Source organism: Paenibacillus sp. FSL F4-0122 (assembly GCF_038002845.1).
GTDB classification, from domain to species: domain Bacteria; phylum Bacillota; class Bacilli; order Paenibacillales; family Paenibacillaceae; genus Paenibacillus_AQ; species Paenibacillus_AQ odorifer.
This window is the reverse complement of the sequence record NZ_JBBODI010000001.1, coordinates 6,458,724-6,516,394: the sequence shown is the minus strand read 5'-3', so window position 1 is coordinate 6,516,394 and position 57,671 is coordinate 6,458,724. Positions and strand designations below refer to the sequence as shown.

52 protein-coding genes and 1 pseudogene (2 of these 53 cut by a window edge) are annotated in these 57,671 nt (G+C 44.3%); 42 read left to right on the top strand and 11 right to left on the bottom strand.

What is annotated here, in order from left to right:
- The 15 genes from MHH49_RS28675 to spoVM form a co-directional block, all read left to right on the top strand.
- On the top strand, positions 1–217 hold the end of the coding sequence (locus MHH49_RS28675; RefSeq protein WP_036686185.1) for a YicC/YloC family endoribonuclease. It extends 677 nt beyond the left edge of the window; only the last 217 of its 894 coding nucleotides appear in the window; the start codon falls outside the window, past its left edge; the stop codon is at positions 215–217.
- Positions 218–265: 48 nt separating this feature from the next.
- Positions 266–526: an extracellular matrix/biofilm regulator RemA gene (remA, locus tag MHH49_RS28670; RefSeq protein WP_006209218.1), complete on the top strand. Its 261-nt coding sequence runs from the start codon at positions 266–268 to the stop codon at positions 524–526.
- Positions 527–545: 19 nt separating this feature from the next.
- Positions 546–1,115 carry a guanylate kinase gene (gmk, locus tag MHH49_RS28665; RefSeq protein WP_036686186.1) on the top strand — a complete coding sequence of 190 codons (570 nt, stop codon included), beginning with the start codon at positions 546–548 and terminating at the stop codon, positions 1,113–1,115.
- A 52-nt stretch (positions 1,116–1,167) separates the two neighbouring features.
- A complete protein-coding gene (gene rpoZ, locus MHH49_RS28660; RefSeq protein WP_036686188.1) occupies positions 1,168–1,368 on the top strand; it encodes a DNA-directed RNA polymerase subunit omega in 201 nt (66 codons plus the stop codon).
- A gap of 216 nt (positions 1,369–1,584) precedes the next feature.
- Complete coding sequence (gene coaBC / locus MHH49_RS28655; protein WP_076099572.1) at positions 1,585–2,820, top strand: bifunctional phosphopantothenoylcysteine decarboxylase/phosphopantothenate--cysteine ligase CoaBC; 1,236 nt, start codon at positions 1,585–1,587, stop codon at positions 2,818–2,820.
- Complete coding sequence (gene priA / locus MHH49_RS28650; RefSeq protein WP_036686191.1) at positions 2,820–5,351, top strand: primosomal protein N'; 2,532 nt, start codon at positions 2,820–2,822, stop codon at positions 5,349–5,351. Before coaBC ends, priA begins: the two co-directional genes overlap by 1 nt.
- A gap of 85 nt (positions 5,352–5,436) precedes the next feature.
- On the top strand, positions 5,437–5,916 hold the full coding sequence (gene def / locus MHH49_RS28645; RefSeq protein WP_036686193.1) for a peptide deformylase: 480 nt from the start codon (positions 5,437–5,439) through the stop codon (positions 5,914–5,916).
- A 5-nt stretch (positions 5,917–5,921) separates the two neighbouring features.
- The gene (fmt, locus tag MHH49_RS28640) at positions 5,922–6,857 is read left to right on the top strand and encodes a methionyl-tRNA formyltransferase (protein ID WP_076212679.1); all 936 of its coding nucleotides are present in this window, start codon (positions 5,922–5,924) and stop codon (positions 6,855–6,857) included.
- Between the two features lie 152 nt (positions 6,858–7,009).
- Complete coding sequence (gene rsmB / locus MHH49_RS28635) at positions 7,010–8,326, top strand: 16S rRNA (cytosine(967)-C(5))-methyltransferase RsmB (RefSeq protein ID WP_445667576.1); 1,317 nt, start codon at positions 7,010–7,012, stop codon at positions 8,324–8,326.
- Positions 8,327–8,477: 151 nt separating this feature from the next.
- On the top strand, positions 8,478–9,518 hold the full coding sequence (gene rlmN, locus MHH49_RS28630; RefSeq protein WP_036686196.1) for a 23S rRNA (adenine(2503)-C(2))-methyltransferase RlmN: 1,041 nt from the start codon (positions 8,478–8,480) through the stop codon (positions 9,516–9,518).
- 6 nt (positions 9,519–9,524) lie between these two features.
- On the top strand, positions 9,525–10,298 hold the full coding sequence (locus MHH49_RS28625) for a Stp1/IreP family PP2C-type Ser/Thr phosphatase (RefSeq protein ID WP_076099575.1): 774 nt from the start codon (positions 9,525–9,527) through the stop codon (positions 10,296–10,298).
- Entirely contained in the window at positions 10,298–12,544 is a 2,247-nt protein-coding gene (gene pknB / locus MHH49_RS28620) for a Stk1 family PASTA domain-containing Ser/Thr kinase (RefSeq protein ID WP_036686199.1), read from the top strand. Before MHH49_RS28625 ends, pknB begins: the two co-directional genes overlap by 1 nt.
- Positions 12,545–12,640: 96 nt before the next feature.
- Positions 12,641–13,546 carry a ribosome small subunit-dependent GTPase A gene (gene rsgA / locus MHH49_RS28615; protein ID WP_036686201.1) on the top strand — a complete coding sequence of 302 codons (906 nt, stop codon included), beginning with the start codon at positions 12,641–12,643 and terminating at the stop codon, positions 13,544–13,546.
- Positions 13,547–13,550: 4 nt separating this feature from the next.
- Positions 13,551–14,216, top strand: a complete 666-nt coding sequence (gene rpe / locus MHH49_RS28610) for a ribulose-phosphate 3-epimerase (protein ID WP_036686202.1) — start codon at positions 13,551–13,553, stop codon at positions 14,214–14,216.
- 177 nt (positions 14,217–14,393) lie between these two features.
- Positions 14,394–14,474, top strand: a complete 81-nt coding sequence (gene spoVM, locus MHH49_RS28605) for a stage V sporulation protein SpoVM (RefSeq protein ID WP_020431362.1) — start codon at positions 14,394–14,396, stop codon at positions 14,472–14,474.
- A gap of 101 nt (positions 14,475–14,575) precedes the next feature.
- Here the strand turns inward: spoVM and rpmB are convergent, their stop codons facing one another.
- The gene (gene rpmB / locus MHH49_RS28600) at positions 14,576–14,764 is read right to left on the bottom strand and encodes a 50S ribosomal protein L28 (protein ID WP_036686205.1); all 189 of its coding nucleotides are present in this window, start codon (positions 14,762–14,764) and stop codon (positions 14,576–14,578) included.
- Between the two features lie 190 nt (positions 14,765–14,954).
- Between rpmB and MHH49_RS28595 the strand changes: the two genes are divergently transcribed.
- From MHH49_RS28595 to MHH49_RS28575, 5 genes are all read left to right on the top strand, one after another.
- The gene (locus MHH49_RS28595; RefSeq protein WP_038570325.1) at positions 14,955–16,742 is read left to right on the top strand and encodes a DAK2 domain-containing protein; all 1,788 of its coding nucleotides are present in this window, start codon (positions 14,955–14,957) and stop codon (positions 16,740–16,742) included.
- 83 nt (positions 16,743–16,825) lie between these two features.
- Positions 16,826–17,689 carry a DegV family protein gene (locus MHH49_RS28590; protein WP_036686209.1) on the top strand — a complete coding sequence of 288 codons (864 nt, stop codon included), beginning with the start codon at positions 16,826–16,828 and terminating at the stop codon, positions 17,687–17,689.
- A gap of 9 nt (positions 17,690–17,698) precedes the next feature.
- Positions 17,699–19,750, top strand: a complete 2,052-nt coding sequence (gene recG, locus MHH49_RS28585; RefSeq protein WP_036686210.1) for an ATP-dependent DNA helicase RecG — start codon at positions 17,699–17,701, stop codon at positions 19,748–19,750.
- A gap of 66 nt (positions 19,751–19,816) precedes the next feature.
- A complete protein-coding gene (locus MHH49_RS28580) occupies positions 19,817–20,104 on the top strand; it encodes a stage VI sporulation protein F (protein ID WP_036686212.1) in 288 nt (95 codons plus the stop codon).
- Positions 20,105–20,156: 52 nt separating this feature from the next.
- Positions 20,157–20,342, top strand: a complete 186-nt coding sequence (locus tag MHH49_RS28575) for a hypothetical protein (RefSeq protein WP_141118525.1) — start codon at positions 20,157–20,159, stop codon at positions 20,340–20,342.
- A 927-nt stretch (positions 20,343–21,269) separates the two neighbouring features.
- Here MHH49_RS28575 and MHH49_RS28570 read toward each other — a convergent pair.
- The 3 genes and pseudogenes from MHH49_RS28570 to MHH49_RS28560 all read right to left on the bottom strand — a co-directional run bounded on the left by MHH49_RS28570 (position 21,270) and on the right by MHH49_RS28560 (position 23,415).
- A complete protein-coding gene (locus MHH49_RS28570) occupies positions 21,270–22,130 on the bottom strand; it encodes a YitT family protein (protein ID WP_051491444.1) in 861 nt (286 codons plus the stop codon).
- Between the two features lie 123 nt (positions 22,131–22,253).
- A pseudogene (locus MHH49_RS28565) lies at positions 22,254–22,915 on the bottom strand (cation:proton antiporter domain-containing protein); the annotation flags it as partial.
- Positions 22,916–23,052: 137 nt separating this feature from the next.
- Positions 23,053–23,415 carry a hypothetical protein gene (locus tag MHH49_RS28560; protein ID WP_038570328.1) on the bottom strand — a complete coding sequence of 121 codons (363 nt, stop codon included), beginning with the start codon at positions 23,413–23,415 and terminating at the stop codon, positions 23,053–23,055.
- 184 nt (positions 23,416–23,599) lie between these two features.
- Between MHH49_RS28560 and MHH49_RS28555 the strand changes: the two genes are divergently transcribed.
- Positions 23,600–24,013: a DUF2500 domain-containing protein gene (locus tag MHH49_RS28555; protein WP_249267720.1), complete on the top strand. Its 414-nt coding sequence runs from the start codon at positions 23,600–23,602 to the stop codon at positions 24,011–24,013.
- Positions 24,014–24,138: 125 nt separating this feature from the next.
- Entirely contained in the window at positions 24,139–26,835 is a 2,697-nt protein-coding gene (locus tag MHH49_RS28550) for a cation-translocating P-type ATPase (protein WP_339813642.1), read from the top strand.
- Positions 26,836–26,925: 90 nt separating this feature from the next.
- Here MHH49_RS28550 and MHH49_RS28545 read toward each other — a convergent pair whose 3' ends face one another.
- The gene (locus MHH49_RS28545; RefSeq protein WP_339810747.1) at positions 26,926–27,861 is read right to left on the bottom strand and encodes a C40 family peptidase; all 936 of its coding nucleotides are present in this window, start codon (positions 27,859–27,861) and stop codon (positions 26,926–26,928) included.
- Between the two features lie 324 nt (positions 27,862–28,185).
- Between MHH49_RS28545 and MHH49_RS28540 the strand changes: the two genes are divergently transcribed.
- The 12 genes from MHH49_RS28540 (at position 28,186) to MHH49_RS28485 (ending at position 41,991) form a co-directional block, all read left to right on the top strand.
- Positions 28,186–29,256 (top strand): ABC transporter substrate-binding protein, encoded by a 1,071-nt coding sequence (locus tag MHH49_RS28540; RefSeq protein ID WP_076101654.1) that lies wholly within the window; start codon positions 28,186–28,188, stop codon positions 29,254–29,256.
- Between the two features lie 61 nt (positions 29,257–29,317).
- Complete coding sequence (locus tag MHH49_RS28535) at positions 29,318–30,241, top strand: ABC transporter permease (protein WP_339810744.1); 924 nt, start codon at positions 29,318–29,320, stop codon at positions 30,239–30,241.
- Positions 30,234–31,028, top strand: coding sequence for an ABC transporter ATP-binding protein (locus MHH49_RS28530; RefSeq protein ID WP_036686220.1), 795 nt, complete (start codon positions 30,234–30,236; stop codon positions 31,026–31,028). Before MHH49_RS28535 ends, MHH49_RS28530 begins: the two co-directional genes overlap by 8 nt.
- A gap of 223 nt (positions 31,029–31,251) precedes the next feature.
- Positions 31,252–33,018 carry a sensor histidine kinase gene (locus MHH49_RS28525; RefSeq protein WP_038574396.1) on the top strand — a complete coding sequence of 589 codons (1,767 nt, stop codon included), beginning with the start codon at positions 31,252–31,254 and terminating at the stop codon, positions 33,016–33,018.
- Positions 33,011–34,579 (top strand): response regulator transcription factor, encoded by a 1,569-nt coding sequence (locus MHH49_RS28520; protein WP_339810742.1) that lies wholly within the window; start codon positions 33,011–33,013, stop codon positions 34,577–34,579. Before MHH49_RS28525 ends, MHH49_RS28520 begins: the two co-directional genes overlap by 8 nt.
- A 121-nt stretch (positions 34,580–34,700) precedes the next feature.
- Positions 34,701–36,038 (top strand): extracellular solute-binding protein, encoded by a 1,338-nt coding sequence (locus MHH49_RS28515; protein WP_036686225.1) that lies wholly within the window; start codon positions 34,701–34,703, stop codon positions 36,036–36,038.
- Positions 36,039–36,202: 164 nt separating this feature from the next.
- On the top strand, positions 36,203–37,102 hold the full coding sequence (locus MHH49_RS28510) for a carbohydrate ABC transporter permease (protein ID WP_036686586.1): 900 nt from the start codon (positions 36,203–36,205) through the stop codon (positions 37,100–37,102).
- A 3-nt stretch (positions 37,103–37,105) separates the two neighbouring features.
- Positions 37,106–37,945 carry a carbohydrate ABC transporter permease gene (locus MHH49_RS28505; RefSeq protein ID WP_036686226.1) on the top strand — a complete coding sequence of 280 codons (840 nt, stop codon included), beginning with the start codon at positions 37,106–37,108 and terminating at the stop codon, positions 37,943–37,945.
- Positions 37,946–38,002: 57 nt separating this feature from the next.
- On the top strand, positions 38,003–39,115 hold the full coding sequence (locus MHH49_RS28500; RefSeq protein ID WP_036686228.1) for a rhamnogalacturonan acetylesterase: 1,113 nt from the start codon (positions 38,003–38,005) through the stop codon (positions 39,113–39,115).
- Between the two features lie 112 nt (positions 39,116–39,227).
- A complete protein-coding gene (locus MHH49_RS28495) occupies positions 39,228–40,019 on the top strand; it encodes an SDR family oxidoreductase (protein ID WP_036686230.1) in 792 nt (263 codons plus the stop codon).
- Positions 40,020–40,200: 181 nt separating this feature from the next.
- Positions 40,201–40,917: an MgtC/SapB family protein gene (locus MHH49_RS28490; protein WP_036686231.1), complete on the top strand. Its 717-nt coding sequence runs from the start codon at positions 40,201–40,203 to the stop codon at positions 40,915–40,917.
- 84 nt (positions 40,918–41,001) lie between these two features.
- Positions 41,002–41,991 carry an aldose 1-epimerase gene (locus MHH49_RS28485; protein ID WP_036686233.1) on the top strand — a complete coding sequence of 330 codons (990 nt, stop codon included), beginning with the start codon at positions 41,002–41,004 and terminating at the stop codon, positions 41,989–41,991.
- 80 nt (positions 41,992–42,071) lie between these two features.
- Here MHH49_RS28485 and thrS read toward each other — a convergent pair whose 3' ends face one another.
- Positions 42,072–43,985 carry a threonine--tRNA ligase gene (gene thrS / locus MHH49_RS28480; RefSeq protein ID WP_036686236.1) on the bottom strand — a complete coding sequence of 638 codons (1,914 nt, stop codon included), beginning with the start codon at positions 43,983–43,985 and terminating at the stop codon, positions 42,072–42,074.
- 472 nt (positions 43,986–44,457) lie between these two features.
- Here thrS and MHH49_RS28475 point away from each other — a divergent pair, with 472 nt between their 5' ends.
- Both MHH49_RS28475 and MHH49_RS28470 read left to right on the top strand, forming a co-directional pair.
- Positions 44,458–45,126 (top strand): TraX family protein, encoded by a 669-nt coding sequence (locus MHH49_RS28475; RefSeq protein ID WP_036686237.1) that lies wholly within the window; start codon positions 44,458–44,460, stop codon positions 45,124–45,126.
- 92 nt (positions 45,127–45,218) lie between these two features.
- The gene (locus MHH49_RS28470; protein ID WP_051491446.1) at positions 45,219–46,736 is read left to right on the top strand and encodes a copper amine oxidase N-terminal domain-containing protein; all 1,518 of its coding nucleotides are present in this window, start codon (positions 45,219–45,221) and stop codon (positions 46,734–46,736) included.
- A gap of 98 nt (positions 46,737–46,834) precedes the next feature.
- Here the strand turns inward: MHH49_RS28470 and MHH49_RS28465 are convergent, their stop codons facing one another.
- On the bottom strand, positions 46,835–48,232 hold the full coding sequence (locus MHH49_RS28465; protein WP_051491447.1) for a metallophosphoesterase: 1,398 nt from the start codon (positions 48,230–48,232) through the stop codon (positions 46,835–46,837).
- Positions 48,233–48,504: 272 nt separating this feature from the next.
- On the opposite strand from MHH49_RS28465, the gene MHH49_RS28460 reads away from it, so the two are divergent.
- Both MHH49_RS28460 and MHH49_RS28455 read left to right on the top strand, forming a co-directional pair.
- On the top strand, positions 48,505–49,104 hold the full coding sequence (locus MHH49_RS28460; protein WP_036686239.1) for a nitroreductase family protein: 600 nt from the start codon (positions 48,505–48,507) through the stop codon (positions 49,102–49,104).
- 71 nt (positions 49,105–49,175) lie between these two features.
- Positions 49,176–49,370, top strand: coding sequence for a hypothetical protein (locus MHH49_RS28455; protein WP_036686240.1), 195 nt, complete (start codon positions 49,176–49,178; stop codon positions 49,368–49,370).
- A gap of 83 nt (positions 49,371–49,453) precedes the next feature.
- On the opposite strand, the gene MHH49_RS28450 is transcribed toward MHH49_RS28455, so the two are convergent.
- Complete coding sequence (locus MHH49_RS28450) at positions 49,454–50,614, bottom strand: peptidylprolyl isomerase (protein WP_036686242.1); 1,161 nt, start codon at positions 50,612–50,614, stop codon at positions 49,454–49,456.
- Between the two features lie 185 nt (positions 50,615–50,799).
- On the bottom strand, positions 50,800–51,135 hold the full coding sequence (locus MHH49_RS28445) for a LytTR family transcriptional regulator DNA-binding domain-containing protein (RefSeq protein ID WP_036686243.1): 336 nt from the start codon (positions 51,133–51,135) through the stop codon (positions 50,800–50,802).
- Between the two features lie 206 nt (positions 51,136–51,341).
- Here MHH49_RS28445 and MHH49_RS28440 point away from each other — a divergent pair, with 206 nt between their 5' ends.
- On the top strand, positions 51,342–52,448 hold the full coding sequence (locus MHH49_RS28440; RefSeq protein WP_036686245.1) for a lactonase family protein: 1,107 nt from the start codon (positions 51,342–51,344) through the stop codon (positions 52,446–52,448).
- A gap of 136 nt (positions 52,449–52,584) precedes the next feature.
- Here the strand turns inward: MHH49_RS28440 and hfq are convergent, their stop codons facing one another.
- Positions 52,585–52,806, bottom strand: a complete 222-nt coding sequence (hfq, locus tag MHH49_RS28435; protein ID WP_036686247.1) for an RNA chaperone Hfq — start codon at positions 52,804–52,806, stop codon at positions 52,585–52,587.
- Positions 52,807–52,918: 112 nt separating this feature from the next.
- Here hfq and MHH49_RS28430 point away from each other — a divergent pair, with 112 nt between their 5' ends.
- Positions 52,919–53,560: a phosphatase PAP2 family protein gene (locus MHH49_RS28430; RefSeq protein WP_036686249.1), complete on the top strand. Its 642-nt coding sequence runs from the start codon at positions 52,919–52,921 to the stop codon at positions 53,558–53,560.
- Between the two features lie 68 nt (positions 53,561–53,628).
- Here MHH49_RS28430 and MHH49_RS28425 read toward each other — a convergent pair whose 3' ends face one another.
- Positions 53,629–54,132, bottom strand: coding sequence for a hypothetical protein (locus MHH49_RS28425; protein WP_036686251.1), 504 nt, complete (start codon positions 54,130–54,132; stop codon positions 53,629–53,631).
- Between the two features lie 184 nt (positions 54,133–54,316).
- Between MHH49_RS28425 and MHH49_RS28420 the strand changes: the two genes are divergently transcribed.
- On the top strand, positions 54,317–55,360 hold the full coding sequence (locus MHH49_RS28420; RefSeq protein ID WP_036686253.1) for an FUSC family protein: 1,044 nt from the start codon (positions 54,317–54,319) through the stop codon (positions 55,358–55,360).
- A gap of 220 nt (positions 55,361–55,580) precedes the next feature.
- On the top strand, positions 55,581–57,671 hold the 5' portion of the coding sequence (gene helD / locus MHH49_RS28415; RefSeq protein WP_036686255.1) for an RNA polymerase recycling motor HelD. It continues 261 nt past the right edge of the window; 2,091 of the gene's 2,352 nt are visible here — the first part of the coding sequence; it begins with the start codon at positions 55,581–55,583; the stop codon falls past the right edge of the window.

The following is a 57,671-nucleotide window of genomic DNA, read 5'->3' as shown; positions in this document are numbered from 1 at the left end:
AGAGTTGACCCGGTTGTATAGTCATTTCGAGCAATGCAGAGCCCTCCTGAAGGGGAAAGGACCGGTAGGACGCAAACTGGATTTTCTCATTCAGGAGATGAACCGTGAGACGAATACAATCGGATCGAAATGCAATCATCTAACTCTCGTGGGTCTTGTGCTAGATATGAAAGCAGAACTGGAGAAGATTCGAGAACAAGCTGCGAACATAGAGTAATCGGGAATAGGTAATAGCATAGAACTTTATGGGGGGAACTACCGGAACATGGCAATCAAACTTATTAACATTGGCTTTGGAAATATTGTGTCTGCCAACCGCATTATTTCTATCGTCAGTCCGGAATCTGCACCAATCAAACGTATTATCCAGGAGGCACGTGATCGGCATATGTTGATCGACGCCACCTATGGCCGACGGACTCGTGCCGTAATCATTACAGATAGTGATCATGTCATCCTATCGGCTGTACAGCCGGAGACTGTGGCGCATCGCTTATCCAGTAAAGATGACGACAACGACGAATAACAACTAAATGGAGTGTATTATGTCAAAAGGATTGCTCATCATATTATCCGGACCTTCCGGCGTGGGTAAAGGTACTGTTTGTACTGCACTACGTCCGAAGATGCCCGAACTTGTCTACTCAGTTTCTGCTACTACTCGCAGTCCGCGTGCGGGTGAGGAAGATGGCGTCAACTATTTTTTCAAAAGCAAAGAGGAATTTATGACAATGATCGAAGCCGATCAATTGCTTGAATACGCGGAGTACGTAGGTAATTATTACGGTACTCCCCGTGATTTTGTAGAGAGAACTCTCAATAGCGGCAAAGACATTATTCTCGAAATTGAGGTTCAAGGAGCTCTCAAAGTCAAAGAGAAATTTCCTGAAGGGATTTTTGTGTTCCTTCTTCCTCCATCCATGGACGAGTTGAAGGACCGCATTCGCGGACGGGGTACTGAGCATCCAGATGTGATCGATCACCGCATGACTGTAGCGGAAGATGAGATCAACTTAATGCAGCATTATGATTATGCTGTTGTGAATGATGAGATTGATCTGGCTTGTAAGAGAATAGAAAGCATTATTATCGCCGAACATTGTAAAGTCAGATAATTTATGCTGAAGGTCAAATGGTATTAACAGTAAACTATGAAGAGGTGTCCCAGTGCTATATCCATCCATTGATGAAATGATGACTAAGGTTGACAGTAAGTATTCGCTCGTTGTCGCTGCTGCACGTCGTGCTAGACAATTGCGTGAGGGTGGCAAGACAGATGTGAAGAATCCTAGATCGCATAAATTTGTTGGTGTTGCTCTTGAGGAAATTTACGAAGATCGTATTACTCTAACCCGCGGTGAAGAGTAGTCTCAAGCATAAGTAATAATGACCTATTGTAGAAACGGATGCCGCCTATTTGTTTTGAGGCGCTGCCGTTTCTTCTTGGGTTATGGAGCATTTACGGGTCTTAAATTTATGATGAAAGCCCAGAACCGGGCTCTTTATGACAACCGGAAGGTTGTTATTTTTTTCTCGTCGTAAAGATAGCCATTCGTTGTAAGAGTAGGGAACAGGGGGGAGATCATGTTGAAGAGCTTGAAGGGGAAGACTATTTTACTTGGGATCACAGGAGGAATTGCTGCTTATAAAGCGGCGTCCTTGACCAGTAAGCTTGTCCAAAAAGGAGCCGAGGTTCATGTCATTATGACAGCTTCGGCGAAGCAGTTCATTACAGAATTAACTCTACAGTCACTATCGAAGCAACGAGTATATAGCGATACATTCCAGGAGAGAGATCCATCCTCCATTTCACATATTGATCTGGCAGATGCTGCGGATCTTGTGCTGGTAGCACCCGCAACCGCAAATATAATTGCCAAAATGGCACACGGGATCGCCGATGATATGTTATCTACTACACTGCTTGCTACTACGGCTCCTATTATGGTTGCACCAGCTATGAATGTTCATATGTATCAGCATCCAGCTGTACTTAATAATTTGAATATTCTCGCTAGCCGGGGCATTCAGTTTATTGAGCCTGGTGAAGGACTGCTGGCATGTGGATACGTTGGCAAAGGTCGGCTAGAAGAGCCAGAGGCTATTGTGAGTGTGGTTGAGAATTTTTTTGCACACCAAGCAAGCGTCGCATCCAAACCTCTTGCGGGTAAAAAAATCGTCATCACAGCGGGTGGAACGGTAGAACGGATTGATCCAGTGCGTTATATCTCCAATGATTCATCCGGTAAAATGGGCTTCGCGCTAGCACGTGCTGCACGTGCAATGGGTGCTGAGGTAACGTTGATTGCTGCGCGTACAGATGAGGCTCCTCCACAGGAACCAGAGATTTCAGTCATTCGTGTTCAATCTGCACAGGAAATGTATGAAGCAGTTACCGCACTGTGGGACAGCTGCGACATTATGATCAAGGCGGCTGCTGTATCGGATTACCGTCCGAAGCATAGTGAGCCTTCCAAGATTAAAAAAAGCGGAGAGACGATGACGCTTGAGCTTGTGAAGACAACGGATATTCTGGAAACACTCGGTAAGACCAAAAACAAGCAGTTTTTGGTCGGCTTTGCTGCGGAAACGGGCAATACGGAATTTTATGCTAAGGACAAGCTGGTCCGCAAAAACTGCGATCTCATCGTTGCTAACAATGTAGCGGCTGCAGGAGCCGGATTTGGAGCGGATACGAATATCGTTTCGATATATGATGTGAATGGATTGGTGCTTGAATTGCCACAATTGTCGAAGGATGAGGTTGCTCGTCATTTGCTGACGCTCGTGGCAGAGCGGATTACTGGAGCTTCATTATAATGGATATCGCCAAGGTCATTGTGGATGTGCCTGTACGCAGCACTGACCGGCCATTTGATTATAGTATTCCAGAATCCCTGAAGTTATGGATTGAAGTGGGCAGTCGGGTAGCCGTTCCGTTTGGGCACCGGACAGTCCAAGGTTTTGTAGTATCTTTAGAATCAGGCGAGACCCTAGTGAGTCCTAGCCTGAAGCCTATTCAAGAAGTGTTGGATTTGCTTCCGCCTTTATCTCCTGAATTAGTTGAGCTTGCGGACTGGATGAGTAAAAGATATGCATGTAGACGAATTTCAGCACTGCAGGCGATGTTGCCCACCGCTCTAAAAGGGAAGGCAGAACGGCTGATTTCACTTGGAGATGTGCAGGAAGAGACAGCATTTCCAGAGGATGAATTGTTCCCAATGTTTGCCGACACAGGGGATGAGGAACGACTAATCACAGAATTTATTGGACGTAGTGGCGAAGTTTCCATGAAGCAGCTTACTCGTGCATTTCCTGAGGCTGCTGAGACGGTGAAGTTCATGCTGCGGCGTGGAGTACTTATAGAGAGTCAATCCATTAAGGATAAAATGGGCAAGAAAAAGCTCAAGGCAGTCGATCTGGCGATAGGTGTCACTGCTGCCCGTGAGGCTTTGAACAAATTCCCAAAAAAATCCGCACGCCAGAAGGAAGTTTTGAGCTTTTTAGTTGATATGGAAGCTACACTCCCCATGGCCCTTAAAGAAGTTTTGTCTGCACTCCAAGTAACGGCAAGTACTGTAAAGGCCTTGGAGGAAAAAGGTTTTATCGAGATCAGTGAAATTGAAGTCTATCGCGATCCTTATCAAGGACGAGATTTTAAACCTACCACACCTCTACCGCTTACTGCGGAACAAGAGGTCGTATATACAAGAATTTCTCGAACCTTAGAGGAGCAGCTTCACGAAGTATTTCTGCTTCATGGAGTTACGGGTAGTGGTAAGACAGAGATCTATTTGCAATGTATTAAACGCTGTTTAGATCAGGGCAGACAGGCTGTTGTTCTTGTGCCAGAGATTGCTTTAACACCACAAATGGTGGAGCGGTTTAAGGGGCGGTTCGGCAGCGGTGTCGCGGTTATGCATAGCCGGCTGTCTGTTGGTGAGCGATACGATGAGTGGCGTAAAATCCGTGAAGGAAAGGCCACAGTCGCTGTAGGCGCAAGATCGGCCGTGTTTGCTCCTTTCTCCAACCTAGGGTTGATTATTATGGATGAAGAACATGAGACCTCTTATAAACAGGAGGAGAATCCGAAATATCATGCCCGTGATGCTGCTATTCGTAGAGCGGAACAGTGTGGGGCAGCTGTGATTCTAGGTTCTGCTACGCCTTCGCTGGAAAGCTATCATGCTGCAAGATCGCAGAGTGATATTCACTTTTCACCGGTACTGCTAGAGATGCCTACCCGTGCACTTGGAAATGAACTTCCAAAGGTGAACGTAGTAGACATGCGGGAAGAGCTTAAAGAAGGCAACCGTTCGATGTTCAGCCGAAAGCTTCATTCAGCACTGGAAGAGAGACTGGAACGCGGAGAACAGACGGTGCTGCTGCTTAACCGTAGAGGTTTCTCAACCTTTGTCATGTGTCGTAGCTGTGGTTACGTAGCCGGTTGTCCAGAATGTGATATCTCACTAACGTATCATAGCCGTAGTGACAATTTGCGTTGTCATTATTGCGGACATGCTGAACCAGCACCTAAGCTTTGTCCGGAGTGTGGGAGTGAGCATATCCGGTTTTTCGGAACGGGTACACAGCGGGTGGAGGAAGAGCTTGGTAAGCTGTTCCCAGGCATACGAGTGATTCGTATGGATGTGGACACAACAACAGAAAAGGGCTCGCATGAGAAGCTGCTGAACCAATTTAGAGACAAAAAAGCGGATGTTCTCCTGGGCACTCAGATGGTAGCAAAGGGACTGGATTTTCCAGATGTCACTCTTGTTGGTGTAATCACAGCAGATTCAGCTTTGAACCTGCCCGATTTTCGCGCAGCAGAGAAGACATTCCAATTGCTTACACAAGTTGCAGGCAGAGCAGGCCGGCACCAGCTTCCAGGCGAAGTGGTCGTTCAGTCCTATACGCCAGAGCATTATTCTATTATTCATGCCAGCGGACATGACTATCTCTCTTTTGTACGTGAAGAGCTGAAGCATCGCAGAGGCCTCCATTATCCGCCATATTGCAGACTCATCCTGGTCACATTGTCTCATGAACAGCTGCCGCTTCTACTGCGGATGGCAGAGAATTATGCTCTGAATCTTCAGGGAAAGGCCAGACAGCTAAGGTGGTATGGAAGTCTCGATAAGCTAACCAGCGATGTGTTAGATCTGTTGGGTCCTGTGGCATCACCTATCCCTCGATTAAAGGGTAGATATAGATTCCAGTGTATGATAAAATGGCGCGGCGCCATCGATGTGATTGGACTTGTCCGCCAAGTGGCTGAAGAGTTAGAGGATTCTGTGCGGGATACCGGTCTTCAGATCAGCATTGATGTGGATCCGCAGATGTTGATGTAAATCCGTATCATGTTACAATGTAAAAAAAGAGCTTTATCAATTGACTTTAAATATAGAAATGTTCAGAACGGGAAGGTGTTTTGTAATGGCTATACGTTTGATCGTTAAAGAACCGGATGAAGTATTGCACAAAAAAGCTAAAGAAGTAGCTGTAGTTACTCCTAATGTTAAAAAATTGCTGGATGATATGGCACATACGATGTATGACGCTGAAGGAGTAGGGCTGGCGGCACCCCAAGTCGGAATTTTGAAACGTCTAATTGTGGTGGATGCGGATGAAGAGCATGGATTGATCAAAATGATTAACCCTGAAATCATCAGCATGGAAGGTGAACAGCTAGGACCAGAAGGATGTCTTAGTATTCCTGGCTTGAATGGTGATGTTCGCCGTGCGGAGACTGTAACTGTACGTGGCCTTAACCGTGAGGGAAAAGAGATTACGATAACCGGCAGTGGTTTACTTGCCCGGGCTTTTCAGCATGAGATTGACCATTTGAATGGAGTTCTATTTACAGATATCGCTGAAAAAGTATACGAGATGACTGCTAACGAGACTGAGGAGTGAGGAATATGAAGATTGTATTCATGGGAACTCCAGCTTTTGCGGTGCCAAGCTTGCAAATGCTGGTAGATGAAGGCTATGAAGTTGTAGCTGTCATCACCCAACCAGATCGTCCGCAGGGGAGAAAAAAGATCTTGGCTCCTTCACCAGTTAAGGAAGCCGCATTAGCTCTCGGATTACCTGTGCTTCAGCCAGAACGCATGCGTCGTCCTGAGGCAGTCGCCGAGCTGGCAGCATATGAGCCGGATTTGATCGTCACGGCTGCTTATGGTCAAATTTTGCCTAAAGCTGTGTTGGACTTACCGCGGAATGGTTGTGTGAATGTACACGGTTCGTTGCTTCCTAAATATCGGGGAGGTGCTCCGATTCAGCGCAGTATCATCAATGGTGAGAAAGTGACCGGCGTTACTTTGATGTATATGGCTGAGGGGCTGGATACCGGTGACATGATCTCTCGTGTCGAAGTGGCTATTGAGGATGAGGATACCTCTGGAACTCTTTTTGAGAAGCTGAGCCTGGCTGGACGAGATCTGTTAAAGTCTGAAATGCCACGTTTAGTAAGCGGAAAAGTTCAAGCTGTTCAGCAAGACGATAGTGAGGCAACTTATGCCCCTAACCTTAATCGCGAGGATGAACGCTTGGATTGGAACGCTAGCTCACGTGACAACTATAATCGAATTCGTGGATTAGTTCCTTTTTCCGGCGCATTTACGCTCTGGAATGGTGAGACCTTTAAAGCTTGGGCTTCTAAGCTGCCTGAAGCGCAGAAAGCAAGCGATAGTGCTCCAGGAACGGTGCTTTCTGTAACTGAACGAGGTGTCGAAGTGAAGACAGGTGACGGAAGTCTGCTGCTGACAACGGTTCAACCTGCTGGCAAAAAAGCAATGAGTGCGGCCGATTTTAGCCGTGGTGCTGTTATGAAGCCAGGGACGGTGTTAGGTTGAGCGGCGGTGGAAACGGTGTTGGCCGATCAGCAGTAAATCCTAGCGCTGGTAAGAGACAGGGGAATAACTCTAAAGCAGTTGGCAACAACGGCAGAGCTGGCAACAAGGGTAAGGTTACCCCTGCTTCTGCCCGGGAAATCGCGCTTGATATAATGGTTAAAGTTGAGCAGCAAGGTGCATATAGCAATTTGCTGCTCAACAGCAGTCTACAGAAGGCAACGCTTAGCAGAGAAGATGCCGGACTGGTCACAGAACTTGTCTATGGCTCTATTTCGCGGATGAACACCCTGGATTATGTGCTTGAAGGATTTGTTAGTAAAGGGATAGCCAAACTACAGCCATGGGTCCGTAATTTACTGCGGTTTAGTTTATATCAAATTATGTATCTCGATCGTATACCGTCCCATGCAGCTGTAAATGAGGCTGTTAATATAGCGAAGAAAAAAGGCCACCAGGGAATCTCAGGGATGGTTAACGGCGTGCTGCGGAGTGTATTGCGTGCTGGTGATCTGCCAGTTCTGCCTGAGGGGCTAAGTCAAGTGCAGCGGATATCGATATTATATTCACATCCGTTGTGGTTAGTGGAACGTTGGATTACCGAGTACGGTGTCGACACGGCGGAAGCTATTTGTGCATCAAACAATGAGCCGCCTGCGGTCAGTGTACGCGTGAATACAACGATGATCAGTCGTGAAGCTCTGCTGAACCAGATGATTGAACAAGGTCTGCAAGCTTCAGCATCTGATGTTAGTCCCTATGGCATTGTTGTGAAAGGCGGCGGAAACCTGGCACTCACCTCCTGGTATCGTGATGGATATATCTCCGTTCAGGATGAGAGTTCTATGCTTGTAGCTGAAGCGGTAGCTCCGGAGCCTGGCATGAGAGTGCTTGACTGTTGCGCTGCTCCTGGGGGCAAAACAGCACATATGGGCGAGCTCATGAAAGATGAAGGATCGATTTATGCTAATGATCTGCATTTGCATAAAGCGAAATTGATCTCAGATCAAGCAGAACGTTTAGGTCTTGATTGTGTATCTACAGGCAGTGCAGACGCGCTGGAGCTGGAGCACACGTTAGAGCATCAATCCTTTGATAGAATTCTTCTCGACGCACCTTGCTCTGGACTCGGCGTAATTCGCCGTAAGCCAGACCTCAAATGGCGTAAGCAGCCGGAAGATGTGGCTAGTGTAGCATCATTGCAGCGGGAGTTGCTGCAGTCGGTCTCTAAACTGTTGAAACCGGGTGGCATTCTGGTATATAGTACCTGTACGACTGAACAAGCGGAAAATAGTGAAGTAGTAGCTGACTTTTTGAAGCAGAATCCTGATTTCACCGCAGTGACCTTTGCTTCACCATTGTGGGACAGGCTGGAGGGTACCGCGCTGGCTGAGGGTGATGGAATTCAACTGCTGCCCCATCATTATGGGAGCGACGGGTTCTATATTTCTAAGCTCCAGAGAGTCTTGTAATATAGCAAATTTTCTGACAATTGTAGTATCCTCCGCCCGCCGGGCTACCGTACGGCGGGCGTTTTCTTTTACCGTCTCTGAAATTTGTGTTAAAATAGGAAGAATGAGAAATAATACGCATATCCTTATGAAAGAACAGGTGTAGATAATAATGAAACCTTTAATATATGATTTTTCTTTAGAAGAGTTACAACAGTGGGCGAAAGACAATGGTGAGCCTGCTTTTCGTGGTGGACAAATTTTTGATTGGCTGTATGTAAAACGTGTGAATGACTTCGAAGCAATGAGCAATTTGTCCAAAGGGCTTCGCCAGAAGCTGAATGAACAATTCTCTATTGCAGCACTAACTGAAATTACTAAAATGGAATCTAAAGATGGAACTGTAAAATTCCTGTTTGGATTGCATGACGATCATGCTATCGAAACAGTTATCATGAAACATAATTATGGCAATAGCGTTTGCGTAACAACCCAAGTAGGATGCCGAATCGGCTGTACTTTCTGTGCTTCCACACTCGGTGGATTAAAACGGGATTTGACAGCGGGAGAAATTGTAGCTCAGGTTGTACGTTCCCAACAAATCCTGGATGCGCGCGGCGAACGTGTCAGCAGCATTGTTATCATGGGTACTGGTGAACCGTTTGAGAACTATGATGCAACAATGAGATTCCTGCGTCTTATGATTCATGAGAAGGGCTTAAATATCGGACAACGGCATATTACTGTTTCCACCAGCGGTATTGTACCGAGCATTTATAAATTTGCAGAAGAAGATACCCAGATTAATCTGGCGATTTCGATTCATGCGCCTAACGACGCCTTGCGTTCAAAGCTAATGCCGGTTAACCGCCGTTTTCCGTTTGATGATGTAATTGAATCATTGCGTTATTATCAAGCTAAGACGGGACGACGTGTCAGCTTTGAATATGCCTTGATCGGCGGGGTAAATGACCAACCGGAGCATGCTGAGGAATTGGCTGGGGTGCTTAAGAGCATGCTGTGCCACGTCAATTTGATTCCGGTAAACCATGTGCCTGAGCGAAAATATGTACGTACTTCACGCAATGATATCTTTGAGTTTCAACGTATTTTGGCTGATAACGGGGTGAATGTTACTATTCGCCGTGAGCAAGGCCATGATATCGCGGCCGCATGCGGACAGCTGCGTGCCAAACATATGGAGTTGGGGTGAGGATATTTGATCAGAACAGTTCATGCCAGCGATATTGGCCGAGTGCGCTCTGTCAATGAGGATTCGGTCTGGATCGGCGCGACGCGCCACGGTTATACACTCGGTATTATTGCCGATGGGATGGGTGGACATCAGGCTGGTGAAACCGCAAGCAGGCTCGCTTTGGAGACAATGAGGAATAACCTAGATGGGTTAGAGTCTGGCCTTCAAGACGAAGCTCTGCGTGATGCGTTGTCAGCTGCTATTTTGGAAGCTAACAGCACTGTGTTCAGGGAGGCTTCCGGTGACGATAAGTATCATAATATGGGTACTACTGTCGTTGCTGTTCTTTTGAATGGATCAAACGGATATATTGGCCATATCGGAGACAGCAGAGCCTATTTAATAAAAGACAGTGCGGCAGTTCAACTAACCGAGGATCATACGCTAGTCAATGAGCTGTTCAAGAACGGTCAGATCAGTGTGGAGGAATTGGATAATCATCCGCGTCGTAATGTGCTGACGAGGGCACTTGGAACAGATGCTGAGGTTGAAGTTGATATGGCGCCTATAGCTCTGCTACCTGGGGAAATTTTGCTTCTATGCAGCGATGGTTTAAGCAACTTTGTCACAAATGAGCATTTAGGCAAAGTAGCAGGTATACATGAGATATCGTTAGAGGAAAGAGCGGACCGTTTACTTCAGCTGGCACTGCTCGCCGGCGGTGGCGATAATATTAGCGTCGCTTTGTTAGAACATCATGGAGAGGCCGCTGTGCCCGAAACAAAGGAGTGGGATTGATGATCGGTCACGAATTGGGCGGCCGTTACCAAGTCATCGAACGGATCGGCGGAGGTGGAATGGCGCTCGTCTATAGAGCACATGACATTCTTTTAAACCGAAATGTCGCCATCAAAGTATTGCGCAATCAGTTTGTGCATGACGAGGAATTTATTCGCCGTTTTAGGCGTGAGGCGCAATCTGCCGCATCTTTGTCTCATCCGAATGTCGTCAGCATATACGATGTAGGACAAGAAGACGAAATTCATTACATTGTCATGGAGTATATTGAGGGTCAGAATCTTAATGAAATTATAAAAGAACGAGCGCCATTACAGGTTGATGAATCCGTACGGATCGCTTCACAAATCTGTGATGCCCTAGATCATGCGCATCAGAATCAAATTATTCATCGTGATATAAAACCACATAATATCCTGATCGGACGCAACGGCCGGGTGAAAGTAACCGACTTTGGGATTGCCCGCGCAGTTACGTCAACAACCATTACACAGACCGGTTCTGTGGTTGGTTCAGTACATTATTTCTCGCCAGAGCATGCCAAAGGTGTCTCTACAGGAGAAAAGTCTGACTTGTATTCATTAGGTATTGTACTTTATCAAATGCTTACCGGAAGCCTGCCCTTCTTGGGAGAGAGTCCGATTAGTGTAGCTTTAAAACATCTGCAAGAAGAGTTTGAAGAGCCAAAACTTCTGAATCCACTCATTCCGCAAAGCGTTGAGAATGTAATTCTGAGATCAATGCGTAAAAATCCGGAGGAGCGGTACGACTCTGCCAAAGAAATGTTGCAGGATTTGGAAACATGCTTATTGCCGGAGCGCCGCAGTGAGGCGAAGATTCTGTTCAACGATGAAGAAGATGAGGATCGTACGCGGGTTATCCCGGCGATAAAACCGATTCAAAGAAGCAATGGTAATCGTAATCATCGTGAGGAACGGATGGTTCGTGATGAAGATGATGAACCGGTGCCTTCAAGCAAAGGTAAAAAACAATGGGCAAAACCCACATTATGGATTGGGCTTACCTTGCTGTTGCTGTTGGCTATGGCCAGTCTCGTATGGTACGTTAAATCACAGCTAGTTGTTCCTGAGGTTTCCGTTCCTTATGTAGTAGGTAAACAGATAGAACAAGCACAAACTGAGCTTGAGGATTTGGGGCTTGAGGTTGCTGATCCTATTCTGTATGACTACAGTCCGAATTTTGAAGAGAATGTGGTCATTAAGCAAAGTAGGGAAAAGGATGCCAAAGTGAAAAAAGGAGCGTCCCTAATACTCACTGTGAATACGGCTAAGCCACTACCCAAGATGCCAGATGTAGTTAACAAGAGCTTTGATGATGCGGTTAAAGCATTGATGGCGCTGGGTGTAGCCCAGGACCGGATTGATAATAAACCTCTCTATGACGAAAATACAGATGAAGGTCTCATTGTAAAATCTGACCCTGCATTAAATACAGAATTCGATCCTGAGACGGTTCAAATCACCCTTTACGTTAGTAAAGGAGAAGAAAGTGTACTGTTGCCAGATCTCATCGGTAAGACGGAGAGTGAGGCAAAGGCGCTGCTGGAAGGTGCCAAGCTTGTTCTTGGAGAAGTTAAACAAGAATCCAGCTTCAGCATTGAAGAAGGTAAAGTAACAAAGACTTGGGCATTTGATAAGGGGACAGGTACTTCTGTTCCACCTGGAACAGCGATTACGATTTACTTAAGTACAGGTTATCCACCTGAAGCCCTGAATTATACCTTTAATGTGCCAGTCGCTCCTGCTCAGGATGGAAAAAAGAGCAAGATTCGTATCGAATTCGTGGATGCGCGCAATAATGGAGAGAAGCAGGATTGGGGAACACGTACCATTGGAAAGAGCCAAGTGTTATCTGTGAATCTAGTATTGGCTCCTAATAAAGATGGTTCAGTTATTGTTACCCGTGACGGTGTACTTTTGGATACTTATGTCATTCCTTATATCGATGCTAAGAACGGAACCGTTCAGGAGCCTGAACCACCAGTTATAGCAACACCACAGCCAACTCCAACACCTTCTGCTGAACCTACGCCTACAATTGAACCTACGATTGAACCGGAGATCTTGCCAGGTTCAGGTTCAGAGAATGACGGAGGGAATAACGGGGCGGTGAATCAGACAGGGTTCGTAAACAATAGTTCTATAAATAGTGAATCGACTAATAATGGCAATAATAAGCACAACAATAAAGGCAAGGATAAATCTAAAGATAAAAACAACAACTAAACAGGGTTTAACCTGAATGGTTGGCGTAGCGAAATGACCCGAGGATATCAGACTTGGGTCATTTTCGCAAAATCAGGAGAGGAAGGCTCACTATGTATGCCTGAAGGTATAATTGTTAAGGCGTTAAGCGGTTATTATTATGTGAAACCGCTCCGCGAAGGATTAATTGCGACTGAAGAGCATTCTGTTCAATGCAGAGGCCGAGGAATTCTCAAGAAAAAAGGGATCGCTCCGCTAGTTGGAGATCGGGTTATTTATATACTTACTGAGCATGGAGAAGGAATGGTGGATGAACTTCTACCTAGAGAATCTGAACTGATTCGTCCACCTGTAGCGAATGTTAAGCTCGCAGTCCTTTTATTCTCCGTTCGAGAGCCCGATATGAACCTGAATCTGTTGGACAAGTTTCTAGTTCATATTGAGCATTCGGGTCTGGAACCCCTAATTGTTCTGACTAAACAGGATTTGGCGGATGATGATGGTGAAGCTACTCGTTATGTTAAAGAACTTTATGAGGATATCGGATATGAAGTGATGGTCACAAGTTCACTTACTGGTGCCGGAAGCGATGAGCTAAGACAACGGCTTACTGGTGGTATTAGCGTTTTTGCGGGTCAATCGGGGGTTGGTAAGTCCACCTTATTGAATCGTATTGTTCCAGGGCTTAAACTGGAGACTGGAGAGATCAGTTTACGATTGGGACGTGGTCGCCATACGACCCGTCATGTGGAGCTGATGGATATTGGTGGTGGAGGTTTTGTTGCAGATACCCCAGGTTTTAGTCAGCTTGATTTCTTAGAGCTTGGTGTAGAAGAGCTGTCCACTTGTTTTCGTGAATTTGCTCAATATGCATCCGATTGTAAGTTCCGGGGCTGCAGTCATCAGCATGAACCAGGCTGCCGTGTAATAGAGGCTTGGAAAGCAGGGAAAATTGCGGATAGTCGCTATGATCATTACAAACTGTTTTTTAATGAAATGAAAGATAAAAAGCGGAGGTACTAACATCATGATACGAATAGCACCATCTTTATTGTCGGCGGATTTCGCGCGTTTAGGTCCAGAAGTAGCAGAGGCGGAAGCCAGTGGTGGAGATTGGATACATGTGGATGTAATGGACGGTCATTTTGTGCCGAATATCACATTGGGTCCACCTATTGTAAAAGCTGTATCGTTACATACCAAGCTGCCACTTGATGTTCACTTGATGATTGAGTCACCAGAACGTTATATCCCTGATTTTGCTGCAGCAGGTGCAAGTGTGATCACCGTTCACGCTGAGGCATGCGTACATTTGCATCGTGTGGTTCATCAGATCAAGGAGCTGGGGCTGAAGGCAAGTGTAGCAATTAATCCGGGTACTCCGGCTTCAGCGGTGCGTGAGGTGCTGGAGGATGTGGATATGATTCTGGTGATGACCGTTAATCCAGGCTTTGGTGGTCAAGCATTCATTCCTAACACTTTGCGCAAAATCATTCAAATTCGAGAATGGGCGAATGAAGTGAATCCAGATTTATTGATCGAAGTAGATGGTGGAGTCTCGGAAGAGACAGCACCCTTAGTTGTGGCAGCTGGAGCCGATGTTTTGGTAGCGGGGAATGCAGTTTTTGGCCGGAGTGATCGTGCTGCGGCGATCCGCGGAATTCGAGAAGCAGCCGAATCTGCACTGCGTTAAAAAAATAGGCTATTGAGACTAGAGGTATAGGCCAAGTCCTCGGTGCATAAATATGGTTACATGAGCAGAAATCTCATGTAGCCTTTTTTGTTTTGGCAGGGAGGACTGCAGTTCGTTTCCGTTATTGACAAGAGGAAAGTCTCCTGCGTACGGCATGAATTGATGGGAGGGTAAATCATGAAATTTTACACGTTTAAGCTGCCAAGGTTTTTGGGAGGTTTTGTTAAAGCAATATTGAACACATTTCAGAAGAGTTAAGCCGCTAACAGAAAAGAAAACATGAAAAAAAGCACCTTACAAATGTAAAGGGTGCTTTTTGCTTCATATAAGTTATCGTTCGGTCTTAAAATTGCTAAAGACTAAACGCGTTCAACTTTACCGGCTTTCAAAGCACGGGTGCTGACGTACACGCGTTTTGGTTTACCGTTCACGAGGATACGGACCTTCTGAACGTTAACTCCCCAAGAACGACGGTTGCGGTTATTAGCGTGAGACACGTGGTTGCCGCTGCTCGGTTTCTTGCCTGTTACTGCACATTTGCGGGACATAGATTACACCTCCTTATTCCTAACACCTGCATAAACAATACTTATCTATAATATCACAGCAAATTTTGCTACGTCAACCGATTCAAAAACATTTATTTCTTTTAATACTTATAGTACAATGTAAATTAGTGCATTATGTCCTGTTAATCATAGAATGATTAGGCATGAAGTTAGGAAGGGGAATTCTCAATTGAGTAAGCGTTCTATAAACGGAACAGATTTTACCGCTATGGTATTGGCTGGAGCGGATAAGCTGCAACAGCATGCAGAACACGTCAATTCCCTAAATGTTTTTCCGGTCCCAGATGGAGATACCGGCACAAACATGAATTTGACGATGACCGCAGGTGCGAATGAATTAAAGAAAAATAACACCACTTCTGTGGGCCAATGTGCAGGTGTACTCTCCAAGGGCTTATTAATGGGAGCTCGTGGGAATTCCGGCGTTATTTTGTCCCAGTTATTCAGAGGGTTTAGCAGGTATGCGGCTCAACATGATGAGCTTAATACACAGCAGTTCGCTGCTGCGCTGCAAACCGGAGTGGACGCTGCGTATAAAGCAGTTGTAAAGCCCGTAGAGGGAACTATTCTTACTGTAGCTAAAGAGGCTGCAAGACATGCTGTTTATTATGCCCGCCGTACTACTGACGTTGTGGAGCTGATGACAGAGGTATTAGCCAAAGCAAAAGAAGCCTTAGCTTATACGCCTGAGCAATTGCCTGTATTGAAGCAAGTCGGTGTTGTAGATTCTGGCGGCCAAGGTTTGGTCTACATTTATGAAGGGTTTCACCAGCATCTGACGAATGGAAGTACTACCGGTCTGTCTGAATCTGTGCAAGGACAAACCCACACACCCGTTGCACCAGCGCCTAAACCCGTATTAACGAAACCTGAAAGTGAACTGTTTTCTGTACAGTCTTCTGCGCAGTCACAGCTATCTACTGAAGATATAGAATTTCTATATGATATGGAGTTTTTCATTAATCGCCAGTTAGGCGTTAACGTGAGAACCAATTTTGATGAGGAAGCTTTTAGGAAAGCGTTGTCAGTTAATGGCGACTCCATTATTGTTATTTCAGATGATGAGACGATTAAAGTGCATGTGCACTCTAAGGCTCCAGGTGAAGTGATGAACTTGGCTCTTCTTTATGGGGAGATCACGCAGATTCACATTCTTAATATGCGAGAGCAGCATCGTGACCTGCTGACTGCGGGCATGGATATTGCACCAATGCCTGATGTATTCGCTGATATGCCGAATGAGAAGAGCGCAGTGCAAATGTCTCCTGCTGAACCACCGGCCGATGATTTGGCGCCTTACGGCTTCATCGCGGTATCATCTGGCGCAGGTATTGCTGACATTTTCAAAAGCCTTGGAGTGGACGTAGTCCTAGCTGGCGGTCAGACAATGAATCCTAGCACTGAGGATTTCGTGAACGCGATTTCTTCCATATCTGCGAAGCATGTTTATATTTTGCCAAATAACTCGAACATTGTTCTTGCCGCTCAACAAGCTAAAGATCTTCTAGAGGGCGAACGTGAGATTACGGTGATTCCAAGTAAAAGTATTCCGCAGGGAATAGCAGCAGCTTTTGCATTCCAAGAGGAAGATGCAGTGGAGACTAATTCTGAGAATATGCTGGAAGCAATCTCTCATGTGAAGTCCGGACAAGTAACGAACGCTGTGCGTGATACAAGCTTTGATGAGCTGGAGATTAAATCGGGCCAATTTATTGGGATTTCTAATTCCAAAATTGTTGCTGCTGCAGATGATCTTTTGGCTGCAAGTCAGGCGCTGTTATCCAATATGCTGGAGAATGGCGACGAAATCGTTACGATCCTTATTGGTGCAGAAACAGAATCCGAGGCTACTGATTCTTTGAGTGAGTGGCTGGAAGAGACTTATCCGAATGTGGAAGTTGAGATTCATGAGGGTGGCCAACCCCTGTATTATTATCTGTTCTCTGTAGAGCCATAGGTAGGAATTAATGGTTCTTTAACAATGGAGTAGAAATTTGTTATTGCGTAGTTGGCAAAATTATAGCTTGGGGGAGAAAATCCATGAATCGTACCATTATCGTCACCGACAGCACTTCAGATATCCCGCCAGCAATGGCGGAAACGTACGGAATTGAGGTAGTACCGTTGACCTTAATGTTCGGCGAAGAGGCTTTTAGGGACAATCTGGATATGACTCCGGAGCAGTTCTATGAGCGTCTTCCCCGTACCTCACAGCTGCCGACTACTTCTCAACCCTCACCGGTTGAATATATGAATGTGTACCGCAGTATTCTGGAGCGTAACCCGGGCTGTTCTATCCTTTCCTTTCATATTTCTTCTGGACTGAGCGGGACTTATCAATCTGCATTGCTGGCTAAATCGATGCTGGAGGAAGAGGGAGAAGGGATCACTGTTGTGGATTCTCTCTCCGCTTCTTATGGTTTTGGATTTATGGTAGTGGAAGCTGCCAGAATGTCTGCTGAAGGCAAAGGACCTGAAGAGATACTTGAGGCTGTAGAAAGCCTACGTCAATCGCGTAAGCTTTACTTCTTAGTAGATACACTTGAATATTTACAAAAAGGCGGGAGAATTGGAAAAGCCTCCGCTATTCTGGGGACACTTCTGAATATTAAGCCGATATTGTCCATTGATGCAGAAGGTATTATTTATGCGGTGGAGAAAGTTAGAGGCCGTAAGAAGGCTGTCGCCCGTATGATTGAACTGTTCAAGCGGGATCTGCAGGGTGTAAACAAAATCAATGTGGCCGTAGGTCATACGGCTGAACCGGCTTCCGGCGAGGAGTTCCTGAATGAGCTTGCAGGACACTTCACCTTGGAAGAAAAAGTGCTGACGAACGTCGGCCCTGTCGTGGGCAGCCATGTCGGTAACGGTACATTAGCTGTGTTCATTTGGCCTGCAAAATGAGGGATAAATATGACACTGGCATTAAATCAAATTGAAGTAAAAAACATAACTGGCGTGAGTGCTCAAAAGCAAAGCGAGCTTCACGCCTTTGGCGTCTTTACAGTAAAGGATTTATTAGAGTATTATCCGTTCCGCTACGAGGATTATCGGCCCCGCTCGCTGAGTGAGACTAAACACGGGGATAAAGTGACCGTTGAGGCAAAAGTAATCGGTATCCCTGTACTGCAGCGTTTTGGCGGCAAGTCACGTCTTAGCTGTAAGATGGTTGCAGAGCCATGGATGTTCACAGCAACCTGGTTTAACCGCCATTACGTAAGAGAGCAACTCACTGTGGGACGGGAAATTGTGCTGACCGGAAAATGGGATCAGAAGCGCAATCAGATTACAGTGACTGATTATGAATTTCCGGATCGTGGTGAAGGGAAGACGGGAACACTGCAGCCAGTCTATTCGGTAGGTGGTAAGATCACTCAGTCCTGGATCAGGAAGGTTATTAATCAGGGACTTCAGCAGTATGGGGATCTGATTCCAGAGATTTTACCGCATTCTATTATGAGGGAATATGACTTCATGCCGCGTAAACGGGCCATTGCCACTATCCATAGGCCTGAGGACACTCGTGAGGGGCAGCAGGGGCGCCGTAGGATGGTATATGAGGAACTATTCCTGTTCCAGTTGAAGATGCAAGCGTTCAGGGTTCTGAACCGCGGGCGGATGGATGGGGTAGTCCACACAGTGGATAACGCGACGGTACGCCAGTTCGTGCGCAGTCTGCCCTTTGAGCTTACAGATGCACAGAAACGTGTAGAGCTGGAGATTTTACATGATCTGCGTTCACCATATTGCATGAATCGTCTGCTGCAAGGAGATGTTGGCTCGGGTAAAACAGTGCTTGCGGCTGTGGCGCTTTTTGCTACGGTAAGATCTGGTTTTCAGGGCGCACTAATGGTGCCCACAGAGATTTTAGCAGAACAGCATATGCGTTCACTTACCAGGATGTTTGAGCCGTTTGGGATTACTGTAGGACTCCTGACGGGCAGTGTGACTGGCCGAAAACGTAAAGAGTTATTGGCCTCGTTGCAAATGGGGATGCTTGATATCGTGGTAGGAACACATGCTTTGATTCAGGAGGATGTATTTTTCCGTGATCTGGGTCTTGTGGTAACTGATGAGCAGCATCGTTTTGGTGTGAATCAGCGTGGTGTATTGCGGCGAAAAGGATATAATCCGGATGTACTGACGATGACTGCGACGCCTATTCCACGTACACTTGCGATCTCTGTTTTTGGCGATATGGATGTATCTACTTTATCTGAAAGGCCGAAAGGCCGAGTTCCTATAACTAGTTATTGGGTAAAACATGATCTCATGGATCGTGTGCTGAATCTGATTAAGCGTGAAATTGATCTGGGTCGTCAGGCTTATTTGATCTGTCCGCTCATTGAAGAGTCAGAGAAGCTGGATGTGCAGAATGCTATTGATTTGCATATTCAGATGAGCCAAGCTTTCCCTAGCTATAAAGTTGGGCTTTTGCATGGGAAAATGACTCCCGCTGAAAAAGATGAAGTGATGCGGGCGTTTTATAACAATGAGCTGCAGCTGCTTGTGTCCACTACGGTGGTGGAGGTTGGTGTAGACGTTCCTAATGCTACATTGATGATCATTATGGATGCGGATCGTTTTGGTCTGTCACAGCTGCATCAGTTACGTGGACGGGTAGGAAGAGGGCAGCATGCCTCTTTTTGTGTGTTGGTAGCTGATCCAAAATCTGAAATCGGACGTGAGCGAATGACTGCCATGACCGATACGGATGACGGATTTGAGATTTCCCGAAGGGATTTGGAGCTGCGTGGACCGGGGGATTTTTTTGGGACAAAGCAGAGTGGATTACCGGAGTTTCGGCTGGCAGATATGACGGCTGACTTTGAAATTCTGGAGCAGGCGCGGGATGATGTCGCAGAGCTGCTTAAGGATGAAGCTTTTTGGACATCACCTGAATATGCATCTCTTCGGCATTATTTACAGAGTGAACAGATCTTCCAAGGAGAATTAATTGACTAACTAGGCACATGTAGCACCGAAGGCTCATATACTGTGAAAGATTGGATATGACGGGAGGTGCTACACTTGGGTTATCAACAATTCGGAATTAGCCCTCAGTTGGTGGATCGCATCAAGCTGAAGATGAAAAACTCGACTGTGAAGGATCGTATCAAAAGTATGATTGAGGGCATCTCGAAACAGGAGCTGCAGGATCCTGCGGTTGTTCGCAGATTGGTACGGAAAGCGTCAGGTGTATTGAACGAGAAACTGACCTCGACACAGGAAGAACAAATTGTAAAGTTTATCATCGCGCAGAAAATCGATCCGAACAACACCTTTCATTTAATCCGCTTGTGGGGAATGTTCCGTTAAGTAGCGGATTAAATGAAAAGTAGGGGTTGTCCATGGGTGTTTTTTTCATCGTATGAGACAGTCTGCAAGCAGCGATCCTCCTATTACTGGAGGATCGCTGCTTTGCGTTTTTGGCCGTAGTTACGGCATGCTGCAATATGTCTCTAATCCGGATAAACCGATGCCACCGAACATAGTCATTCGTCGTCCGGTAACGCCTAATCATAGTCAACCGCCGTCTGATGTCACTGAATCATAGCTCCGCTTATCCGATACCGCTGAATCACATTCAACCATCTTCGGACGCTACCGAATCATGGTCATCTGTCGTCCGATCCCGGCGAATCACATCCATCCATCGTCGATGCCCCCGAATTACATACCTCCATCGTCCGATACCACCGAATCATGTTCATCCACTGTCCGATGTCACCGAATCACATTCATCCGCCGTCCGATGACGCCGAAATATGATCATCCGCTGAGGTATTCGGACTCCAATGACGTTATTCGCAAATATATCGCCTTTGGAGCAAGGTTTCGGACCCCAGTGCAGCTATTCATAAGAAATAGGCTCGTAGTTGGCGTTTTTTGTGCCAATAGGGGCTATGCGGTCCGAATGCATTCAGAATTCCGGGAAATTCTGCATATAAGGTCCGCTGTGTCCGATACCACCGAATCATAGTCAACCGCCGTCTGATGCCACCGAATCATAGCTCTCCGCTTATTCGATACCGCTGAATCACTTTCATCCATCGTCCGATGTCACCGAATCACATTCATCCACTGTCCGATACCGCCGAAATATGATCATCTGCTGAGGTATTCGGACTCCAATGACGTTATTCGCAAATATATCGCCTTTGGAGCAAGGTTTCGGACCCCAGTGCAGCTATTCATAAGAAATAGGCTCGTAGTTGGCGTTTTTTGTGCCAATAGGGGCTATGCGGTCCGAATGCATTCAGAATTCCGGGAAATTCTGCATATAAGGTCCGCTGTGTCCGATAGCTGTCTCATGCGCGTAAACGTCTTCGAATAATGCGAAATTTGAGTTCTCGCAAGAAGTTTGGGGTCTCGAACAAGAAGTTTGAGGCCTCGCTCAGAAAAATTGGTTGCGATCAAAGGCTAAATTCAAAAAGAAGGGAGCGCTCCAGCCATTTTCATGGCTTAAGGGCGCTCCCTTTTTTTATTCGTGTAAGCGTGTTTGTCTATGATCTTTAGTGGCTGATCTGAACACGATTTGGCTCTCTGAATCACACTGTAGAACGATTGCCCGAAGATGATCTTCTTCCATTCTGTTTGTCAGACAAAACAACGTGCTAACCTCTCCATCTTGCCCTGAACCTTCGGCAATCGCAGCTTCTCGGTTTAGAGAGGTTGCGATTGCTTGCTGAATGTCCAAACATCGGCTGCTGGTAATCCAAGCAGTGCGGGAGTGGGATAATCCCCGTAGTGAGATACGAACACCTTCGAAAGCCAGCAGGTAGGCAATAATAGAATACATTGCTTGCTCCCAACCGAACAATGTACCTGCAAAAAGCAGAATTGCACAGTTCAGGATCATAATCACGACTTCCGTTGATTTTGGAGGTCCGCCGCTCAGCAGAGAATACCCCTGGTCACTGGCTTGTTTATTTACACCGCCGAATCTCACAGATATTCCAATACCTACTCCAAGACAGATGCCTCCTGCCATTGCGGCAGGTAAAGGATCGCTAATCACAGCAGGAAAACGATGCAGCGCAAGAGACGCGATGGTTAGGCAGGTTAATCCCAAAACAGTGTAAAGAGCAAAGCGGAGATTTACTTGTTTTCGCGACATAAATATAAAGGGCAGATTGAATAGAAATAGAAACAATCCAAGCTGCATTTCAGTAGTATGAGCGAATAATGCGGATAAGCCTGTAATCCCGCCGACAACAAGGCCATGTGGCATTAAAAATAATTCCAATCCTACAGCAGCAAGCAATGCGCCGGCAATGACGGTAAGAACTCGGAAGGTAGAGCTTCTTTGTAGCTGTTGACGTTGATTTATTTTGTTCTGCATAGTTTTTCCTCCTTCAACAGGGGAAACGACCTTACTCATTTTCAGTGGCTATGGCAGATTTTTTGGATATTCGTGCATCATGTCGTTTCTCAAAGTTGAATACTTTATCCATTATTTATAAATCTATTTAGATTCCTTCGTCAGACAATGTCCAAGGAGAACAAGGATCAGCACGTAAATGGCTGCAAATATCTGCAAATGTCTGCGAAAGGCTGAAAATGGCTGCAAATAGCTGTAAAGGGCCGCAAATGGTTGCAAATGACGGAGAATGTTGCAAAGGCTCCAAGAGGCTGCGAATGGCTACAAATAGTGAAGAATAGCCAGCACTCCGCAATGCTTTACCCAAATTGGCCATAATTATTGAAAATTCATCCCGCGCGGCTATGGGCATCCAATGTTGGATGAAGCATGAAGGCTGTGACCAACGCTACGTCCGGCCAGCAAGCCTGCAATAAAGTTGCCATTTAGCGTAACGATAACTGCTGCAAGGGAGTACCAGAGCGCCTCACCGCCTAAGGTGAGTGGATCTATGTCAGTCCGAAGCTGAAGCAGAAGATGACACTGAAGAAATCACGAAATGGGATCACAAGCTGTTCAATCGGTTTCACATGTTCGGTTTCAGCGAGGACAAGTCCACTAGTAGCGCGCCAATAACTTCTGTCTGTTAGATGAATGGTCTCGGTGAATCCAGCAATCAGGAATAGTGCTGCGAATATTACTAATGCAAAAAGCTCACCGGAAGAGATATTCAGGACACGTTTCAGCCAAAATACTTGCTTTCTTCCGGTGGAGGATGAGCAATGCGAGCATGTATACCAACCGGTAAATCCGCTTCTCTATAATTCATGACATAAGATTATTTATCAATCGAAGTTCTAAAATCCCTTCAGCAGACATTCATTTAGGGCAGAGGTGAACTTCGCTAGGGGAGTGATATTAGAAAATGAGAAGTGAATTTTAACAGGTACAGCCGCAGTCGAAGCAGGAATTTATAAATCACTGGACGGAACAGTAAAGAAAGTACAGGGAGTATTGCAGCTACCGCAATAGACTTCGTTCCCCACTGTTCAGCTATTTTGATGGCTCCTACCTGAGGGGTTATTTGAGGTGCAATCCTTACGGGAGGTGTAAACTTTCGCTCGTAGCGTTCATTTTCGGATGTCGTTGATTCTTGCTCCGTAGTGAATGATCCTCCAGACCAGGCAGGTGGAAAAGAAAATATCATCCCCAGAATTAGGACTATACGAAGAAACCAAAGTAATGACAAACGCGCTATATATTGCACCGAAATAACACCTCCCAACTGCATGTAGTATAAAAAGCATACCATACCTTTTCCTTTGAATCCAAATTGTTTTGTGAAAAAAATTCTTATATAGATGATGAAAACATGAAACCGAACGGGAAAAATGACGTATTTCGCAGCATAGATAACTTTTATTATCTTGTTTCAGTCAGGAGGGATAAATTTGAGCGAATGGCAGGATTTTAACGGTTTTGATGAGCGCAGCTTTTTCGGAAGTTTCATTCATGAGATGCCACTGTTTTTTAAATTATTTGCTTTGCTTTTTCTTGGCCTTTTTGTTTTTATAATTGTTAAATCAGTGAGAATCTGGATATCCAATAACGCAAGTCCTTTGATAAAAGCAAACTGCACAGCGGTCACCAAACGAACCGAGGTATGGGGGGGATCCGGTGAATCGAGAGCAAATACTAGCTATTTTGTTACGTTTGAGTTTGCCGATGGCTCTCGATTGGAGTTGCAGGTAAGAGATCAGGATTTTGGTTTGATTGTAGAAGGGGATCGAGGCGAACTCCTGTATCAAGGGACCAGGTTTAAAAGCTTCAATCGCGATTTGAAGAAAGAACATCTAAATTTCTAAAAAAGTACATACCATTCAAGAATCACCATGCCTATTTTGGGTAAAACTCATATGAGAGGTTTTACCAGATCTCAATTCTGGAAGGAGGCTATGGTTTGAATTCAAATAATCCACAATCGCAAGGGCTGGAACCCTTCCATACACTGAGCGAGGAAGAAGTGCTGAATAGGCTGGAAACTCGGAAAGAGGGTTTATCTTCCGATGAAGCGACTAAACTTGTGGAGCGATATGGGAAGAACGTACTTCAAGAAGCGAAGACCAAATCGCTATTAGGAAAGTTTATCGAACAATTTAAAAATGTAATGATCTTTATTTTGCTAGTAGCAGCTGTATTGTCAGGAGTCTTGGGGGAATGGACGGATACGATCATTATTTTGCTTGTAGTCATTTTGAACGCGGTGCTTGGAGTTATTCAGGAAAATAAGGCTGAGCAAGCACTCGATGCGCTAAAAAGTATGTCCTCTCCACACGCCAGAGTAAGACGTTCCGGCCAGGTTACTGAGATAAAAAGTGAAGATCTTGTGCCCGGGGATATCGTATTGCTGGAAGCTGGAAATGTAGTTCCGGCGGATATAAGACTTTTGGAAGCCGCTTCGTTGAAGACGGAGGAAGCCGCGCTTACCGGAGAATCATTGCCCTCTGAAAAGCGAGCCGGTGTGCTTGAAGGTAGCGACATTGTAATCGGCGACCGCACCAATATGGCTTATATGAGCAGCAGTGTAACTTATGGCCGAGCAATTGGTGTAGTTACAGCTACAGGAATGCAGACGGAGGTCGGTAGAATTGCCGGTTATATCTCGGAAGAAGATACAGATGTAACACCGCTGCAAAAAAAGCTGGATGAGCTAGGTAAATATTTTACCTTTATTATTCTTGGCGTCTGCGTGATTATCTTTGCCGTTGGGATCTTCGAAGGAAGAGAGCTGCTGGATATGCTACTTACCTCGATCTCACTCGCGGTAGCGGCTATCCCGGAAGGGCTGCCAGCAATTGTTACGATCATTCTCGCGCTTGGTGTGCAGCGAATGGCGGGACGAAAAGCGATTATTCGCAAGCTTCCCGCCGTGGAGACACTTGGAAGTACAGAGATTATATGCTCCGATAAGACAGGTACTTTAACATTAAATAAAATGACAGTCGAAAAAGTGCATGTCAACGGAAAGACCACTGATTCCAGTGCAGGGCTTGTAGGGATTCCTGGTGGCGAGTTATTGCTTCAAGCTATGACGCTTTGTAATGACTCCAGTATTGACGAAGGAAAGACTCCTAGTGAACCTGAAGCAAAAGCTGGAGCTAAGGACCCACAAACCAAGAGCGGAAAAGCAATCATCGGCGATCCGACGGAGACTGCGTTAGTCGATTATGCGCTTAGTATAGGCACTGACAAAAGGGAGCTGGAAAAGAAATACCCACGTAAAAATGAGCTGCCTTTTGACTCCGATCGCAAGCTGATGACAACGGTTCATGAGGTCGAAGCTGGACGTTATCGTGTGCTGACAAAGGGTGCACCAGATGTACTTTTGTCCAAATGCAGCCATATCTATGTGGATGGAGAAATTGTAACTCTACAAGACGAACATAAGCGGAATATCATGGAAAGTAATAAATTACTTGCGAATGATGCACTTCGAGTGTTGGCATTTGCTTTTCGAGATGAGGAGCAGCTGCCGACCGATCTCTCACCAGATACCACGGAGAAAGAGTTAGTATTTATTGGTTTGGTCGGTATGATTGACCCGCCGCGTGAGGAAGTACGGGATGCGGTAGCTATCTGCCGTAAAGCGGGAATTAGACCTGTAATGATTACAGGCGATCATCGTGATACAGCAGCGGCTATTGCCAAAAGATTAGGGATTATTGAAGATGAATCAGGTGTATTAACGGGTAGTGAGCTGGATAAATTCAGCGAAGAGGAATTTGCGGAGAAGGTTACCGATTATTCGGTTTATGCACGCGTCTCTCCTGAACACAAGGTTCGTATCGTTAAGGCTTGGCGACAAAAAGGAAAAATTGTGGCTATGACCGGAGATGGTGTAAATGATGCTCCTGCACTTAAATCATCCGATATCGGCGTGGGCATGGGAATAACCGGAACGGATGTTGCCAAGGGTGTATCAGATATGGTGCTTGCCGACGATAACTTTACGACTATAGTTGTTGCCGTAGAAGAAGGACGGAAGGTTTACAGCAATATCCGCAAGGCTATCCAGTTCCTTCTCTCCGCTAATCTTGGGGAAGTGCTGACATTATTTATTGCCACTATGATTGGCTGGCGTATTCTAGAGCCGATCCATATTCTGTGGATTAATCTCGTTACGGATACCTTACCTGCACTTGCCCTCGGACTTGAGAAAGCCGGCGAGGATGTAATGGCGAAGAAGCCGCGTAAAGCAAGCAGTAGCATCTTTGCGGGCGGCGTGGGGATCGGGATTATATATCAAGGGATTATAGAAGCGGCGCTTACGTTGATCGTGTATCAATGGGCGCATACGCATTACAATGAAGGTATTGCGGTTACAATGGCCTTTGGTACATTAGGATTACTGCAAATCGCTCATGCTTTTAACGTCAGATCCAATAAAAAATCGCTATTCCAGATCGGTTGGTTCAGCAATCGCTATATGTTATGGGCTTCGCTGATCTCTATACTAATGCTTGTGCTTGTGATCATCATCCCGGGCTTAAACGACTGGTTTGGTGTTTCACATTTAAGTGGATTACAGTGGGGAATAGTATGTGCAGCGGCCGTAGCGATTATTGTTATAGTTGAACTTGTAAAGCTGTTTGTCCGGATGAGCGGAAGGGGCAAGAGCTGGGATTAAGAAACTGGATAAAAGTTATAGTCAAAAAGCCTGAACCCCATCAATAGGGATTCAGGCTTTTTGAATGATTTCTTTTAAAGTATGGGAAGCTTATAAAACACGTTGCATATGGAGGATTACATTACTCCAATAACCTGAGTCGAGGTCACTGATCTGAACTCCGGGTTCACCCCAGGTGTGGATAAACTTTCCGTCTCCAATGTAAATACCGACATGACCAGGTATAGCATCACTTTCAAATCGACCGGGAACGGTAAAGAAGATAAGATCTCCTACATCCAGTTCGCTTCGACTTACACGGGTACCTAAATTGTCCTGATCTTTAGCTAAACGAGGTAAGCTGACTCCGAATTTTTTGAATACATGCCTTGTAAAAGAAGAGCAATCAAATTTTTTGGTTTCTTCATAAGATCCAGCGCCAAAGTCGTAGGGAACACCCAAGAAATTTTTGGCAAAAGAGATTAACTCCTTTTTATCCGCTTCAGAAATACTTTGAATGCGTAAAGATTTAGATTCACTCGTGGATTCGACCGTCGATAATTTTTCGATAGTCTTACGTTCGGACGGTGTAGCAATGTTTATCTCACCCGACTGGGGATTCCAGCCTACTTCTGTTTGCAAAAATTTGGACAAGGCTAAAGGGGTGATATAGATTTGCCCTTCTTGCCGTCTAGGGGCTTGTGGCAGTGTGATTTTTTCCCCAAGTGAGAATACCTGTGGAGAGCCAGGGCGCAGCATATACATAACATCGCTATAACCGATTTTAGTGTATCCATCACTAGAACCATCATCCTTCATCCGATATCCGAGCGAAGTAACCGCAGGCTTGAGTGGAATCCAGTACTTTCCCTGAGCGTCAGTAATTGCAGATTGTTCATAATAACTGGAGGCATTTTTACCATCAGGAGTTAGCGCGTTAACCTTAGGTTTTTGCGATTGAGAAGAATAACCGCAGGATGAACTCGTTAAAGCGACAGCAAGCAATACAGTAGCGGTGGTTAGTAGTCTTTTGTGATTATTAGCCATTTAACACGCTCCATCTTCAAACTGTAAATTAAGTTTGTGCAGGGCGATTTTTTTTATGTAAAAGAAACGAAGGCAATCGCTGTAAGAGACAACCAAGCATTACCTCTTTTGATGTCATATATTCTTCAGAATTTGAAATCTATGGAAATATGATAAGTGATTGACGGATAAACAACCTCCATATAATATAGGTTTAATAGATTTCTATCATTAATGTGAGGTACGTGTAAGCTTATGCTTTAATGCTTTTATCGATAAAAGTGATAATGCTGAGTCGCTCACCTTGATGTATGCGTTAATAAACTAATGAAATGGGGTACTTTGATGAAAAAGAGAAACATTTTGGCGGGATTAAGCTTATGCTTCATGCTCGTAGCAGCTGGTTGTGGCAACAATAACACCGCTGAAAACTCAGGAAATGCAGCGAATTCCGGTAATTCCCCTACGAATGCAGGAGCAGCAGATTCAAAAACGTACAAAATTGCGATCTCGCAATATGTGGAGCACCCCTCACTCGATGCTACACGCGAAGGAATTCTCGCTGCTTTGAAGGATGCGGGAATCGTTGAAGGCGAGAACCTGAAGGTTGACCTTGAAAATGCTCAGGCTGACCAAGCGAATAACTTGTCCATTGCTCAAAAGATTGCCGCTGACTCAAATGATTTGGTATTAGCAATTGCAACGCCTTCCGCTCAATCAATTGTTCAAGCACTCAGCAAAGCAAGTAAGGATACACCGATTTTGTTCGCAGCAGTAACTGACCCACTCGACGCAAAGATTGTCACGGATCTGGAGCATCCAGGTGGAAATGTATCAGGTGTATCGGACACCAATCCCGAAGCGATTAACAGATTAATGCAATTTATAGCTACCCAATTTCCTAACGTGAAAAAGCTGGGCATTGTTATTAATGAAGGTGAACCAAATGCAGTAATTATGGCTGAGATTGCTAAAAAAGAATTGGATAAGCATGGAATCGAGCTAGTGAAGGCTGCCATCACGAATACCTCTGAAGTCAAACAAGCTGCGGAATCACTTGTGGGTCGTGTAGATGCATTCTACATTACTTTGGATAACACAGTCGTAAGTGCAGTGGATACCATTATTCAAACGGCTAATGACAAGAAAATCCCGTTCTTCTCCAGTGACCGTGACACGGTTGAAAAGGGCGCTTTTGCCACCGTTGGTTTTAAATATTTCGATCATGGTTATCAAGTGGGTCAAATGGCCGTGGATATCTTGAAAAATGGTAAAAAGCCAGCTGATATGAAAGTAACCATGCAAGAAAAACTTGATCTCATTCTTAACCTGAAATCTGCAGCAGCGCAAGGCATAGAAGTGACTGATGCAATGAAGGCAGAAGTTGCCGATCAAGCTAACAATATTATTCAATAAGCCATTATATAGGGGCGATTTCGTGAGAACGCCCCTTTCCGCTCGAAGGAGGAAGTCATCTATGTTAAATTCGATGCTCGGGGCCGTTGAAATGGGACTGCTTTACGCATTTATGGCTTTAGGTGTATACATTACCTTTCGTATTCTTGATTTCCCTGATTTGACTGTAGATGGGAGCTTTACCACTGGTGGCGCCATTGCCGCTGTTATGATTACTAACGGTTATGCACCATGGCTTGCTACCTTGGCCGCTATTGCTGGTGGAATGCTGGCAGGAATGTGCACGGGCCTATTACATACGAAAGGCAAGATTAATGGACTGTTATCCGGTATTTTGATGATGATTGCACTTTATTCCATTAATCTGCGGATATTTGGTGGCAAACCCAACTGGTCTTTAATGGGCAACACTACCTTGTTCACTTCCATTGATCCTCTGCTCGTACTGCCGTTTGTAGTTATTTTTGTGAAAATAGTAATGGATTTATTCCTGCGTACGGATCTTGGACTTGCGCTGCGGGCTACCGGAGATAATGCAAGAATGATCCGTAGTCTGGGTGTAAACACCGATAATACCACTATTCTTGGCGTCAGTTTATCCAATGGAATGGTGGCGCTCTCGGGGGCGTTAATTACTCAGTATTCTACTTTTGCGGATTCCTCCATGGGTATTGGGATGATTGTAATCGGGTTAGCTTCGGTGATCATCGGTGAAGCCATATTCGGTGCCAAAAATGTATTTCGGGCCACACTGGCTGTTGTGCTCGGATCCATAGTTTACCGGATCGTAGTTGCACTTGCCTTGCGGGTACCGTGGCTTAAAGCTTCGGATCTTAAGCTGATCACAGCAATTATCGTTATTTTCGCTCTTGTATTCCCGTCGATTCAGCGTTTCCTGAAGCAGAAGAATATGGCGCGGAGGCGTTCCGTTGAATTAGCTGAGCAAGCGCTAAGCAGCAAGAGAGGAGGCACCATCGATGCTTAAACTGGAGAACGTATCTAAGCTGTTCAATCCCGGAACACCCGATGAGAAAATAGCGCTGCTCGGCATTGACTTGGAGCTTCTTCCTGGTGATTTTGTCACCATCATTGGAAGTAATGGAGCTGGTAAATCTACGTTGATGAACATTATTTCCGGTGTCATGAAGCCGGATCTGGGTACAGCCAGCATTGAGGGAAATTCAATCAGCCATTTGGCGGAATTTCAACGAAGTCGCTGGATCGGCCGTGTCTTTCAGGACCCAATGGCGGGTACCGCTCCACATATGACGATTGAAGAAAATTTAGCTATGGCTTATAAAAGAGGCAAAAGCAGAGGGTTAACCTTTGGAGTAAATAAAGCAAAAAGAGCTTTATTTCGCGACGAGCTAAGCCGTCTGGGGATTGGGTTGGAGGATCGCCTGCGGGCAAAAGTAGGGTTGTTGTCAGGTGGAGAGAGACAAGCGCTAAGTCTGCTAATGGCGACCTTTACTCAACCGCAAATTTTACTTTTAGATGAACATACAGCTGCCCTTGACCCTTCTCGTGCGGAGCTGATTACTAAACTGACAGAGTCCATTGTCCGTGAGATGAAGTTAACCACCCTAATGGTTACCCATAACATGGAGCAGGCCATTCGTCTTGGCAATCGTCTGATCATGATGGATAAGGGCCGTATTATTTTGGATATCGACGAGGTTCGTAAAAAAGATCTTACCGTAGAACGGCTGCTCGGAGAATTCGAGACAATCAGCGGACATAAATTGGCAGATGACCGAATGATGCTTGGTTAGTCTGTTGTAGGTGTGAATGTAGCTCAATATAAGGGCTTGAAGTGAAGTCTGATTCTGGATTTCATTTCGAGCCCTTTTTTACATAGGATTTTTTTCGCCGAGCCATTATACTATCCTTAGCTTTCAGTTCACGTAAATTTACCCAAATGGAACATTATGGTTTATAATGGAATTATAGTGATAATAAATGAAAATTATCATATTTAGGGAGCGGAGAATACAGATGATTTGGAAAAATGTTAGCGCTTACAGAAGTTCGGGCATTTTCAACAAAATGATACTGATTATTTCCTTTTTGCTTCTACTTTCCTTTTTATTCTCGTTGACCGTTTTGCAATATGTGTATCGTATCTATGACAAGCAAATTTATGAAAAGGCCTCTGAGGTACTGGGGATGTCCTCTATAAGCATCGAAAATGCCCTAAGAGAATTGGATCAGCTTTCTTTTACAGTGGTGTCTGATGAGCAAATTCAAGAATGCCTGCGCCAATTGCAGAATGATCCACAGCCTTATGAAAGACAAGTTCTACATAACAAGATCATAAACAGGCTGGTTGCTTTTGCAGGGGCAGAGAAATACGTTTATTCCATGATGCTGATGGATACGAGTGGCGGAGTAATGACTGCGGGCAATCGTGAAGGGGTATCACAGGATCTGCAGGATCAGTTAAAGCCGTTAGCTGCGGAAGCTAGCGGGAGTATAGTGTGGTATCCGCAAGGAAACAGAAATTCACTTTTGGCGGTTCGGCAGATTAAATCTTATACAGGGTCAACGTTTACGCTGGATGATCTGGGAACACTCGTGATCCGTATTCGGATCGATCTAATCATTGCGGATAGTACGAGCGATACCGACCAATTAATAGCTGTTGATGCCACGACGGGACAGGCGATCTATCCTGAAGCACCGATTCTTTTGCCAGAAGAGCTTAAAGAAGAGACAGAACGTCCGGAGCTATATCGCACGGCCAAATATCAAGAAGGTACTTATTTTATAACCAAGACGAAATCATCTTATATAGATTGGATCTACATCAATGCAACTCCATTTAATGAGATGTTCAAACATATTACTTTTGTCAAAAAACTGGTCGTCATCATATTCGCACTAATCTTATTAATTGGTCTCCTTTTAGGCTACAGGCTTGCTCGTAGTATTGTACGTCCGATCTCTAAGCTGACCAAAAAAATGAAGCAAATCGAGAAGGGCGATCTGGACAATCTGGAGGAACAGTCATTAGGTGTGGTTTCACAGACTGCGCAGGACGAGGTTAGTCAGCTAAACCGGACTTTTAAAATGATGATCCGCAGGATCAGAGAGCTTATTGATGAGAACTATGCGAAGCAGCTGATTATTAGAGAGACCGAGCTGAAAGCATTACAGGCACAGATTAATCCGCATTTTTTGTACAATACACTGGAATCGATCAATTGGTTAGCCAAAATGAACAAACAAGCCAAAATCTCAGAAATGGTAGAAGCGCTCGGTTACTTGTTCCGCAGCTCTATTGGTCTCAAGGATCCGCTAATTACACTTGAAAAAGAGATCACTATCGTGCGAAATTATGTCATTATCCAGAAAACACGGTTTGATGAGAGGCTTGATTTCCGGATGGATGTACCTGAAAATCTGCATGATGCATTAATTCCGAAGCTGACCTTGCAGCCTTTAATCGAAAATGCTATTCGCTATGCGCTAGAGCCTAATATTGAGCCGTGCACCATTTCTATAACAGTTAGTGAAGAAGATCAGGGCCTCGATATCAAAGTCAGTGATAATGGACCGGGGATGAGCGCTGAATTTATCAAAGATTTACAGATGGGGAGAGTTAAGACACGTGGAGAAGGCATCGGCTTAGCTAACATCGCGGAGCGTATTCAAATCGTCTTCGGCCCTGAATGGGGCACAGTCATAGAAAGTGAGCCGGGTCAAGGAACAACTATACATGTGCGTATACCTTACTTAAAAGGAGTGCTAGAGAATGTATAAACTGCTGCTGGTGGATGATGAACGCTTGATTCTGGAAGGGATATCGCAGGTTGTGGACTGGGGACGAGCGGGAACAGAGCTTGTAGGCACGGCACGGAACGGGATTGAAGCTTTGGTGAAAATTGAGGAGCTTAACCCTGAAATTGTGATCACGGATATTTCTATGCCTGGTCTAGATGGCCTGGGACTGGTGCAAAAATGCAGTGAACGATTTCCAAACGTGAAATTCGTTATGCTGACTGGTTATAAGGATTTTGATTATGCTTGTATTGCTATGCAGAACGGGGTCAAACATTATCTTTTAAAGCCGTGCAATGAGAATCAGATCCATGAAGCACTGATTGAGATGGTAGCGGAACTCGATGAGCAGAAGAGCAGAGGCGAATTCGTAAATCGTATGAAACAACGTCTTCAGAAGGTATTGCCCCATGTGAAAGAACAATTTTTGAAGGAATGGATCTCTAATAAAACTTATGGAAGTCAGGATCTAGAGTATTATCAGGAACTATTCGGCATTGAACTTAATGACAAAACGGTGCGCTTGCTCCTGTTCCGACTAGAAGGTTCTTACGAATATGAGCAATTGTTCGCTCTGCAAAATATTGCCCAGGACGTACTTCAGGAAACACTCCTGAGTGCGACGATAGGTGGTCATTTATTAATATTACTGGAAGATGAAGGAAATACGGTGCAGAATAGCTCCCTGCTTAAACGTATCGCTGAAGTAAGAGAGGTATTCTGCAAGTTTTATAAAATGGATGTGACAATCGCGATTAGTGATGCTGACCTTATGATTCATTCCCGGAGATTGTATCGTCAGACCTTGCAGTGCCTGAACCATCGTTTTTATTTGGAGGCGGGCGGTTTGATTACCGGGAGTGATATCCCAAGTGATGAGCTAAGTGGAAGAAATGATATCGAGCTAGATGAAGAGCATATTTGTCTACTTATAAAAGCAGGCGATCAAAATACAGTTGAGTTGGAATTGGAACGATTATTCAACTTGCTCGCAGATGAGCGGTTAGATATTAACGTGACGCGTTCTTATGTTTTACAGTTATATTCCGCTATGATTCGTTTAGCAGTCCCTGATGAAAGAAATAGCTTCACATCGGGCTTGGCGGAGCTTGCCGAAATTAGAACCTTGGGAGGTTTAAAAGCATACGTCAAAGAGGCAGCGGTTCGCTTAACAGCGATGTATGACCGACATTTTAGTTCCCGGCAATCACTTATTGTAGACAAAATGTTCAAAATTATCGCAGAGGATTACAAGAATGCAGAGCTGTCGCTTAGCTCGGTCGCTGCTGAAATGTTATATATGAATCCCGACTATCTCGGCAAAATATTCAAAAAAATTACCGGGGAGAAATTCTCGAATTATGTAACCAATTACCGGATTGCTAAAGCATCGGAGCATATTTTGAGAAGTGGGGATGTGAGAGTATTTGAGCTGGCTGAAATGTTCGGCTTCGGTGGAAATGCACAATATTTCAGTCAGGTATTTAAAAAAGTAACCGGCCAGACCCCTACAGATTTCATGAAACCCCCTCAAGCGAACTGATTATTGAACAAACAAGACGGTTTTTTGTATTCAATAATCACGGAATATTTGAGAAAATTTAACCAATGAAAGCGCTACCTAAAGGGATCAGAGCCTTTACACTATCATAGGAAAAGGGGACATGAAATTGAAAAAGAGATTCGCTTTACTAGCCGTACCATTATTGCTGTCGTCGATGTTAGCTGGTTGCGGTGGAGGTAACAACAATAACAATGCTGCCGCTACGGATTCCGCTACAAATACTCCTTCGGAAACGAAACCTGCGGCTACGACCTCAGCAGAACCAGTAACCTTGCGAATCGCATGGTGGGGTGGAGATACAAGACATTCTTATACACAACAAGTTATCGATATGTATGAAGCCAAATACCCGAATGTAACCATTGAGCCTGAGTATGCATCCTTTGATGATTACTGGAAAAAGCTTGCTCCGCAAGCCGCTGCAAATAGGCTTCCTGATATCGTTCAAATGGATATTTCTTATATCAATCAATATGGATCTAACGGACAGCTCGAAGACTTGAAACCTTATTTGAACTCTCAGATTCAAGTCGGCGATGTGAATGAGAACGTGCTGAGTACTGGAGTGATCGGTGAGAAGCAATACGGAATTCCGTTAGGGGTTAACGTACTTGGTTTTCAATATGATCCAGAATTGCTGAAAAAGGCAGGCGTTGATTCTATCCCAGAGAACTGGACTTGGGATCAATACAAGGAAATCGCCGCAAAAGCTAAGTCGGCTGGACTGTACATGGATGGTTCCATGGCAGCAGACGTATTCTTCAACTATTATCTGCGTACAAAAGGGCTGGCACTCTATAACAATGATGGTTCCGCTCTTGGTTATGAGGACGATGCGTTGTTCACTGACTTTTTCGGAATGTTGTCTGGTCTGATTAAAGATGGAGCGGTCCCATCACAAGACAAACTGAGCCAAAATAAAGGGGTTATTGAAGAGTCGGATATTGTTAAAGGGACAGGTATCGGTGTATGGCAATGGTCGAACCAATACGTTGCTTTGCAAATCGCTGTAAATCGTCCTATGGAGCTGGCACAAATGCCTGGTCCAGATATGGATAAAGGGCTTTACATGCAGCCAAGTATGTACTGGTCAATTACTTCTAACTCTAAAGTGAAGGAAGAAGCAGCGAAGTTCGTTGATTTCTGGATTAATGATGTGGAAGCTAACAACCTGATCAAAGGCGAACGCGGAGTACCAATTTCAAGCAAAATCAAAGAATCTGTAGCTACACAATTAACTGATTCCGGTAAGCAAGTATTTAAGTTTGTTGCTGACATGGAGCCTACTACTTCACCTATGAGTCCACCGGTAGGATCCCCAGAGGTTGTAGCACTGCTTACAGACCTCGCTGAACAAATGAACTTCGGAAAAATCGACCCAGCAGCAGCAGCGGCACAGTTCCGAAAAGAAGCGAACTCTATTCTCTCCAGCCGTTAAACGTAGGGTAACAGATAACTATACTGCGTCTCACATGGGAAACGGCATGCCATTTCGCTAGGCGGCATCCCGTTTCCCATATTATTCACATAAAAAGGAGTTGGAGACCCTTGGCCTTAACGAATCCCCTACCTTCGAATCCATTGGCTGTTAAGAAAAATAAGTTGACCGGCCGGCGGTTACGAAGCAACCTTACAGGATATGCCTTCATCAGTCCGTTCGTCATTGGCTTCCTTTGCTTCACACTGATCCCAATGATCATTTCGCTGTATCTCTCTTTTACTAAATACAATTTATTCGCTCCACCTAAGTGGATTGGATTTGATAATTACATCAAAATGTTCTCAAATGACCCGAAATATTTGCATTCACTAAAGGTAACCCTGCTTTACGTATTTATCGGTGTGCCTTTACGTCTAACCTTCGCATTATTTGTGGCTATGATTCTAAATACGAAATCGCGTATGGTAGGAGCTTATCGGACAACTTATTATTTACCTTCTATTATAGGTGGCAGTGTGGCGGTCTCCATCATGTGGCGTAATATTTTTAGTGATACTGGAATTATTAACGGCATGCTTGGCTTTTTCGGGATTGGTCCGGTAAGTTGGTTTGGCAATCCGAACGCTGCGCTTATTATGTTGATAACTTTATCTGTGTGGCAGTTTGGCTCATCCATGTTAATCTTTCTGGCAGGTCTCAAAAATATTCCTGGTGAAATGTATGAGGCAGCTAGTGTAGATGGAGCCGGATTCTTCAGAAAGTTCTTTAAGATTACTATGCCACTCTTAAGTTCTGTAATTCTGTTTAACCTCGTTATGCAGACGATCAGCGCATTTATGACCTTTGTTCCTGCTTATATTATCTCTAAAGGTGAAGGCGGACCTATGGACGGCACTATGTTGTATTCTCTCTATTTATTCCGTCAGGCTTTTATGTTTAATAATATGGGTTATGCTTCGGCTATGGCTTGGGTGATGTTGTTGCTTGTCGGCATCATGACCGGAATCTTGTTCAAGACATCCAAATCGTGGGTCTTCTACGAGTCGGAAGGAGGAAAATAATCCATGGCGAAAATTAAACTGAAATGGCCGCTTTATCACATCCTTATAGGTGGCCTCGCTATCGTTATGCTGTATCCGATTCTGTGGATGATCATGAGTTCTTTTAAAGAGAGCCGGCTTGTGTTTGTTACAGCTAAACACCTTATACCTGATCCATGGGAATGGGGGAACTATGCTAAAGGCTGGGAAGGTATTGCAGGTTACTCCTTTGGTGTCTTCATCAAGAACTCTTTCGTAATTGTCATTGTCGCAACACTGGGCGCAGTCATTTCATCTTCACTGGTTGCCTTTGGTTTTGCCCGCAATAAATTTGTAGGCCATGGCTTATGGTTCGGAATCATGATGATGACCCTGATGCTTCCTTCCGATGTGGTGCTCGTCCCTCAATACATTATCTATGCCAAATTGGAATGGCTCGACAGTATCAAACCGATCGTTGTTCCACAGTTCTTCGGTGTCCCGTTTTTCATTTTCCTAATGCTGCAGTTTATTCGGACCATTCCTGTTGAACTTGATGAAGCGGCTACCATCGATGGTTGTGGGAAATTTGGACTTTATTTCAGAATTATACTTCCGCTTATCCGTCCTTCTATGGCTACTGCGGCAATCTTTTCCTTCTATTGGCGTTGGGAAGACTTGCTTGGACCGGTATTGTACTTGAACTCACCTTCTAAATATACAGTTTCGATGGGGCTGAAAATGTTCCTGGACAGTGAGTCCGTATCCAACTGGGGTCCAATGTTCGCCATGTCTGTTCTAAGTTTGGCACCAGTCATGATTATCTTCTTTATCTTCCAAAAGCAGATTGTAGAAGGAATCAGCACCAGTGGTTTGAAAGGTTGATTTCAGCAAATGAATATAAATGTTTTGAATCTCTAATTAAGAAAGGTGCGGCTGAATTTGGATAGCTATCGTTTTGATTTTGGGATTAAGGAAGCTGAGCCTGGCTACACCAAAATTCGGCCGGACACATCTTATTCTAAGGAAATAGGGTATGGTTTCACTTCTGATTCCACCGTCTTTGGTCGTTTCAGAGGGGGAACAGATATACTGCGAAGTGATTGCTGCATCCCACAGAAAGCAGTTTTTCTTCTGGATCTCCCGAATGGGATCTACCGTGTTACGCTGCTGTTGGGTGATGCTCTGGCAGATACCAGCACATTTATCAAAGCTGGAGAAGGCAAGTTCGTATTGGACACTCTAAATGTGCCTGCGGGCCAATATTTACGCGAATCCTTTGCAATTAGAATTAAGGATGGGCAGCTAAAGCTATCGTTCTCGGGTGCGGCACCGCGTATTAACGCCTTGGACATTCAGATGGACAATGAAGCGCTAGTCTTGTTTCTGGCGGGAGATTCCACGGTGACCGATCAAGGGGAAGAAGGTTATCCCTATGCGGGGTGGGGTCAACTGCTGCCACGCTGCTTCAAAGCGGGAATAGTTGTTGATAACCGAGCACTTTCTGGACGCAGTTCCAAGAGTTTTATTGAGGAAGGGCATTTGGAGGGCATTGCCGCAGATATCAGACCCAGAGATTATCTGTTCATCCAGTTTGGACATAATGATTCCAAAACTGATGATTTAAGACATACCGAGCCCTTTACTACATATAAGGAACATTTGCTCCGGTTGATTACAGTCGCCCGAGAAGCGGGGGCCTATCCGGTTCTTGTGAGCTCTGTACATCGGCGAAGATTTGATAGTGAAGAAGCAATTGTAGACACGCATGGAGATTATTTAATCGCCATACGGGAACTCGCAGATACCGAGCAGGTTTCACTGATTGATTTAGCCGAGAAGAGCCGCAAGCTCTTTGAAGCTTATGGCTCAGAGGGCTCAAAAGATTTATTCATGTGGAGCTATCCAGGAGAATTTATTGCGCATCCAGGTGGCGTGCAGGATAATACACATTTTCAGATTTTAGGGGCTCGTCTTCTAGCTGAGCTTATAGTGGAAGGGATCCGGGAAGCCGGATTAAACGATCTCATCATTCATCTTCGTCAGGGAGAATAATAATCCTAAAGGAAAAGTAAATATCTGTCGGTTCAACTTCTGTATGCAAGGTTAAGGTTAAGGAAAGAACTTAACTGGAAGACTTGCATGATAAGAAGGAGGATATCACGATATGGCAGATAAAAAGCTTGTAGGTAAGGTTGCAGTTGTAACCGGAGGCGGCTCAGGAATTGGCCGGGCAACCGTGCTTGAGTTCGCACGTAACGGAGCCAAAGTTGTATTATTGGACAGAACTGTGGAGAACGCTGAAAAGGTTAGACAGCAAGTGGAGAAAGAGGGCGGAGAAGCCCTAGTTATCGAATGTGATGTTGCTGAACCACCACAAGTGGAAGCGGCGATAAACAAGGCGGCCGCGAAATGGGGTCGTCTTGATGTTGTTTTTGCCAACGCAGGGATTAATGGGGCGATGACGCCTATTGAAACGATGGATATTGAATCTTGGGATCAGACCATTCATATTAACCTGCGTGGAACCTTCGCGACTGTAAAATATGCGATACCGCATCTAAAAGAAAGCGGAGGCAGCATCCTGATCAACAGCTCCATTAACGGAAATCGTGTGTTTTCCAATGTTGGTTTTTCTGCTTACAGCACGACTAAGGCAGGACAGGTTGCTTTTATGAAAATGGCGGCACTGGAACTGGCTCAATTTCAAATCCGCGTAAATGCGATCTGTCCTGGGGCTATAAAGACCAATATAGATGACAACACTTTTCCATCAGAGGATCTGAAAGAAGTGAAAATCCCAGTAGAATTTCCTGAGGGAGATCAACCGCTGGAAGAAGGTCCGGGGCGACCTGATCAAGTAGCGAAGCTGGCTCTGTTTCTGGCGTCGGAAGATTCAGATCATATTACGGGGACGGAAATTTATTGTGACGGTGCAGAGTCGCTTCTGCATGGTTAATTTTCCAACATAATCTTGACCTCTCATAACGGATTCCATCCTCGTCGCTATGCCGGACCACACGGGTCGAAAGAGCATATGCGCTGAGGATGGTTATACCGTTTTTTGTTGTAAAATAAAGCTAATCATTATCTCCAATTTCCGTTATAATGGAGTATCTCTGGAGAAAGGAGATTGCGATATGGATTTTCAATTGGAATCATTAATGAAGTTACTAGTGGCCATGCTGTTCGGGCTGTTCATCGGGATTGACCGACAGATCAAGCAGAAACCGCTGGGGATACGGACCAGTATGGTCATAAGCATTGCGAGCTGTCTTGTCACAGTGGTGTCTATCCATGCCTTTGATAAGTTCGCGGGGCCAGAGCATCCAAACATGGACCCAATGCGGCTTGCGGCTCAGATTGTCAGCGGGATTGGTTTTTTGGGTGCGGGTGTTATTCTGCGTAGAGGCGGAGATGCCATTTCGGGCCTTACTTCGGCAGCACTCATCTGGACAGCTTCTGGAATTGGTATAGCTGTGGGTGCGGGATTCTATATTGAGGCAGCTTATGCGGTTATTCTGCTGATGTTTGCTGTGAATTTAGTTCCTCATTTAATCCGCTCGCTAGGACCAGAAGTACTGAATAAACATGAAGTTTCAGTGAGGATCATTATGGAAGCTAATTTTGTGCTTACAGAAGTGATCCAAAAAATCGAGCGGCCTCAGGTCAGCTCGCAGCGTAGTACTAGAGGTCCATCCCGAGCGATTCGAAGAATGAAAATTAAAGATTTGGAAGATGGCAGACAAATGATCGATATGGTGATCTCAGCCCCGGATCGAGATTACGCAACAGAAATTTATTACGATGTGAAGAAAATTGAACATGTAATGAGCGTAGAAGTGGAGCAATTGTAAAAAGAGCATGTCACCTCATGACTAGATGTGGTAATCTATCAAGTGGAGACAATTATCAGACACTGGAAGGGAGAACAATATATTATGTCAATCACAGCGTATGAAGGACAATATGAAGGAGAAGCAGCTATCTGGTTGAAAGCCGGTCGTTATGAGGCAGCTATTCTGCCAGGCATTGGCGGCAACCTGATCTGTTTCCGTGATACCGAAAACGGATATCGCTTCCTGCATGAGCCTGGAGCTGAAGAAATGGAAGCCTTCAAGGCAAGTCCGGGGATTCACGGAATTCCTGTATTATTTCCTCCAAATCGTTATGAGGATGGTAAATTTCCATGGAATGGTCAAACTTATCAATTCCCCGTAAATGAAGTTGCAACGGGCAACCATTTACACGGATTTTTACATACTGCAGCTTGGGAAGTCGAAGAATTTGGCAGCGGTAAGACTGAAAGCTTCGTAACCGTATTCATCAAGGTGGATGAGAATCATCCTTCTTATCAATATTTGCCACATAAGTATACGATCAAATTGCGTTATACCCTCGGCGAAGGAGGATTATCTCAACAGGTGCTGGTACACAATGATGGAGATGACGTGATGCCTTGCTTGCTGGCATTCCACACTGCCATTAACGCACCATTCGCACCAGGAAGCTCGGCACAAGATTACCGCGTAAAAGCTACTATTGGCGAGCGCTGGGAGCTTAACGACCGCATGCTGCCAACAGGCAAATTCCAGGCGTTGGAGCCAGGAGAAGTTCAGCTTCGTGAAGAAGGTGTGAATCCATATTTTGCATCGATGGACAATCACTACACGGCTGTACCTCAGAACGGACGCAACCGGATGGAGCTTACCGATAGCAAAGCTGGAGTAACCTTGGTGTACGATGTAGGGACTTCGTACAAACAATGGATGATCTGGAATAACGGTGCTACAGAACAGTTCTTCTGCCCTGAGCCACAAATTAACTTGGTGAATGCGCCAATGGTAGACCTTCCTGCTGATGATATCGGCTTGTTCAGCCTGAAACCAGGCGAATATTGGGAAGAAAGCAGCCGCCTGTACGTAAAATAGAGTTCATGTGAATATGAATAGGTTATAAAGAAGGGGCTGTCTCAAACGTAGTTTTTCTACGATTAGACAGCCCCTTAAATTTATCTCTTACTAATAATCTCTTCATTAATCTGTTTAATGATGTCTTGGATACTCTTCGAACCAAGATCACCTTCACCACGTTTTCTTACAGAGACAGTGTCGGAATTTTTTTCGTTCTCCCCCAGTACGAGCATGTAAGGTGCTTTTTCAAGCTGAGCTTCACGAATTTTGTAGCCTAACTTCTCATTTCGAATATCTACTTCGACACGAATGCCAGCCTTCTCCATTTGATGCTTCACTTGCAGTGCATAGTCAACATAGTTCTCAGAGACTGGCAATAACTTCGCATGAACAGGTGCGAGCCACAGTGGGAAAGCCCCAGCGAAATGCTCAGTAATAATCCCCATAAAACGATCGATCGACCCATACACAGCGCGATGGATTACGACCGGGCGATGTTTAAGATTATCTTCCCCGATGTAAGTAAGATCGAATTTCTCTGGCATTTGCCAATCTAGTTGGATTGTACCACATTGCCAGCTTCGTTTTAGCGCATCTAGGATATGGAAATCAATCTTAGGTCCATAGAACGCGCCATCCCCTTCATTCACACGATATTCGATCCCGAGATTGTCTAATACATTTTGTAAAGATTGTTCAGCCTGATCCCATAACTCTTCAGACCCCATATAATCTGCCGGCCGAGTAGATAATTCAATCTTATATTCAAAGCCGAACACTTGATAAATATGGTCAATCAGTGAGATTACCCGTCTTATTTCATCCTCAATTTGCTCTGGCAAAACGAAGAGGTGAGCATCATCCTGGCAGAAAGTGCGGACTCTCATCATCCCGTTCAGTGCTCCAGAATATTCATGGCGATGCACTTGACCAAATTCCGAGATACGGATAGGCAGTTCCCGGTAGGAATGCAGATTATTTTTGAAAATTAGCATATGCCCAGGGCAGTTCATCGGCTTAAGTGCAAATTTTGTTTCATCTACATTTGTGAAATACATATTGTCCTTGTAGTGATCCCAGTGCCCTGACTGCTCCCAAAGCCGATTGTTCATCATCAGCGGTGTACGAACTTCATCGTAATCTCTCTGTCTTTGTAATTCCCGGGCAAAGTTCTCAAGCTCTGTACGGATTGTCATTCCCTTGGGAAGATAGAAGGGCATGCCTGGCGCTTCTTCAGAAAACATGAACAACTCAAGTTCTTTGCCGAGCTTACGGTGGTCACGTTTTTTAGCTTCTTCAAGAAACAGTAAATGTTCCTCTAACTGCGCTTTTTTAGGAAAGGCAGTTCCATAAATACGTTGCAGCATTTTGTTATTGGAATCTCCACGCCAGTAGGCACCCGCTACATTCAACAGCTTAAAGGCTTTGACCAAGCCAGTTGAGGGAAGATGTGGTCCACGGCAAAGATCGGAGAATTCACCTTGATCATAAATAGTTAATACTGTGTCTGCCGGCAGATCATGAATAAGCTCCAGCTTTAAAGGCTCATTCAAATCTTCAAAAAGTTTAATGGCCTCTGCGCGGCTCACCACACGGCGGATAATCTGGTGATTCTCTTGGATGATTTTCGCCATTTCTTGTTCGATTGCAGCAAGATCATCAGTGGATAGAGGTTTCTCAATATCAATGTCATAATAGAAGCCGTCTTCGATAACAGGACCTATGCCTAGCTGGACAGCTTTATCTCCATATATACGTTTTATGGCCTGCGCCATGATATGTGCAGTACTGTGTCTATAAACCTCAAGACCGTCTTTGCTATCCAACGTAACAATATCGAGCCGGCAATCATGTTCGATCGCTTGGTTTAGATCAACAGATTTTCCATCAATTTTTCCAGCTACAGCATTTTTTTTCAGACTGGTACTTATGGCACCTGCTGCTTCTTTAATCGTTGTTCCTTGCAGTACCTCTCTAATTGTTCCATCTTGCAGTGTTACCTTGATCTTCATGATTTTAGCCTCCGTTTCTCAAATATTGTTAGTTGTGAACGCAAAAAAACGCATCTCTCCCAGAAAGGGACGAGTGCGTTCAGCTCGTGGTTCCACCCTAATTCGACCTGTCACATGGACAGGACCTCATTGGTATCCGATATCGGGGATAAATCGGTGCCGCATACTACCGAAAAACAAAGTTCTACGGATTCAGCGTCACGGCTACAAAGGGGTAACTTCACAACCGGTAACTGGAGAAGCTTGCAGCCCGGACTTCTCTCTCTGGACAGTTCGTGTAGGAAATCATGTCTTTGATCATTGCCATATTCTGTTGCTAGTTAATATTACTCAATAGTATTCGATAAAGTCAAGGGGGGAGGTGCACAGAAAGCGGATGATCGTTTCTCCGCGTTCTTCATTTGCTTATTGGTAAAGGAAATGAGGAAGGGCTTGGCGAATTTATATTTCAACATGCTTAAGGAGGATTGTAATGCAGATTATTGCCATGCTGACGATGCTAATCGACCATATTGGCTATATCTTTTTCCCGGAGAATCTTGCTTGGAGATATGTAGGGAGAATAGCTTTTCCGATTTATTGTTATGGGCTTGTGCAGGGACATATCCATACTTCATCCAGACCTAAATATTTATTACGGTTGCTCTTGATAGCGATTATTGCTCAGATTCCCTATAATTTAGCGCTAAATTCTGGTGGCTGGAACGTGGTGTTTACGTTATTGCTGTCGGCAATCGTACTGGTTATTTTGGACAAACTGCCTTCACTATGGCTAGGTATACCTGTGGTAATTGCTGCTATAGTGTTAATGGATTATTACCCTATAGATTATAACGCGTACGGTTTGCTCTTAGTATTGATTTTTCGTTATACGAAATCGTACTGGCTTGTTGGAGCCCATTTGGCACTGAATCTATTCTATATGTTTTATAATTATTGGGTTGTACAGATGCTAAGTATTTTACCTACCTTGCTGATTGCTTTTACGCCTTTGATTTGGAATCGCTTGGAGCGGCATCGGGTTCCGCGCTGGGTGTGGTGGTCATTTTATCCTGCACATTTACTGATGTTGGCAATAGTTAAGGCTGTAATTTACAAGGAATGGGCTCAGATCGAATGGCGAAGTTTGTTGAATATTTAAACATTTTACAATAAAAGGAACTTTGATTTACAAAACTTACCTTAGCTGAGATAATGGATTGATTTCACAAAATAAGATGAAGGAGACATGCTATGAGTAGAGTTAAAGCAAAAATGAAGTGGTTTTTGCCTTTTGTCGCACTGATGCTAGTTCTTGCCGGCTGTCAGTCGGTAGGGGGGTTCGATGTTAATAAGGCGTTGATTGGGGATGTTGATGTTAAATCATCAGAATCCAGTATGACTTTTTCCATGAATGCTGAGCCCATAGAGGGAATTAGCGCGGAAGATAAGGAAATGGTTGATCTTATTAATTCTTTTTCCTTGAATATTAGTAAAGCTAAGTTACAAGATAATGGGAGTTTATCGGCCCAAGGAACTGTTGGTTATAAACAATTGGATATTCCATTCACCTTGTTTATGGACAAACAAACACTTGCTTTTACAGTTGAAGGAGCAAAACAACCGTTCTACTTCCCTGTACAAGGATACGATGAAATCTTAGGTGAAGTAGGCTTGGATACGGCAAAAGCTGAAGATGTCAGTAAGCTGTTGACGAAATTCGTTGTTAAGAATCTTCCTAATCCTGGCGTAATCAACATTACACCGGTTAGTGATGCTGTGTATGGCGAGCAGTTGAACATGACGAAGCTGCATGCAGAAGTGACTGGTGATGAGCTTCCTGCACTGTTAAAAGGCTTCCTGAAGTCTGTCTCCAAAGACACAGAAGGTTTTACTGAATTGGTAGGTGGTCTTTACGACTATCTGTACCCTGTGATCAAAGCTATGGATGAAGACGGTTCTGGCGATATTTTCAATCTTGGATTCGGAGATATTCCACTGGATGATAAAGAAGCTGTCGTAACTGTATTGCATGATGCTGCCAAATTGGCTGTTGATGCATTGCTGCTAGTATATGACAATCAAGTGGACAGTCTTTACAAATCAACTCCTGAGATTAAGACTGTGTTGAGTAAGGATACGAAGTTATCTGTTGATATTTTCGTTGATAGTGCTCTGCATGTGCGTAAACAGAATGTTGATCTGAAAGTGGCGCTTCCGGGTACCGAGGATTTCCCACTGAAGAGTCTCTCGCTTAAAGCTTCCAGTCAGGTTTGGAACATTGGCGGTGCTGTAACTGCTGATCCAATCAGCACTGAAGGTGCACTTGATATTTCTTCCGGGCTTACACCTGGAGAGACTTTGAGAAACTTTGCCCCAGATTCTGATGTATATCGTATATTGAAGGATGATCTGGGCATTACGAAGAGAACCATTGTTATCGAACCTGATGACGAATATTATTACCCGATTGTAGACAAGAACACTACTTATATCCCACTGCGTTATTTGGCAGAAGATTTAGATGCTACTGTAGAATGGGATACTGTCAATCGTGCAATTAACGTTACTGATGGTGTGTACGGAGATAAACTGGTGTTCAAAATCGGTTCTTCCGAAGCCTTGATTAACGGCACGGCTGTAAAGCTTGCCCAACCTGTATTTGTTGACGAGTATGGCGATGCATATGTATCCTTGCGTCTGCTTGCTGAAGCGCTTCATGCTACTGTGTCGGTAGATGAAGATGGTTGGATTACTATTGTACGGAACTAGTTGCATCTTAACGATCAATTAACACAATAAACCCAGCTTCCATCTGACGCATAAATGCGAGTGGAGGCTGGGTTTTTTATATGAAATACATAAACCAGTTATTGCTTCGTTAATACCACCTCTAAAGCTATATTACTAAGCTCTTTATTCTCTGTCATACTTTGGATGTATCCACCTAAGAAACCTTCTTGTAGGCCTTCCCAAAGCTTGTAACCTGGCATCGCTTTAATATCTTCTGAGGAGCTGCCGGCTGTCCCCGCGAAGTATCTTACATTTAGCTTGGCCATTACCTCAGCCATCGATGCCTTTTCAGACTGCGTAAAGGAACTCTCCTTTAGACCATCCATAGCTTTGTTATAAGAGTTTGTAGCAAAAATATCCTCAGCATAGGTCTTAAAGTTTAAAAGATTCTGATCTGTAATGCCATTAGCTTTAGCCCATCCTTCTACATTTATGGGCATTGCTTCATAATTAACGGTTCTGCTCAGAGGATCGAAGGTCATCGCTCCATATTGATGTGGATAAACAGCCATTGCACTTGTTGCGATATCATAAATTGGCATTTCTTCCGAAGAAGTTGCCGGGTCTACCCGGATGTCCTGCATATGGATATGGCCTGACAAGACTAAATTAAGTTCATTTTCACGAAGTAACTTTATTGTTTCCTGACTGTTGTTAAGCTTAAAGCCTGAAACAGACATAGAGGTGTGGCTTAGTAGGTTGTGGTGCATAACCGTGAGGACAGAAGCATGCTCCTTGGCTGCCAGTTTAACTGAATTATCTATCCATGATAGGGTAGAGGCGGTCAGGCGTCCGTCCGTTTGGGGGAAACCGTATTTCTGATTGTTATGATATTGGCTGCTGTCAATCATAAGGAGCCATAAATTTGGAGCTGCTTTAACGATGTAACTTAGCGATTCTTTATCACGTGATACAGCCTCTTTGTAGCCGAAATTCTCATACATCTTGGTAAAGTCTTTGTCTGTAATAGAATCCGTAACGAGCTGCTTATCCCCGCTGAAGGATCTGGCCCAAGGATTAAATAAATCATGGTTGCCTGGAATGACATAAACAGAGGTTCCCTGCGCTTCAATTCGCTTTAGTTTTTGGGTTAGCTCCTGATGGCTGCTGCGTTCTCCGTTATTTGTTAAATCTCCACTGAGGATGAGAAAATCAGGCTTCTGCTGCTCAGTATCATAAACCAAGGTTTCAAGGATTTCATCACTGTAAGGCAGCATTTTTCCATCACCGCCAGTTACATATTTCTGAAAAGCTGTACCGCCATCCTGAAGCTTCTTATCTAAGAAGTGAGTATCCGTTGCCACCCAGAAAGTGAGGGGGTGAAGATCAGTCGGATCTAGTTCTGTAAAGGTCAAATTAGACGAATTTGTGTCTTTACAGCTAGTTAGAGCCAAGCTCAGGAAAAGGAGCAGCAACAAAGAGGTAAAGACTGATTTTTTATGTCGAACAAGGGCTTTCTTGCTCAGAAAATTCATGATTATAACCTTCCTTCTATACATTTGCTGCACTATTGTAGCGCATTTTAGCTCGTAGTGTATATCGGAAAAGGAAGAGGGCAGTTTCTAGCCCGCATGAATTGATTAATGATTAATAGATCAGGTGCATAATTAAGCCCATAAATGCGACAATAAGAGTTGGCAACGAATATATCCGACAAAATAAGTTGTGAATAACTGTTGTGTTTTCAGAAAAAAGGTGCTAAGATATACAAAAGTAAGTTACTTAAATTAATGGAGGTAGTTATTTTATGTCTAACAATTTCTTTGAAGCAGTACAAGGAAGACGTTCCATATATGCCATCAGTAAAGAAACTACGATTTCGGATGCACAAATTGTAGAAATCGTTGAACAAGCGGTGCTACATAGCCCAACTTCATTCAACTCTCAAAGCTCAAGAGCCGTTGTTCTTCTTGGTGAACAACATGATAAGCTATGGGATATCACTACAGAAACATTGCGTAAAATCGTTCCTGCCGAACAATTTGAAGGAACAGCGCAAAAATTAGCGTCTTTCAAAGCAGGTTACGGTTCCGTACTATTCTTCGAAGATCAAACGGTAGTGAAGAGCCTGCAAGAGAACTTCGCTCTATATGCTGAGAACTTCCCAATTTGGGCTAACCAATCCTCTGGTATTCTGCAATTTGTAGTATGGACAGCACTTTCTGAAGCAGGTGTAGGTGCATCCTTGCAGCATTATAATCCACTGATTGATGATGAAGTAAAAGAAGCATGGGGCATCCCGCAAGAATGGAAATTGATTGCTCAATTGCCATTTGGTAAAACCGTTACTCCTGCTGGTGAGAAACAATTCCAACCGGTTGAAGATCGTGTGAAAGTCTTTAAATAAGTGAGATAAGCGTTTGAAACCTCCTTAACCAGGCTAAGTATGTATATAGACTGGTTAAGGAGGTTTTTTGTATGCCATGGAACAAAGAGGATTATCCAGAATCATTAAAGAACTTCACAGCACCTGTTCGCAATAAGGCAATCGATATTGCGAATGCGCTCCTCGAAGATGGTTATGAGGAGGGGCGGGCGATTTCAATTGCCACAGCGCAGGCGAAAGAGTGGGGGGAGAACCACGATAAACAAATCCGTAAAAAAGGCCATTAATGCTTAATCAAAGGCCTGAGCATAGAAATAAAAAAAGCAGGACAGCGTTTATTAACGCTTGTCCTGCTTTTTGACGGGCACAATTATTTAGTAGATTCATTTCCTGCTGCTGCGCTTGCAGTTGGCTCAGCTGTTGCAGCTGCATCTTCTTTAGCGTCAGTAAGTGTGTTCGTAATTTTTGCTTTTTCAGTTGTTTCTGACAACCAAGTGGAGGACAGAGTGGAAACCTTTTGCGAAACTAGAGTTTTACGAATTTCATCTTTCTTTTCTTCCAGTGTATAGTCTTTAGCATCTTTATGGTCGGTTACTTTAATGATGTGATAACCATAATCGGATTTCACAGCATCACTGGTTTCACCAACTTTTAGCTTGAAGGCTACATCAGAGAATTCAGCTACCATATCGCCACGTTTGAAGAAGTCTAGATCTCCGCCATTATCCTTGGAACCCGTATCAGAGGATTTTTCCTTGGCAAGAGTAGCGAAATCTGCGCCTTCTTTCAGTTGTTTCAGAATTGCATCTGCTTCTTCTTTAGTCTCAACGAGAATGTGGGAAGCGCGAACTTGTTCTTCTTCACTGAAAGTAGCTTTATTTGTGTCATAGTATTCTTTGATTTCATCATCCGTTACAGTGACTTGTGGCTCAAGGATTTTACGCAGCTTTACTTGCAGCGGCATTTGCTTTTTCAAGTCGTCTACAGTCATTGAGCTTTGGGACAAAGCAGCATTAAAGGCAGCCTCTCCGCCGAATTGTGCTTTAAGATCTTCAAGTTCAGTGTTGATGTCTTCATCTGTAACAGTTACGTTGGCTTTTTTAGCCTCTTGATCAACAAGCTCAGTAGTAATCATAGATTGCAGCGTGCTTTCTCCGCCTGCTTCGATCAATTTATCATAAAGTTGTTCTTTTGTAATTTTTGTTCCGTTTACTGTTGCAACAGCTTTTTTGCTGTCGTCTTTTTGGACGACCAGAACAATGATTAGTGCTGCAGCTAATACGATAGAGGCAATCATCCAAGCTTTATTGCTTCTAGGAGCAGCAGTCGGAGGTGTAGGTGGCGTAGCGTTGTTCGCACCGACTTTGTTCATTACTGGAATACTGTCTGCTTTTGTTGTATTCACAGGTTCCTCAGCAGCTGCTTGCGCTACTTCAACCTCTTCATTGATAATCTCGGAAGTGTTCAAATCTTCTTCCGTGGTTCCGTTGTTTTCTAAGTTCTCATTTCCATTCAGATCTTTTTTGTCCATTATTAGTAATGACTCCCTTCAATATAGGTGTTGCTTGTCTATTTACAACTTTAACAGAAATCCTAATCCTAAACCTTAAGAAAGTATAAAAAAAGGCAGGATCTTTTTAAGTTTCTATTAATAAAAAGCAAAAAGCCGGAAATGGCATCAGTAACATGCCCTTCCGGCTAATGGGAATAAGATGTCTACTTCAGTCCTTTCAGAAGATGACGAATGCTTTCTTGTTTTCGTCTTGGGACACGTACGTTTTTAGCATACAGGCCCATTTCACCGAAATAAATGCAGTCATCTGCGATAGAGCTGATCTTGTTCAGGTTGACATAACAGCCACCGTACACATGATAATAACTTGAATTGGACAACAATCGATTTAATTGCTCGGCAGTCATTCTCTTTTTTATGTTATAGTTTCTGCCGTGAAAAATGACCAAATCATGATCCCCGACCTTAAAGAACAGAATGTCTGTCTCCACCTCGAAGTCCTCGTACACATTTCTGGCTTCCAGCAGGATGCTACTCATTCATGTTCCCCCTTTATACGGAATAAAAGACTAATGTTAGCGCTTTCATTATATCACAACAGTTAATCGTTGGAAAGACCCATTTTTGAATTGTTTCGTACATTTCTAACTTTATCGTTTGTAATTAACGTTTAAAAATTGTAGATTATATAGATGATCACATCTAATGAGTGTGAAGTAGCAATACTTTGAGGAGGAATATAGAGATGAATGAGCAGAATAAGTTATTGCTGTTTACAGGTTCTTATGCAAGTGCCGCAGAAAGCGGAGTGCAGGTGTTTGAATTCGATGGAGCTGCAGGTGGTACGCTAAAGCTGCTGGATTCGGTGCAGGGCTTAACTAATCCTACCTTTGTTAATGTAGATGCCGCAGAGAAACGTCTATACGCTATAGGAGAAAAACCGAATGATGAGGGTGGAAAAGAAGGCGAGGTTATTTCCTTTGCTATTGATCTAAAGGACGGGAAATTGAGTGAACTGAAACGCATTCCCTCCATGCCTGCCTCTGGCAATCGTCAAACAACCACCTGCCATATCAATAGAGATTTGAATGATGAATACGTGGTTGTATGTAGTTATCATGGTGGAAGTGTTGGCTTGATCAAATTAAATGAAGATAAAGCTGCAGATCAATTAGTTGATGTGGCCGTACATTCAGGTCATGGCCAACATCCTGAACGGCAGGACCGCCCTCATCCCCATTCCGCTATTTTCAGTCCGGACGGGCAGTATGTGTTTGTATCTGATCTTGGGCTTGATTTAATTCGGGCCTATAGAATCAATAGAGAAACCAACAAACTAGAGGTACATGGTGATACGGCGTTGCATCCAGGAGCGGGACCACGCCACTTCACTTTCCATCCAGACGGAAAGTCTGCTTATGTAATTAACGAGGTGGATTCCACCATTACATCGTTTACATATGACAGTGCCGCAGGCACTCTGCACACTGTAGATACAGTGCCGACACTGCCTGATGATTTTGACGAAGAGAATACATGCGCTGAAATCGCTATTTCCAAGGATGGGAAATATCTGTACGCTTCAAACCGTGGGGCTGATAATATTGCCGTATATGCGGTGGATAATGCTTCTGCTAAGCTTACACATCTTGAATATGTATCTACTCGTGGAGGACATCCGCGTCACTTCGCATTGACACCAGATGGAGCTTATCTTATAGTAGCGAATCGTGATGCGAATAACCTGGTTGTATTTTCAATAGAAGCGGCTAGTGGCCGACTCGAATTTACTGGAAATACAGCTGAAGTATCCAAACCGGTATGTGTGAAGCCCGTAATTGTTCCTGCATAAAGTTACTCCGCTTGAAGAGTGAATAAGTGATCTTGGGAAATGCTAAAGGGAACACCGGATATAAAGTCCGGTGTTCCCTTTTTTTGAAAATAAAAGCCTGTGATTATCTGGTTGATGAGGTGAATGAGGGAGAAGACTATTTGAGCGAAACGGGCTTAAGAGGTACAATAGTGGATACTGCAGATTTGAATAGCACATTTTGCCTGCCATCACCTTGACCTTGTAAAGTGATTGTGAAAGCATCGTACGAGGTTACGAGCCCTTGCATTTTCACACCATTCGTCGTAAAAATCGTCACAGGCACCTTTGTGGAAATGAACTGGTTCAACAATCGTTCTTGCAATTTTAAACTCTCCACTTTGGCAGCACTCCATCTTCTGTGAATTTTTTTTCTCTCAATAATTATAACATGGGTTAGTCCCTCACTGGAAATGAGATCAACAGTCACCAGAATAGACATGGAGGTATTTATGCTTTATTATCAGAACTGGTCTAGAGCTTTTCGCTTTTTTTTAGGTTTTGCTGCGTGTTTCGCCGTTATAGCTGTCCTTGTAAGTATGAATAAGGTATCAACCTTTGATAACTATATTATTGATTGGGTACAATCAGCGGAATCACCGGGGTTGACCTCATTCGCCAAAGGTTTATCTCTAATTGGTTCCTCTAAGATCGCTATTGGCATATCTATCGTTACCATGGCACTGCTCTATTTTTTGCTGAAACACCGGTTTGAATTAATCTTGTTCCTATGGGTTGGATTAGGCTCACAGCTCTTGAATACAATAATGAAGTTATGTTTTCACAGAGAACGTCCGAATTTACATCGTATTGTCGAAGAGATTGGTTATAGTTTTCCGAGCGGGCACTCAATGGCAGCCTTTTCTTTGTACGGCGTTATTGCCTTTATACTGTGGCGTCATCTGCGGCGGAGGCATGAACGGGTCTTATTAATAATGTTCGCTGTATTCATGACCGTGGGGATTGGCTGGAGTCGTATCTATTTGGGTGTTCATTATCCGAGTGACGTTATTGGGGGATATATGGCTAGTGGCGCTTGGCTGATGTTGTCCATTTGTTTATTTCAAATCTACAAGAGCTCGCGTACGAATTAGGATAGATACAAAAACGGATATCTTTCATAGCGCATGAAGATATCCGTCTTTATGTGGAAGAAGATTGGTTAAGGGGTCGTCACATGTTGTTCAGATGTTTTGCGATCCTGGAATTGTCCCATTTTGCTTATTCTTTGCTTCAGCATCGCAGGAAGTCCTGCTTTAAGCTTTTGGGCTTCGTCTTTTGTCAGACGTCCTTCGGTGATGGCTTGATCCAGCCGTTGGTTTGCCGATTCGCAGAGCTTCTGAATATATTGATCTTCCGTCCAGCCTTTTTTCTCAAGAGCAAGCTGCGGGAGCGTTTTGCCTGCTTTCAGGCTATTGATTAGCTCTGTACGATCCATTTCCAGCAGTTTAGCCGTTTCAAAAATAATGAAATGTCCACCAGCCCTAACCTTTCCGTCTTTTCCTGGATGGTGACCGTGACCTTTCTCTGAAGGGTGGGCACCAGGTGCGGTGGCTGTGGGGGTTACTTTCTCAGCAGAAGCACTTCCAATTGGCGCAAGAGCTGGAGACAGGCTGAGAAAAATAACGGTTGTGAAAGTCATTAATCTTTTGATATGGTTATTCATTCACTCACCTCGTATGTTATGTGATAGGCACTACTCGGATTAGTATTCCCTGAAAGCTGAAAGAAACATGAGTGAGAGCTTAAATGTTCTTAAAATTCATCAACTCCAGGCTGGGGTAATTAGAAGTACGAGGGTTCGCTGATGTTCATATTGTAGCGTGGGCTAATTTTTAGGAGGGATAGGTTTGGCTTTAGGAGCTCGCATATTTAAAACAGGTTTGGCCGTTACGCTAGCCCTGTATTTAGCTGTAATGCTTCAATTTCCTTCTGCCGTGGGTGCAGGGATTGCGGCGATTTTCGCTATGCAGCCCTCTATTTATCGCTCTTGGCGTTATTTTCTTGACCAGCTCACGACTAGTACAATGGGGGCCGTTCTGGCTTTACTCGGAGGGATGCTGTTATCTAACAGCCCAATAGCAGTCGGTTTGGTCTGTATTCTAGTCATTATGATCAGTATGAAAATCAACCGGGCGGATACGATAAGTCTTACGTTAGTTACTGTAATAACAGTGATGGAGGCTTCGGGTGAATGGCAATTCGCACTTAATCGTTTTTTATTAACTTTGACAGGTATTGTTTCTGCATTTCTAATCAATATTATTGTCGTTCCTCCAAAACCTCGTAAGCAATACATTAAGCAAATTGAGAATGTTTTTTCAAGCCTCTCTTTATTGCTGAGAACAGCGGTTTCTCATGAGATGAAGGAAAGTGTATTTCGTGATGAAAAAAATGCCTTGCATTCATCCATAAAATCGTTGGCGGATAAGTATGCATTGTTTGAGGAGGAGCAGAAGCAGTTAAAACGGGCCAAGTATAGCCAGACTAGACAAATGGTTGTGTATAAGAACCTGTTAGCTTCTTTGCAAAAAGGTTACGATGTTCTCGAGGCCGTTGATCGGCATTATTTCCAGGCGGATCGGACCGAACATACAGATGCTCTATTTGATAATCATTTGGAACATTTAATCAAATATCATCAGCACATCTTACTTAAGTTTGAAGATAAATTAAAGCCCAATGCCAATGATTCCGAACCCTTGGAAGAAGACAATGATGAATTTCTGAATACCGCGATTTTGGGGTATAATGCAGAGAAAATAGGTCAGCTGCGTTTATATGTTGTGGCAGCGGCGATTTATGATTACGGATATCAATTGGAGCGCTTAGATAAAGTGGCCGATCAGATGAATCGTATAGCAGAGGAGAAAGAATCTGTGCACGAAGCCTAAACATAACCTTGTGAAGAGCAACATATAAGCTTTGTAACAGTAAAAAAATCCGGTCCCTTAGGGACCGGATCATCTATTTAAGAGAATACTTGAAATCTCAACTTGTAATTGCTAAAATGAGAAGATATCGAATAAACATGCATTTAAAAACATAAATATGCAAATTTATCATATCACGATTCAAATGGAATGTCAACCTTCCAAAAGGGGATGAAATGTAGTGGATAACAATGAAAGTCAGTGGAAAGAGGAACAGCAACGGGTTGACGGAGTAACCAAACTTCTGTCAGCCCATATTCGCCATTTATCAGAGGAGCTTGGACTTCATCGCAGTGATGTAGTGGATATGCGGAAAGACTTCTGGGAAGAGGTAACCGTAAACTTCAGTAGCCCGGATGATTTGGGAGAAACCTCAACAAGTCTTCGCCAACAGTCCCAAATCCTAAATGAACGGGAACGTCATCATTTGCAATCAAGCAAAGCGCTGAAAAAATATAAAAAGCTGGTTGTCTCTCCTTACTTTGGCCGAATTGATTTCACCGAGGAACCAACTGGCGGGCTGGAAAAGATTTATCTAGGAATTGGATCATTGATGGAGGATGATGGTGCCTTTTTGATTTATGACTGGCGCGCGCCTATTTCCAGTCTGTATTATGACGGAGCTCCTGGTCCCGCTGCTTATGAAACACCTGGAGGATTAGTCTCCGGAACAATGAACCTTAAACGCCAGTTTGTTATTGCTGACGGTGTAATTGAAGTTATGTTTGACACTGGGGTTACGATCGGGGATGAGCTGCTGCAGCAGGTGCTAAGTCATAGCGCTGACGATCGGATGAAAAGTATTGTTGCTACAATTCAGAAAGAGCAAAATGCGATTATCCGCAACGACAAAAGCAGGATGCTAGTTGTGCAAGGAGCAGCGGGAAGCGGGAAAACGTCTGCTGCATTGCAGCGGGTAGCTTATCTTCTATATAAATACCGTGAAGTATTATCAGCAGATCAAATGCTGCTGTTCTCACCGAATCCGCTGTTTAACAGCTATGTATCTACAGTGCTCCCGGAGCTAGGCGAAGAAAATATGCAGCAAACAACGTTTCAAATGTATTTGGAACATCGTCTTGGTCATGAATTCCAGCTCGAAGATGTCTTTAGTCAGACCGAAAGTCTACTAAATGCTCCTGATGGTCCTGAGGTGGCTATACGCAGAGAAGGCATTGCCTATAAATCGTCTGTACCTTTCCTAGATGTGATTCGGCGATATGCTACGTTGCTGGAACAGGAGGGCATGCTTTTTAAACCTTTAATGTTTCAAGGGAAAGCAGTGGTCAGTAAAGAAGAAATGGAACGCCAATTCTACGCGTACGATCCTGCCATAAAGCTTGCGAATCGTGTGGATTTGATGATCCGCTGGCTGCTTAAGAAGATCGCAGATTTTACCCATGAGGAAAGAAATGCACAGTGGGTTGAAGATCAGATCGAGCTGCTGGATTCCAGCGATTATCACCGTGCATATCAGATGTTGCGCCGGAAGAAGAAAGCTTCGCAGGATAGCTTTGACGATTTTGATACCGAAAAAGAAGTGTTATCTCGTTATGTAGTCAGCCAGCGGCTCAAACCACTGCGTGGTTGGACTAAACGGGGTCGATTTGTAGACGTTAAGGGCTTGTACAGCACGTTATTTACAGATCGCGAACTTATGGAGCGCCTCAATGGTGATTATCCTTTACCAGAGGTGTGGGATGATATCTGTGAGCAGACATTGGAATCTATTGGAGTGAACGAGCTTGCTTATGAAGACGCTACACCATTCCTTTATCTGAAGGAGTTAAGCCAAGGCTTCCGGACCAACACACTGATCCGCCATGTGATTGTAGATGAAGTACAAGACTACTCTCCATTCCAATTAGAGTTCATGCGCCGTTTATTTCCAAGAGCAAAAATGACCGTATTAGGCGACCTGAACCAGGCCATTTATGCACAAGGTGAGGTACTGGGGGATTTGTCTAGTCTCGTAAGTATATATGGTGAAGAAAACACAGAAGTGATCTCGTTAACCCAAAGCTACCGTTCAACTTTTGAGATCGTGGAGTTTACGCGGTCAATGATCCCTGGAGGAGAACGAATCGTACCGTTTAATCGGCGGGGAGAAGAACCCCAGCTAAGTGTGGTATCCAGCGAGAAGGAGCTTCTGAATGCTGTAGAACAGGATATCCGGAAGCTGCATTCTGAGGGATATCATTATGTAGCTGTCATCTGCAAAACAGCGGAGGAAAGCGCAAGGGTTCATGCTGAACTGAATCGTAGCCTGCCG

What these genes read in the sequence shown, in the direction of transcription:
- remA (WP_006209218.1), top strand. Translation starts at nt 266, where the DNA reads ATGGCAATCAAACTTATTAACATTGGCTTTGGAAATATTGTGTCTGCC.
- gmk (WP_036686186.1), top strand. Translation starts at nt 546, where the DNA reads ATGTCAAAAGGATTGCTCATCATATTATCCGGACCTTCCGGCGTGGGT.
- coaBC (WP_076099572.1), top strand. Translation starts at nt 1,585, where the DNA reads ATGTTGAAGAGCTTGAAGGGGAAGACTATTTTACTTGGGATCACAGGA.
- priA (WP_036686191.1), top strand. Translation starts at nt 2,820, where the DNA reads ATGGATATCGCCAAGGTCATTGTGGATGTGCCTGTACGCAGCACTGAC.
- def (WP_036686193.1), top strand. Translation starts at nt 5,437, where the DNA reads ATGGCTATACGTTTGATCGTTAAAGAACCGGATGAAGTATTGCACAAA.
- fmt (WP_076212679.1), top strand. Translation starts at nt 5,922, where the DNA reads ATGAAGATTGTATTCATGGGAACTCCAGCTTTTGCGGTGCCAAGCTTG.
- rsmB (WP_445667576.1), top strand. Translation starts at nt 7,010, where the DNA reads ATGGTTAAAGTTGAGCAGCAAGGTGCATATAGCAATTTGCTGCTCAAC.
- rlmN (WP_036686196.1), top strand. Translation starts at nt 8,478, where the DNA reads ATGAAACCTTTAATATATGATTTTTCTTTAGAAGAGTTACAACAGTGG.
- pknB (WP_036686199.1), top strand. Translation starts at nt 10,298, where the DNA reads ATGATCGGTCACGAATTGGGCGGCCGTTACCAAGTCATCGAACGGATC.
- rsgA (WP_036686201.1), top strand. Translation starts at nt 12,641, where the DNA reads ATGCCTGAAGGTATAATTGTTAAGGCGTTAAGCGGTTATTATTATGTG.
- rpe (WP_036686202.1), top strand. Translation starts at nt 13,551, where the DNA reads ATGATACGAATAGCACCATCTTTATTGTCGGCGGATTTCGCGCGTTTA.
- spoVM (WP_020431362.1), top strand. Translation starts at nt 14,394, where the DNA reads ATGAAATTTTACACGTTTAAGCTGCCAAGGTTTTTGGGAGGTTTTGTT.
- rpmB (WP_036686205.1), bottom strand. Translation starts at nt 14,764, where the DNA reads ATGTCCCGCAAATGTGCAGTAACAGGCAAGAAACCGAGCAGCGGCAAC.
- MHH49_RS28590 (WP_036686209.1), top strand. Translation starts at nt 16,826, where the DNA reads ATGAATCGTACCATTATCGTCACCGACAGCACTTCAGATATCCCGCCA.
- recG (WP_036686210.1), top strand. Translation starts at nt 17,699, where the DNA reads ATGACACTGGCATTAAATCAAATTGAAGTAAAAAACATAACTGGCGTG.
- MHH49_RS28575 (WP_141118525.1), top strand. Translation starts at nt 20,157, where the DNA reads ATGAGACAGTCTGCAAGCAGCGATCCTCCTATTACTGGAGGATCGCTG.
- MHH49_RS28570 (WP_051491444.1), bottom strand. Translation starts at nt 22,130, where the DNA reads ATGCAGAACAAAATAAATCAACGTCAACAGCTACAAAGAAGCTCTACC.
- MHH49_RS28545 (WP_339810747.1), bottom strand. Translation starts at nt 27,861, where the DNA reads ATGGCTAATAATCACAAAAGACTACTAACCACCGCTACTGTATTGCTT.
- MHH49_RS28540 (WP_076101654.1), top strand. Translation starts at nt 28,186, where the DNA reads ATGAAAAAGAGAAACATTTTGGCGGGATTAAGCTTATGCTTCATGCTC.
- MHH49_RS28535 (WP_339810744.1), top strand. Translation starts at nt 29,318, where the DNA reads ATGTTAAATTCGATGCTCGGGGCCGTTGAAATGGGACTGCTTTACGCA.
- MHH49_RS28530 (WP_036686220.1), top strand. Translation starts at nt 30,234, where the DNA reads ATGCTTAAACTGGAGAACGTATCTAAGCTGTTCAATCCCGGAACACCC.
- MHH49_RS28525 (WP_038574396.1), top strand. Translation starts at nt 31,252, where the DNA reads ATGATTTGGAAAAATGTTAGCGCTTACAGAAGTTCGGGCATTTTCAAC.
- MHH49_RS28520 (WP_339810742.1), top strand. Translation starts at nt 33,011, where the DNA reads ATGTATAAACTGCTGCTGGTGGATGATGAACGCTTGATTCTGGAAGGG.
- MHH49_RS28515 (WP_036686225.1), top strand. Translation starts at nt 34,701, where the DNA reads ATGAAATTGAAAAAGAGATTCGCTTTACTAGCCGTACCATTATTGCTG.
- MHH49_RS28505 (WP_036686226.1), top strand. Translation starts at nt 37,106, where the DNA reads ATGGCGAAAATTAAACTGAAATGGCCGCTTTATCACATCCTTATAGGT.
- MHH49_RS28495 (WP_036686230.1), top strand. Translation starts at nt 39,228, where the DNA reads ATGGCAGATAAAAAGCTTGTAGGTAAGGTTGCAGTTGTAACCGGAGGC.
- MHH49_RS28490 (WP_036686231.1), top strand. Translation starts at nt 40,201, where the DNA reads ATGGATTTTCAATTGGAATCATTAATGAAGTTACTAGTGGCCATGCTG.
- MHH49_RS28485 (WP_036686233.1), top strand. Translation starts at nt 41,002, where the DNA reads ATGTCAATCACAGCGTATGAAGGACAATATGAAGGAGAAGCAGCTATC.
- thrS (WP_036686236.1), bottom strand. Translation starts at nt 43,985, where the DNA reads ATGAAGATCAAGGTAACACTGCAAGATGGAACAATTAGAGAGGTACTG.
- MHH49_RS28475 (WP_036686237.1), top strand. Translation starts at nt 44,458, where the DNA reads ATGCAGATTATTGCCATGCTGACGATGCTAATCGACCATATTGGCTAT.
- MHH49_RS28470 (WP_051491446.1), top strand. Translation starts at nt 45,219, where the DNA reads ATGAGTAGAGTTAAAGCAAAAATGAAGTGGTTTTTGCCTTTTGTCGCA.
- MHH49_RS28465 (WP_051491447.1), bottom strand. Translation starts at nt 48,232, where the DNA reads ATGAATTTTCTGAGCAAGAAAGCCCTTGTTCGACATAAAAAATCAGTC.
- MHH49_RS28460 (WP_036686239.1), top strand. Translation starts at nt 48,505, where the DNA reads ATGTCTAACAATTTCTTTGAAGCAGTACAAGGAAGACGTTCCATATAT.
- MHH49_RS28455 (WP_036686240.1), top strand. Translation starts at nt 49,176, where the DNA reads ATGCCATGGAACAAAGAGGATTATCCAGAATCATTAAAGAACTTCACA.
- MHH49_RS28450 (WP_036686242.1), bottom strand. Translation starts at nt 50,614, where the DNA reads ATGGACAAAAAAGATCTGAATGGAAATGAGAACTTAGAAAACAACGGA.
- MHH49_RS28445 (WP_036686243.1), bottom strand. Translation starts at nt 51,135, where the DNA reads ATGAGTAGCATCCTGCTGGAAGCCAGAAATGTGTACGAGGACTTCGAG.
- MHH49_RS28440 (WP_036686245.1), top strand. Translation starts at nt 51,342, where the DNA reads ATGAATGAGCAGAATAAGTTATTGCTGTTTACAGGTTCTTATGCAAGT.
- MHH49_RS28430 (WP_036686249.1), top strand. Translation starts at nt 52,919, where the DNA reads ATGCTTTATTATCAGAACTGGTCTAGAGCTTTTCGCTTTTTTTTAGGT.
- MHH49_RS28425 (WP_036686251.1), bottom strand. Translation starts at nt 54,132, where the DNA reads ATGAATAACCATATCAAAAGATTAATGACTTTCACAACCGTTATTTTT.